Here is a 48,219-nt window from a genome sequence, read left to right as displayed (position 1 = left end):
TAATGCTTTAAAATATCTCATTGTTTAAAATGATAATTAATTATAAGTATTATTAATTAAAATCTACAATGAATGTCCATAAGGTAAATAAAGTAATAATTATTGGCTCAGGTCCTGCTGGATATACAGCTGCAATTTATGCAGCAAGAGCAATGCTTGAACCAATCTTAATTGCTGGTTCGCAACCTGGTGGTCAATTAACAATCACTACTGATGTTGAAAATTTTCCAGGATTTGCAGACGTAATTCAGGGTCCTTGGCTGATGGAACAAATGAAAGAACAGGCTTTAAAGGTTGGAACAAAATTCATTGAAGATCATATCTCTGCAGTTAATTTTAATAAAAAACCTTTTGAAATAATTGGAGACTCTGGAACTCATTATTTTGCTGAAAGTGTGATTATTTCAACTGGTGCACAGGCGAGATGGTTAAATTTAGACTCAGAGGAAAAATACAAAGGATTTGGTGTTTCTGCTTGTGCAACTTGTGACGGTTTTTTTTATAAAAATAAAGATGTTGTTGTTGTGGGAGGTGGAAATTCTGCAGTTGAGGAATCTTTATTCCTGACAAATTTTGCAAAAAAAATAACACTCGTTCATAGAAAAAGTGAACTAAAAGCAGAAAAATTATTGCAAAAAAAATTATTTTCCCATCCAAAAATCAATGTGATTTGGGATAGCGTCGTTTCGGAAATTATTGGAACAGAAAATCCTAAGGGTGTTACTGCTGTTAAATTAAAAGATATAAAAACAAATAAATTCACTGAATTACAAACTCATGGTCTTTTTGTTGCAATCGGACATGACCCAGCAACAACTTTGTTTAAAGGGCAGATTAATATGGATAGTAATGGTTATATAATAACTCAACCTGACTCTACAAAAACTAATATACCAGGTGTATTTGCTGCAGGAGATGTAAAAGATAAACTATATAGACAAGCCGTTACAGCAGCTGGAATGGGATGTATGGCTGCTCTTGAGGCCGAAAGACATTTATCTAATCCTTAAGACTATTTTAGACTTTCGCAAAAACTTTTAATCTTTATTACTGCTTTTTCTAAAATTTGCATTGAAGTTGCGTAAGAGATTCTAAAATAGCCTTCCAGCCCAAAAGCTGATCCTTGAACAATCGCAACTCCAGTTTCTTCTAATAGATAAGTTGCAAAATCTGTGTCATTCTTAATAATTTTTCCACTTGATGTCTTTTTATTCATTAATTTTTTACAATTTGGAAAAACATAGAATGCCCCCTGTGGATTAACACAAGTGAGTCCAGAAATATTATTTAAAGAACTAACGACAAAATCTCTTCTTTTTTTAAATTCTAAAGCTCTTGAACTTATAAAGCTTTGATCTCCATTAAGAGCCTCAACTGCAGCTGCTTGACTAATAGAAGATGGATTAGTTGTCGATTGTGATTGAATTTTTTGTATTGCTTTTATTAGAGATTTTGAACCCGCAGCATAACCAATTCTCCATCCTGTCATTGCATAAGCTTTGCTCACTCCGTTTACAACTAAAGTTCTGTCTTTTAAAGAATCATCTATCTCTAAAATATTTACAAATTTTGAATCATTCGCTCCTTTATCTTGATAAAGAATATGTTCGTAAATATCATCTGTTAAAATATTTACATTTTTATGATTTTTTAAAACTTTAACTAAGTCGACTAGTTCAGATCTTGAATAGCACATACCAGTAGGATTGCCTGGGGAATTTAAAATAAACCATTTTGTTTTATTTGTTATTAATCTATCAAGTTGATTAGCAGAAATTTTAAAATCACTTTGCTCGTCGCATTCTACAAATTTTGGTGTCCCCCCCGCTAATAGAACCATGTCAGGATATGAAACCCAATAAGGCGCTGGAATAATAACTTCATCACCCGGGTTAATCGTTGCAAGAATACAATTATAAATTACCTGCTTACCTCCTGTGCCAACAGTAATATTGTCAACATCAAAACTTAGATTATTTTCTCTTTTAAATTTACTAACAATTGCTTTTTTTAACTCCGGTGTTCCATCAACAGCAGTATATTTTGTTTGACCACCTTTAATTGCATTAATTGCTGCTGCTTTTACATTATCTGGAGTATCAAAATCAGGTTCTCCAGATGCAAGTGCTATTACTTCTCTTCCGCTTTCTTTTAGTAATCTCGCTTTCTGCGTAATTGCAATTGTTGGAGATTCTTTTATTCTCGATAAAGAAGTTGATAGTATAGACATTTAAATTAATTGTATTTTGAAATATGCAAAATCTTTCGGAAACTAATATATTAGAAAAATCAAACACGAAAGAACTTTCTTTAAAAAAATTAGAGGGTGGAAAAAAACTTCAATTAATAACTGAATACTCCCCTGCTGGCGATCAACCAAAGGCTATTTCTTTTTTAAAAACAGAAATATTAAATAATAAAAAAAATCAAGTTTTGCTAGGCGTAACTGGTTCTGGAAAAACTTTCACAATGGCTAAAATTATCGAAGAATTAAATCGTCCTGCTTTAATTCTTGCTCCAAATAAAACTTTAGCAGCTCAGTTATATGGTGAGATGAAAAATTTTTTTCCTAATAATGCTGTTGAATATTTTGTTTCTTATTATGACTATTACACTCCAGAAGCTTACGTTCCAAGATCTGACACCTACATAGAAAAAGAGGCCTCTATAAACGAACAAATTGATAGAATGAGACATTCAGCAACTAGATCTCTTTTGGAAAGAGATGATGTAATAATTGTTTCAAGTGTATCTTGTATATACGGATTAGGATCAGTCGACTCATACAGTAAAATGACTTTAATTTTTAAAAAAAATGAAAGTTATGAAAGAGATAAAATTATTAAAGGACTTGTTGAACTTCAATATAAAAGAAATGATCAAAATTTTCATAGAGGAACTTTCAGAGTTAGAGGAGAAAATATAGAAGTCTTTCCTTCACATTATGAAGATGAAGCATGGAGAATTACAATTGAAGACAATAAGATAATACAGATTAAATCTTTTGATCCGCTAACCGGAACTGACAATAAAGAAATTAATTTAATAAAATTATATGGAAATAGTCATTATATCACTCCTAGGCCAACAGTAGAGAAAGCAATAAAAGAAATAAAAAAAGAATTAATTGTTGTTTTAGAAAAATTTAGAAATGAAAAAAAACTTTTAGAAGCACAAAGACTGGAAGAGAGAACTAGATATGATCTAGAAATGATCGAAGCCACAGGGAGTTGTGCCGGAATAGAAAACTATTCAAGATTTTTGTCGGGAAGAAACCCTGGAGAACCACCACCAACATTGTTTGAGTATCTTCCAGATAAGTGTTTAGTATTTGTTGATGAAAGCCATGTTACTATTCCACAGTTAAACGGAATGTATAAAGGAGATTTTACTAGAAAAAAAACTTTATCTGATTATGGATTCAGACTTCCTTCTTGTATGGATAATAGACCATTAAAATTTGAAGAATGGGATATGATGAGACCGCAAACAATTTTTGTTTCTGCAACACCAAGTGAATGGGAGTTAAAACAAAGTAAAGGAGTTTTTGCGGAACAAATTATAAGACCAACTGGATTGATTGATCCTCAAATTTTTATCAGACCTGCTAAAAATCAAGTAGATGATTTATTAAATGAATGTATTGCTGTTTCTAAAAATAATCAAAGAGTACTAGTAACAACGCTTACAAAAAAAATGGCCGAAGATTTGACTGAATATTTAGATGAAAACGGAATCAAAGTTCGTTATATGCATTCAGACATTGATACGCTTGAAAGAATAGAAATTATAAGAGACTTAAGGTTAGGCATATTCGATGTTTTAATTGGCATTAATCTATTAAGAGAAGGATTAGACATTCCGGAATGTGCTCTTGTTGCAATCTTAGATGCTGATAAAGAAGGTTTTTTAAGATCCGAAATATCTTTGATACAAACTATTGGGAGAGCAGCTAGAAATATTGATGGCAAAGTTATCTTATATGCAGATAAGGAAACGATAAGTATACAAAAAGCCATTAACGAAACTAACAGAAGAAGAACTAAACAAATTGAATACAATAAAAAAAATAAAATAACTGCCCAATCCATCAAATCAAAAATTAATGACATTTTAGAAGGTGTTTTTGAAAAAGATTATGTTACTTTTAATAATGACATTCCAATTGGTGATAATCTTAAAAAGCATTTGAAAATGCTTGAAAAAGAAATGAAAAAAGCCGCTGATAACTTAGAATTTGAGCAAGCAGCAAAAATAAGAGATGAGATTAGAAAACTTCAAGAAAGAGAATTAGAAATTAATATGAGTAGCAAAATTAAAATCTATAATGATGGTATAAAAAAAGAATTAATAGGTAGATCAACCCAAGGTAGGGCTGGAATGACTGCAAAAAAAATCAAATAAAATGAATAAAAATATTTTAATTACAGGATCCTCACAAAGAATTGGAAAAGAACTATCTTTATATTTTGCAAGAATGGGATGGAATATTGCAATTCACTTTAATAAATCAAAAAAGCAAGCTTACACCCTTAAAAAAAAAATAAAAAATTATGGAGTAAAATGTATTTGTATTAAAAAAAATCTTATAAATATAAAATCAATAAAAAGTATAATTACTTCTGCCAAAAAAAAATTAGGAGATATTGATTGCATAATTAATAATGCTTCTATCTTTAATAATGATAATATTTTAGACTTTAATGATAAAAGCTGGGATGAACATATAAAAATTAATCTTTTAGCTCCCGTTATTCTAATTAAAGAATTTTCTAAAATTAAAAATAAATCTCAAAATAAATCTATTATAAATATTCTTGATCAAAGAATATTTAAACTAACTCCATATTTTTTTTCTTATACAATTAGCAAAACAGGTCTACATACAGTAACAAAAATTGCAGCAATGAAATTAGCTCCATCAATCAGAATTAATGCGATTGCTCCAGGCCCAGTCTTAAAAAACAAAAGACAAACTCAAAAACATTTTAATAAACAATCAAAAAATACTTTGCTTGGTAAGGCTGTTAGCGTTGAAGACATATGTAAAACTGCTTATCTTTTAGCAAATAGTAAAACAATAACTGGTCAGGTTATTGCCGTAGATAGCGGACAAAGTTTAAATTGGAAAACTCCAGACATCATTGGAACTAATGAATAAGACCAATATTATAAAGCTTTTCAAATATAAAAAAAAATTAAAATCTAAAGAAGTAATCTTTATTAAAAATTATACTTGTAATGCAATTATTGGTTACCATGCTTTTGAAAAGCGCAAGCCTCAAAAATTAAGATTTAATATTGAAGTTTTAAATAAACAAAGAAAAGTAATTGATGGAAATATTAATTCTGTTCTTAACTATGAAGAAATTATTAATAAAATTAATTTTTTTTTAAAAAAAAAATATAATTTTTTAGAATCATTTGCGAATGATTTTATTTACGAAATTTTTAAAAATCCAAATATTTTAAACATTAAAATAAAAATTGAAAAATTAGATATAATTAAAAATACAGAATCTGTTGGAATAGAATTTTTTAAATCAAGAAATGATTATGAAAAACTTTGAACAAGGAAAAAAAATCATAAAAAATATAATCCAATTTTTACCCGACGGTCCTGGGGTTTATAAGATGTTAGATAGTCAAAACACTATTATTTATGTAGGAAAAGCAAAAAACTTACCAAATAGAATAAACAGTTACATTTCATCCTCTTATTTACCAATAAGAACTGAAAGAATGATTTCAAATACAAAAAATCTAGAATTTATTTCAACACAAAATGAAGCTGAAGCACTGCTTCTTGAAGCTAATTTAATTAAAAAAAATCAGCCTCAATACAATATATTACTAAAGGATGATAAATCTTTTCCTTATATTCAGCTAACCAAGTCACATAAATTTCCTCAATTAACCAAGTTTAGAGGCAAACAAAATAAAAATGATATTTTCTTTGGTCCCTTTGCCTCTCCTAGCTCTGCAAGTTGGACAATCAAAACATTACAAAAAGTATTTTTATTAAGAGTGTGTGACGACTCAACTTTTAACAATAGAAAAAGACCATGTATTTTGTATCAAATTAAAAGATGCTCAGCTCCATGCACAAATGAAATCAACGAAAACGATTATAATAAACTTGTTATGGATAGTATTAATTTTTTAAATGGAAAATCTGCTCTTATTCAAAAAAAACTTTCTAAAGAGATGGAAATTCAAAGTAAAAAATTTAACTACGAAAAAGCAGCAACTATTAGAGATAGAATAAAAGCGTTAACTCAAATTCAATCTTCTCAGCAAGTTAATATAAATAATTTTAATAATGCTGATTTAATTGTTGCATTTCAAAAAAATAACATCACATGCATTGAAGTATTTTTTTTTAGATCTAAACAAAACTGGGGCAATCAAGCTTTTTTTCCAAAACATGACAAAGATGATAGTATAGACGAAATTATTTATTCATTTCTAATTCAATTTTATGAAAATAAAATCCCACCAGAAGAAATTATTTTAAACAAACAAATTAAAGATTTAAATCTTGTTAAAACTGCCTTGGAAAAAAAATATAATAAAAAGATCAATATAAAAACTGCAAAAAATAATAATGAGGAACTTTCTATTAAATTAGCTGTTAAGAACGCACAATTAGCTCTAGAAAAAAAATTATTAGAAAATGAAAAAAATGATCATTTTTTATTATTAATTAACAAAGAATTTAATTTGGGTTTTAGCCCAAGTTTAATTGAAGTTTACGATAACAGTCACGTTCAAGGATCTAATGCGGTTGGAGCTTTTATTGCATTTGGAAAGAATGGATTTATTAAAAAAAAATATAGAAAATTTAACATATCAAAGACAAATATTAATCCTGGAGATGATTATGGAATGCTAAAGGAAGTTCTTTCGCGAAGATTTGCAAAAATTAAACCGGATAACAAAGATGAATTACCTGATTTAATTATAATTGATGGTGGAAAAGGGCACTACAATATAGCTAGAAAAATTTTAAATGAACTCGGACATTTTAGTTTGAATATAATTGCAATTGCAAAAGGAGAGAGAAGAAACCAAGGTAATGAAACCTTTTTTTATAATGATCAAAAAATTAAAATAAATAATAATGTTTTATTATTTTTCTTACAAAGATTACGCGATGAAGCTCATAGATTTGCTATCTTTTCACATAGAATTAATCGAAAAAATGCCTTTACTCAATCTGCGCTTGATAAAATTGAGGGTATAGGAAAAAAAAGAAAAAAATTACTATTAAACCACTTTGGTTCTGTAAAATTAATTGAGAGTGCAAGCATCGTAGATATCAAAAAAATTGATGGAATAAGTGATTTAGTTGCAAATAAGATTTATAATTTTTTTAATAAAAATAGTTTAATATCAAAAAAATGAAAATTCCCAATATTTTAACAATCGGAAGAATTCTTATTGCGCCTATATTAGTAGGCGTTTTTTATATCCCAGGAGAATTAAGTGATTGGTTAAGTTGCTCAATATTTGTATTGGCTGCTTTTACAGATTACCTCGATGGTTTTTTTGCAAGGTTATATAAACAGCAATCAAAATTTGGAGAATTATTAGATCCTATTGCGGATAAAGTTTTAGTAGCAACTGCGCTCTCCCTTTTAATAATGAATCAAATTATCAAAGATATCCATGTAGTTGCAGCAATAATAATAGTTACAAGAGAAATCTTAATTTCAGGACTCAGAGAATTTTTGGCAAAAGCACAAATTTATATTCCTGTAACAAATTTATCTAAAGGAAAAACTATTATACAAATGATAGCTATTTCTATTTTATTAGCTGGTACAAGCGGAGATAAATTTTTATTTAATTATGGAATTCAATTAGGGATATATTTACTTTGGATGTCTGCAATATTAACACTTTGGACAGGATACGCTTATTTAAGAAAAGGAATAGATCTTATTGATTAATTATTTTTATTAACTAGTTTTGAGTAATTATCATCTAATTTTTTAATCAAATCAACTACTGTAAACTTAACATCTCCAATTTGAGATACAGGAGTTACTTCTGCTGCAGTACCTGTTAAAAAACAACCATCAAATTTATTAAGTTCATCAATTTTTATTTTTCTTTCCAAAACTTTAATCTGGAGTTGTTTTGCTATTGTTATAATTGATCTTCGAGTAATTCCGTCTAAGAAAGAATCGGCTATTGGAGTATGAATTTCATTATTTTTAGTATTAATAAAAAAAATATTTGCTCCTGTTGCTTCTGCTATATTACCTTGATAGTCCATCATTAAAGCATCATGATAACCATTTTTTTCAGCTTCATGTTTAGATAAAGTTGAAATCATGTATAAACCTGATGCTTTGGTATCCCAAGGAATAGAGTCTGGTGCTGGTTTTTTCCATTTTGAAATGTCCAGTCTAATTCCTTTAATTTTTATTTGTGGATCAAAATAAGATCCCCATTCCCATGTCGCTATAGCTAAATGAATCCTATTTTTTTGCGCAGATATAGCCATCATTTCACTCCCTCTCCATACAACTGGTCGCACATAACCACTCTTAACATTCTGCACTAAAATTATTTCTTTACATGCATTGTCTATTTCATCTGCAGAATAGGGAATCTTCATACCCATCCTATTTGCTGAATGAATTAGCCTATCTGTATGTTCTCTTAATTTAAAAATCTCTCCATTGTAAACTCGCTCCCCTTCAAACACGCAACTAGCATAATGAAGCCCATGGCTCAGAATATGTAAATTAGCATCTTTCCAATCCACGAGTTTTCCGTTGTACCAAATTTTTCCTGATCTTTTATCAAAAGGGATTGGTTCCATTAAAATCTAAAGTAATAAATAATTAAAATTGTATTGGTAAATAAGTAAAGTAGATATGTCAATAAAACTGACATACAATATAATTTTAAAAATGAAAGATCTTTTATATTTAAGAGAGAAGAGTCTAAAAGAAATTATTGAACTTATTTTTCAAGCTTACATAGATTCATATTCCGATCCACATGAAGTACTAAAAAAAAATTCTTTTGGTAGAGCGCATCATCGATTGCTTTGTATTATAGAGGGAAATCCTAATATTAGTATTGCTGACATATTAAGAAAATTAAAGATTACTAAACAAAGCTTAAGTAGAGTCCTGCAAGATTTATTAAAAAAAAATATTATAACTCAAAAAAAAGGAACAAAAGATGGAAGACAAAGAGAACTGATTTTAACTGAAAAAGGTAAAAAACTTTGCGAAGAAATATTTAATAAACAAAAAAAAAGAATAATTAACGCGCTAAAAAATTCAAGTTCAGATGAAGTTTTAAATTTTAAATCAATAATGAAAAAAATAATTTATGGATAGTTCAAAGATACATATTTTGATTGTTGATGATGATGATAAGATCAGAGATCTATTAAAACAATATTTAAAAAATAATAATTTTTTTGTATCAACAGCAATCAATGCTACTGATGCTGAAGAAAAATTAAAAATTGTCAAATTTGATCTGGCAATTATTGATATAATGATGCCAGGCAAAGACGGTTTGCAGCTTACAAAAGAAATTAGAGAGAATATTGATTTACCTATAATTCTTCTTACAGCAAAAGGAGAGGCCGAAGACAGAGTAAAGGGATTAGAGTTAGGAGCAGAGGATTATTTACCAAAACCATTTGAACCAAAAGAACTTTTGTTAAGAATTAAAAATGTAATTAAAAGAATTAAAAAAGAAAAACCTATTTTAACGCCAATTAAAATAGGAAAAGCCAATATTAACATTAAAAAAATGGAAATTCAAAAAGACAAAAAAATAATAAAGATTAATGCTAGTGAAAAGTCTTTACTAGAAAACATGATTAGCTCCGCAGGAAAGATATTTTCCAGGGAAGAAATATCTAAGATCACAAACTTAACACAAGAAAGAAGCATAGATGTTTTAGTTACAAGATTAAGACAAAAAATTGAACCAGATCCAAAAAATCCAAAGTATTTACAAACAGTCCGTGGTACTGGGTATGTTTTGTGGTTAGATTGAAATGTTAAGAAAAATATTTCCTAGAACTTTACTTTTTAGATCGCTATTAATTGTAATAGCTCCCATAATACTTATTCAAATTGTTGTTGGTGGAGTTTTTTTTGATAGCATTTGGTATAAAACAAATAGAGGTTTAGTTAGATCAGCTGCTAATGAAATAAATACTTTTTTAGCTCTTTATCCGGAATTTAAGCAAAAAAATAAGAGTAATGAATTAATTAATATTTATAAAGATAAAAATGGAACAATAATCTCAGTCAAAAAAGAAAACCAGCAACTTCCATCTACAGAAACGATTAAATGGTACAGTTTATACGACAAAATTGTTCTTGAAGAATTCACAGATAAAATAAAAAATCCATACTGGCATAACGTAAGATTTAGTAGTTCATATGTTCAGGTATTAGTTCTGTTTAATAAGAATGAAGTAATAGAATTTTTAGTACCTAAATCAAAAATAAGATCTACATCAGGTAGAATATTTGCTCTTTGGATCACAGTGCCTTCATTAATATTTCTATTCATTTCAATAATTTTTCTGCGAAATCAAATAAAGCCTATCATTTATCTTTCGGAGGCCGCAGAAAAGTTTGGCAAAGGACAATTTGATAGTGATTTTAAAGTGTCAGGAGCTCTTGAAATTAGAAAAGCCTCTTATGAATTTGAAAAAATGAAAAGAAGAATTTTAAAACATATAAGCCAAAGAACGGCCATGCTATCAGGTATTAGCCACGATCTTAAGACACCTCTAACTAGATTAAAATTACAAATCGAACTTTTAAACAAAAATCAAAAATTAAATTCATTAAAAGAAGAAATTATTGAAATGGAAAAAATGATTAATGAATATCTCGACTTTGCAAGTAATCAATACTCTCAACCTATAGAAAAATTTAATATAGTACAATTAATTCAAAATTTAATTAATAAAAGTTTTAAAAAGAATATAAAAATAAAAAGCCCTAAAAATTTAATACTCTCTGGAAGAAAAAATCTTATTAGAAGATGTATTGCTAACATTATAAATAATTCTCAAAAATATGCAGAAAATATTTTAATTACTTGTAAAAAAATAAAAAAAAATATTTTAATTAACATTGATGATGATGGCCCAGGAATCGCAGATGAATATAAAGAAAAGGTATTTAGACCATTTTATAGAGTAGATAAGTCAAGATCTCTTAAAGAAAGCAATGTTGGATTAGGTCTTTCAATTGTAGAAGATATTGTTAATTCTCACGGTGGCACCGTAAAACTATTCGACAATCCTAAGGGCAAAGGACTTAGAGTTACCTTATCTTTTCCTAACTAGTTTCCTTAATCTTTTTATTTCTAAATTTAACTTATTTATTTTAATTTTTAATTCCTTTAAATCTTTTTCTGAAGAGTTATTAAATTGGTGCATAATTTTTTCTTTTTTAAACTGAATAATAGTACTTATTTCTTGCTTTATATCTTTCGCAGTTAAAATTCCTAATTGAAATAAATTTATAAAATCATTGAGAATTTTTTTATAATTATTCATATATTCTTCTTGATGATATAGTTATAAATAATTCTGGAATTATTTAAATGTTTATTCACAATCTAAATCCTATTATTATCAATTTTGGTTTTCTAGAAATTCGCTGGTACTCTTTGGCATATATTGCTGGTATTTTTCTTGGTTTTTACTATGCAAAATTTTTAATTAAAAAGTATTGGAATAAAGAAAAAATTAATATTCAAAACTTTGATAATTTTTTAATTTATATAATTCTTGGAATTATTTTCGGAGGCAGAATTGGATATATTTTTTTTTACAATTTTAATTACTATTTCCATAACCTGATCGAAATCTTATTTTTATGGCAAGGGGGAATGTCTTTTCATGGAGGTGCTATCGGAGTTTTTATTGCTTCAATAATTTTTGCAAAAAGAAATAAAATTAAAATATTTGTCTTAACTGATATAATTGTTTGTGTTGCTTCGATTGGTATTTTTTTTGGAAGAATAGCTAATTTTATAAATGGAGAATTATATGGAAAAAAAACTTTTTCAAATTATGGAGTGATATTTCCTAAAGTAGATATGGAGCCAAGGCATCCATCGCAAATTTATGAGGCTATTCTTGAAGGTTTAATATTATTTTTATTGTTGAATACTATCTTAAAATATAAAAAAAAATTATTTAATGGTGAATTATCTTGTTATTTTTTAATTCTTTATTCTGTATTTAGAATAATATCAGAAATGTTTAGAGAACCAGATAAACACATAGGCTATGTAGTTTTTAATCTATCTTTAGGAACTTGTATAAGTCTAGGTTTTTTAATGTTTGGAATTATTGCATTTAAAATAATTAAAAATGAATCTTATAGAAAAATTAATAAATAAAAAAAAATTTATTCCATTAAATCAATTTATTAATATTGCGTTATACGACAAAAAATTAGGCTACTATCAGAATAAAAAGATATTTGGTCGAAATGGGGATTTTATAACATCTCCTATCATCTCTAGTATTTTTGCAGAAATGATTTCAGTATGGATTGTGTCTTATTGGATTTATATAAAAAAACCAAAAAAAATTAACATTTTAGAATTAGGTCCTGGAAATGGCTTAATGATTAAACAATTAATAAATTCAATTAAAAGAATTAAAACGTTTGATGCGATATTTACTGTTTATCTACATGAAAAAAGTGAAAAATTAATAAAAATTCAAGAAAAAAATTTAAATGATTATAAAAATATTATTTGGATAAAAAATATTAATAAAATTAATCAATATCCAACAATAATCATAGCTAACGAATTTTTCGACGCTTTTCCTATAAAACAATTTTATAAGGAAAATAATAGTTGGTATGAGAAATGCATTTCTTTTAAAGATAATAATAAAAAGAATATTACTTATTATAAAAATAAAATTAATAAAAATTACCTTAAAAAATATTCAAAATTTTACAATATTAATAAAAGCAAAATTCTAGAGTACCCAATCAATATAGAAACTTATATTAATTCAATATCTAACATTATAAAAAAAAATAATGGAATTTTTTTAATGTTTGATTACGGTTATTCAAGCGTTATTGGCAAGAATACTATCAGAGCAATAAAAAAACACAGAGTTGTTGATTTGTTAGAGGAATACACTGATTGCGATATTACTTTCGATGTTAATTTCAATATATTAAAAAATATTTTTAAAATAAATAATATTCAAAATATAGGAGCTGTATCTCAGAATTATTTTTTACAGAAATTAGGAATTATGGAAAGAGCAGAACAAATAATTAAAAAACAAGATGCAATAACTAGTAAAAACTTAATTCTAAGTATTAACAAATTAATAAATCCAAAAGAAATGGGGAATTCCTTTCATGTATTGGCCTTTTCCAAAAAAAATTGCAAATTTAATCTAGGATTTATTTAATGATTTTTCATTCAAAAAAAATTAACAAAATACCTGGTTTGAAAAGTTTTTTTTTTACAAAAAAAAATGGCCAATCTAAAGGAATTTATAAAAGTCTTAACTGCGGATTAGGATCTAATGATAAAAAAAAAATTGTAAAAAAAAATATTACAATTGTTTCAAAAAAAGTTGGCTGCAAACTAAATAAACTAATTATATTAAGGCAATATCATAGTAATAAAATAATTAATTTTGACAATTTTTTAGTAAAAAAAAGATTCAAAGCTGATGGAATTATTACTACATATCCAAAATTTTCTTTTGGCATTTTAACTGCAGATTGCGTACCAATATTAGTTGCTGATAAAAAAAATAAGACAATTGCAGCTATTCATTCTGGATGGAAAGGTGCAAATTCTGGGATTATTGAAAATCTTATAAAAAAATTTAAACAAATAAAATCAAAAACATCAAACTTAATTGTTGCAATTGGACCTTGCATAGCGCAAAAAAATTACGAGGTAAAAAAAGACTTTGTGAAAAAAATTAAGATTAACAATTATAATTATAAAAAATATTTTATAAATAATGGTAAGAAAATTTATTTTAATCTAAGATTATTCGTAAATGACAAATTTTTAAAACTAGGAATACCAAAAAAAAATATTGATCATATTAATAGAGATACTTATAGCGATTATAAAAACTTTTTTAGTTACAGAAGATCTGTACACAATAATGAATCAGATTATGGAAGATGTATATCTGTAATCTGTAGATATTAATTGATTAACTAATAGTAAAATTATATATAAAGATCTCATGAAGATTGTATCTGGAACTGGTAGCATTTCACTAAGCGATCAAATTTGTAAATATTTAAAAACAAAACCAACTCAAAGAGAAATTGTAAGATTTGCTGACTCTGAAGTTTACGTTGAAATAAAAGAAAATATGAGAGGTAACGATGTATATTTAATACAATCAACTTCTTATCCTGCCAACGATAACATTATGGAATTACTTATATGCATAGATTCTTTGAGAAGATCTTCGGCAAAAAATATAACAGCCGTAATTCCTTATTTCGGATACGCAAGACAAGATAGAAAAGTTGTGCCAAGATCCCCTATAAGTGCAAAATTAGTTGCAAACTTAATTACAAATGCTGGAGCAAATAGAGTTCTTACGATGGATCTCCACGCAAATCAAATTCAGGGATTTTTTGATATTCCTGTTGATAATTTATATGCAGCTCCAGTTTTGCTAAAACATATATTAAAAAATATTGGCACTAAAAATATTGTTTGTGTTGCACCTGATGTTGGTGGAGTTGAAAGAGCAAGAGCTATTGGCAAAAGATTAAATGCAGGTTTAGCCATCATTGATAAAAGAAGAGAGCGTCCAGGACAATCTGAAGTTATGAATGTTATTGGCGAGGTTAAAAATAAATCCTGCATTATAATTGACGATCTAATTGATAGCGGTGGAACAATCTGTAATGCCGCAGATGCCTTAATAGAAAAAGGAGCAAAAGACGTTTATTGCTACGTTGTTCATGGAGTGCTTACAGGATCATCTATTGATAAAATTAAAAAATCTAAAATGAAAAAAATTGTTATCACTGATACAATTGATAATACAAATAAGATTAAAGGCGTTTCTAAAATAGAGGTAGTAAGTATTGCCTCATTAATTGCTGAGGCTATCAAGCGAATATCTCAATCAACTTCAGTTTCTAGCTTATTCAAATAAATAACATTAACTTGTTTTTTTTTAGAAGTTAATATAAAACAGGCGATCTTGAATATATGGAAAATTTAAAGCTCGAAGCATCAGAAAGAAAACTTAATACAAAAAGTGATCTTAAAAAATTAAGATTAGAAGGTTTTCTTCCAGGTATTTTATATGGTGATAAAGAAAAAAACTTACCTTTATCAGTTAAAAAAATATCAATTAAAAAAATGCTAGAAACTTCTAACTTTATGAGTTCTGTTATTGAAATGAGCATAGGTGGATCAAAACATAAAGTTCTAGCTAAAGATATTAATTTTCACCCTCTTAATAATGAACCTATACATATAGATTTTCAAAAAATTAATCCCGGAACTAAAGTAACCGTTAATATTCCTGTAAAATTTATCAACAGTGAGAACTGTCCAGGATTAAAAATGGGTGGCGTGTTAAACATCGTAAGAAGAAAAATAGAATTAAGATGTATTGCTGAAAATATTCCTACTGAAATTGTAGTTGATCTAACTAATAAAGAAATGAATGAAAGTATTCACATATCTTATGTAAAACTACCTGAAGGAGCAAAACCTGTAATTAGCGATAGAGACTTTACTATTGCAACAATTGCTGCTCCTACGGTTGTTAAAGAACCTGAACCAGCTGCTACGGCTACAGGTGACGTTGCAACAGGTGATGCTACAGCTCCAGCTGAAGGCACAACTGCCGCTGCGGGTGATGCCAAAGCTGCTGATGGAAAAGCGAAACCAGGAGAGGCTGCAAAATCTCCTGAAGCTGGAAAAAAACCTGCTGCCGCTGCAGCACCTGCAGATAAAAAGAAATAACAAATAAATGTTATTATTTGCGGGGTTAGGAAATCCGGATCCAAAACATTCAAATAATAGACACAATGTTGGTTTCAAACTTATAGATGCTTTAAATAAAAATTTTGGGCTCTCAAAACAAAAACCTAAGTTCAAAGGCCTACTTACTAACGGTCAAGTTCAAGACAATAAAGTAATTGTCGTAAAGCCATTAACTTTTATGAATAATTCTGGAATGTGTATTAGAGAAATAACTGATTATCATAGAATTAAGACTAATAATATTTTTGTATTTCATGATGACATGGACATTGAAATTGGAAAGATAAAAACTAAAATTGGAGGATCTAGCGGGGGTCACAATGGAATTAAGTCAATAGACGATTCTATCGGAACTGATTATAACAGAATTAGAATTGGAATAGGTCATCCTGGTGATAAAGAATTAGTAGACAAACATGTTTTAAATGATTTTACTGAAGAAGAAAAAATTATAATAGATCAAGTTATTAAAAAAATATTCAAGAATATAAATCTTCTTATAGAAAAAAAACTAGACGATTTTACTTCTAAAAGTAATCAATAAGTCTGTATGAGTTTCAAATGTGGAATTGTAGGTTTACCTAACGTGGGTAAATCAACCTTATTCAATGCTCTTACAAAATCTAAAAATGCTCAGGCAGCTAATTTTCCTTTTTGTACAATAGAACCAAATATTGGTGTTGTTACAGTTCCTGACGAAAGATTAGAAAAACTCTCAAATATTGCAAAATCAGAAAAAATTATTCCAACTTATATAACTTTTGTTGATATTGCCGGACTTGTGGCTGGTGCATCTAAAGGCGAAGGTCTGGGTAATAAATTTCTTGCAAACATTAGAGAGGTTGATGCTGTAATACATATGCTTAGATGTTTTGAATCAACTGAAATACAAAATGTAAATAAAACAGTTGATCCTATAAGAGATTTGGAAATAGTAGAGACTGAAATGATGATTTCGGATTTAGAGTCCGTAGAAAAAAGATTATCACAAAAAAAAAATAAAAATAATGAATTAAATAAAGATACTTTTCAAATATTAGAGCATATTTATGAATTATTAAAAAAAGGAGTTCGCCCAGAAAAATTAGAAGAAAAATTTGATAAAAAGTTAATCAAAAACCTAGGAGTTCTAACAACTAAGCCAAGAATTTTAGTTTGCAATGTAGATGAAAATAGCGTTAGCAATGGAAATAATTACTCAGAAAAAATAAAAAATAAATTTCAAAATGATACCGTAGTAATTGTTTCTGCTGAAATTGAGCAACAAATCACTGAACTTCAAGAATTAGAGGCTAAAGAATTTATGAAAGAAATTGGGATAAAAGAATCTGGATTAGATCAAATAATAAAAGCTGGATATAAAATCTTAAACTTAAATACTTATTTTACAGTAGGTCCTAAAGAAACTCACGCATGGACTATTGAAAAGAACTGTAAAGCTCCAGATGCAGCTGAAGTGATCCACTCTGATTTTAAAAAAGGTTTTATTAAAGCTGAAGTCATTTCTTACCTAGATTATATTCAGTATGCAGGGGAAGTCGGGGCTAGAGACAATGGGAAATTAAAGGTCGAAGGAAAAGATTATGAAGTAGTTGATGGAGATGTTTTACACTTTAGGTTCAACACGTAACCAAATCTTTTTCTTAACAAGATAAACTAATACTGTAAGAATTAATAAATAAACTACAGTTTTGAATCCTATTCTTTTTCTAGCTTCTAAATGAGGTTCTGATGCCCAAGTTAAAAAAGTAACAACATCTTTTGCAAGCTGTTCTTGAGTTGCAACAGTTCCATCTGAATAATTTACAGAGTCTTTATTTAATGGCTTTGCCATTTTAATTTTATTGCCTGACATATATTTATTGTAATAGACTCCATCTTCAAGCTTCATTCCTTTTGGTGGTTTGTCATCATAACCCATCAAAATTGAATAAATATAATCTGGTCCACCAGCTCTAGCTTTTACTAAAACTGACATATCAGGAGGATAAGCTCCCCCATTTGCAGCTCTTGCTGCTTTTTCATTGGCAAATGGACTTGCAAATTTATCAGATGGCTTCCCAGGTCTTTTAAACATTTCTCCATTATCATTAGGACCATCTAAGACTTCAACTTTTGACGCTATTGCTTTAACTTCTTCTTCTGAAAAACTCGGTCCACCTACTTCTGATAAGTTTCTATAACTTAAAAGATTCATTGAATGACAAGATGAACAAACTTCCGTATAAATTTGGTAACCTCTTTGAAGAGATGCTCTATCAAACTTTCCAAAAAAACCATCAAAAGACCAAGATTGCTTAAGTAATTTTTCTTGTTTTTCTGCAGAAAAAGAATTTGAAATATTAAATATAAAAAAGAAAAAAAATAATAAATATTTTAATGAGGAAATCATAATTTTATCTAAAAAATTTTAAATGTTTTAATTCTTCCCTTCTTTTTCCAATCTTCATATTCATGGATACTGCTAGGCATAGGTAAAGTTTTCTCTGTTAATGATACTAAAGGAGCTATTACTAAAAAGAATAAAAACCAATAAACAGTACCCACTCTAGCAATTAAAACATAAATGCCTTCTGCTGGCATTCCTCCTACGTACATCAATATAAAAAAATCAAGAACGAATAAAAAAACAAACTGCTTCCATATAGGTCTAAAAACTGATGATCTAACTTTAGATAAATCCAACCAAGGTAACAGGCCCAAAACTGCAATACTGCTTACCATTGCAATGACTCCTAAAAGTTTATCAGGAATACTTCTTAAAATTGCATAGAATGGTAAAAAATACCATTCTGGAACAATATGGGCTGGAGTTATCAAGGGATCCGCAGGAATATAATTGTCAGGGTGTCCGAGATAATTTGGGGCGTACATGGTAATTAAAACAAAAGCTAATAAAAAAATCAGCATCGCAAATAAGTCTTTGCTTGTCGTAAAAGGCGCAAAACTAACTGTATCTCTAGTGTCAGCTGGCTCTATACCAGATGGATTATTGGAACCAACAATATGTAAAGCTATTACATGGAAAATTACTACGCCTAAAATACCGAAAGCTAAAAGCCAATGCAAAACATAAAAACGATTCAAAGTAGAATCTCCAACTGAATAATCTCCCCACAACCATGTAACTATTGCTTTACCCACTAATGGAACTGCTGAAAATAAATTTGTAATAACAGTTGCGCCCCAATAACTCATCTGACCCCAAGGCAAAGTATAACCAAGGAAAGCAGTTGCCATCATCATAAAAAAAATAATAATTCCGATAAGCCACATTAGTTGTCGCGGTTCTTTATAAGAACCATAATAAAGTCCTCTAAAAATATGAATGTATACTGCTATGAAAAAGAACGAGGCAAAATTCATATGAGCGTATCTAAGAAGCCACCCATAATTTACATCTCGCATAATTTTTTCAACAGATACGAAAGCTTCAGTTGAGGATGGTTTATAATGCATTCCAAGAACTAAGCCTGTAACAATTAAGAATATTAGGCATACCATCAATATTCCACCTAAGCTCCAAAGATAACTTAAATTTTTTGGAACCTGAAAATCTAAATACTCGTATTTAAACATTCTTATAATTGGAAGTCTGTTATCTATCCAACCAACAACTCCTTTAAATGGAGATCCGCCTACTTTATTTGTATGAACAGGTTTAATTTCATTTTGATTAAAATTAGAATCTTTTCCGCTCATAATTTTTTATCCTAACTTAATTTTATTATCTCCAACAAATTCATATGTTGGAACTTCCAAATTAGTCGGTGCAGGACCTTTTCTAATTCTTCCAGAACTATCATAATGAGAACCATGACAAGGACAAAACCATCCGCCATAATCACCTTTTCCACTAATCGGAACGCAGCCTAAATGAGTACAAACTCCGACTAAAACTAACCATTCAGATTTTTTAACTCTTTTATTATCAGGTTGAGGATCTTTTAACTCTTTAAGATCAACTTTTTCAGCGCTAGCAATTTCTTCTTTGGTTCTTTTTTTAATAAAAACAGGTTTTCCTCTCCATAAGACTGTTATTTCTTGTCCCTCTTTAATTTTTGACAAATCAACTTCAATAGATGCAAGAGCTTTTACTGAAGAGTCTGGATTCATTTGGTTTATAACTGGCCAAACTGCAGCTCCAACCCCTACTACGCCTGCGGCTGTTGTTGCAACGGTTAAAAAATCCCTTCTATTTTTTTTATCTGAGCTATTATTATTTTCTGACATAAATATTTAATTTAATTATTTCTAAACTATTTTCTTTTCCATAGCCAGAATGACGCATAAATAATAAATTTCTTAATATGATTAATATTGCATTATTTCAGCCTGATATTCCTCAAAATACGGCTGCAACCATAAGATTGTGCGCATGTTTAAATGCAACTTTAGAAATTATTGAACCTTGTGGATTTCTATTTGATGAAAAAAGACTCAAAAGTATCTACATGGATTACTTTAAAAATTGCAAAATTATAAGATATCAATCATTTGATGACTTTATGAAAATTAAAAAAGATAAAAGAATAATTTTATTAACGACTAAAGCAAAAAAAAATTATTTTAACTTTGATTTTAAAAAAGATGATACGATATTATTTGGAAGAGAAAGTGCTGGTGTGCCAGAATCTATTCACAAGATAGCTTATGCAAGATTAAAAATACCTATGTCTAAAAATACTAGATCTTTAAATGTTGTAACATCTATTTCTATTGTGTTATCTGAAGCGCTTAGGCAAAACAATTACTACAATATTTGATCGTGAATCTAAATTTAGAACAAAAAAAAATTATTACTAAAAACTGGTTTGAGAATTTAAGAAATTCTATTTGCAACGAATTTGAAAAAATTGAACATTTTAAATCTAAAAAAAAAATATTTTTTAAAAAAAAAAAATGGAAAACAAAAGGAAATTCTAAAGGCGGAGGTACTTTTGCATTAATTGAGAATGGTTCCGTTTTTGAGAAAGTTGGAGTTAATATTTCCACTGTCTCAGGAAGATTTAATAAAGAATTTAGAAAAAATATTCCTGGCGCATTGTACAATCCTAATTTTTGGGCTTCCGGAATCTCTATTGTAGCACATATGAAAAATCCAAAAGTTCCTGCATTTCATTTTAATACAAGATTTATAGTCACATCAAAATCTTGGTTTGGTGGAGGAATGGATATGACTCCATGTATAAAAGATTTAAATCAAAAAGAATATTTTCATAACGAAATAAAAAAAATGTGTAATCTTCATAATAAGAATTATTATTCTCAACACAAAAAAAATTGTGATCAATATTTTTTTTTACCTCATAGGCAAGAACCTAGAGGAGATGGTGGAATATTTTATGATTATCTTAATTCTAATAACTGGGAAAAAGATTTTAATTATACAAGAGATGTTGGAATAACTTTTTTAAAAGTTTCTTCTAAAATTATAAAAGAAAAAATGTTTTTAAATTGGAATAATAAAGATAAACAAAAACAATTGATCAAAAGAGGTAGATATGTAGAATTTAATTTATTATATGATCGAGGTACTAAATTTGGTTTAAATACCAATGGAAATATTGAAGCTATTTTTATGTCGCTTCCTCCGCTTGCAAAATGGTAAAAATCTAAATGGAAAAAGAACCAATTACCCCTCAAGGTTTAGAAAAAATTAAAATAGAATTACAAGAAAGAATTTCGGTAACTAGACCTAAAATTGTAAATGCTATTTCGGAAGCAAGAGCCCACGGAGACCTTAAGGAAAATGCCGAATATCATGCTGCAAAAGAAGAACAAGGTCATAATGAAAGAAGGATCCAAGAAATTGAAACCACAATAGCTACCGCTAACATTGTGGATGTTACAAAAATTAAGAATGATAAAAAAGTTATTTTTGGATCAACAATTATTTTATTAGACGTAGAAAATAACGAAAAAAAAAAATACAAAATTGTTGGGAAAGATGAAGCTAATGCAAAAGAAGGTTTGCTATTTTATAAATCGCCGATTGCATTAGAATTGGTTTCAAAACATAGTGGCGATTTTGTCTCTGTAAAAACCCCAGCAGGAGAAAAAAATTATGAGATTATTGAAGTTCAATATATTTAATTAAAAATTAAATATTACTTAAATTTAATTTAAAGTTATTTTTAATCCAAGAATCTTTCAAAAATTCTAATTTCCTTCCAAGATCTTTTCCTTGTTTAAAACCTTTTTTAATTAAAAAATCTCCAGAAATAGGAAATTTTGGGACTCTAAATCTTTTAATAAATAATTTATATTTTTTAAAATCTTTTAAACTAATCTTTTTTTTTACACAAAAAATAAAATTTAAAAAATCTAAAGCCAAATCTTTTTTATAAAAGCATAACTGACGTTTAATTATCTGATAATTATAAGACTTATTCTTTAATAAAAGAAACTGTTTATAAATATAATCCAGATGATCTCTATCTTTATTAGATAATCTAAATTCTCTTGAAAAATACATATTATGTTTATTATTTCCTACTAATAATATTGAAAGTAATTGTAAATAATTAAATTTTAAACTTAATTTATCACACAAGATTTGAGCTCTATTTAATCTTTCAAAGAATTTTATTTTATAAACTTGATTAACAATCTTTTTAAAAAAGTTTTTTTTATTTATATTAAATAAATTTTTTAGCTCTAAAATCTTTTTAAACTCAAGAAACAATCTTTCACGAGAGATAAATTTTAAGAATTTTATATTTTTATTAATAGTTTTTATAATATATGGATCTTTAACATTATAGTTATATTCTAATGAAAATCTTATAAATCTTAGAATTCTTAAATAGTCTTCTTTAATTCTTAAATCAGGATTCCCAATAAAATTAATTTTTTTATTTTTTAAATCATCAATTCCATTAACAGGATCAAAAATTTTTCCGAATTTATCGCAATAAATTGCATTAATTGTAAAGTCTCTTCTTAAAGAATCATCAAACCAATTATTTGTGAACTGTATTTTTGTATGTCTTCCGTCAGGTAGTATATCTTTTCTTAAAGATGTAATTTCATATTTATAATTTTTAGAGAAAGTTGAAATTGACCCATATTTAATTGCTGTATCTATAACTTTATAGCCATTTTTTAATAATATTTTTTTAACTTCCTCTGGTTTGTAAATAGTAGCTAAATCAATATCAGTTGTTAATTTGCCCTCAACAGCTTTTCTAACGCAACCCCCAACAAACTTAGTATAATTTTTTAAATTAGTTGGATTTAAAATAGAAATTATTTTTTTATTTTCTTTTGAAAATAAAAATGTTTTTTTCATTAAAAATGCTAATACAATTCTATTTTTCCAGAAAACATACTTTTTTCTGATAATTTTTTGAGCAAAATTTTTTCTTTTCTAACATTTAATGAAAAAAATATATTATTATTTATCTCAAAACCAAATTGTCCATAATAGTCAAATTCTCCAATTAGAATAATAAAATCAATATTTTTTTCTTTTACCGCAGATATACTTTTATTCACTAACTCTTTGCCTATTCCTCTTCCTTTAAATTTTTGATCAACTATTAAAGGTCCCAACATTAACCCATCACAATTTTGAATCTTAGAATTAAAATATCTAATACTTCCAATTATTTTCTTTCCATGAGTATAAACTTTTGAATATTTTAAATTATGTATAAGATTCTCCCTTAATCTAAAGCTTGGTCTTGCATATCTACCTGGACCCAAAACATCTTCTTCAAGAAAAAATATTTTTTTATTATCTGATTTTTTTTCTTCTCTAATCACGGCAATTTATTTAACTTGGCTGGGGCTCCAGGATTCGAACCTGGGATGGCGGGATCAAAACCCGCTGCCTTACCGCTTGGCTAAGCCCCAATATTTATTTTAGAAGTAAGGTTATATTATTTTTGCTTTCCTTATCCAATAACTTTTATAACGTTTTTTTAGAGCTAGATTAGCTTGGGTTAAATGCAACTTATTCTCAAAAATAGCAAAACAAGCTGAGCCACTACCAGTCATCCTAGCTAGTTTACAGCCTTTCAATTTCTTAATAAAAGTTAATACTTTTAATATGGCCTTGTTATTTTTAAAAGCACTCAACTCTAAATCATTTCCTTTATAATTCAAAAATTTAAATAAAAAATTTTTATTTAAAATATTTTTTTTTAAAAGATTAATTTTTAAATTATCTTTCTTTGAAAATATTTTATTTGAAAGATAGATATTTTTTGTAGAATTAAAACAATTTGGATATACTAACAATAAATTAAATTTTGGCTTCTTATTAAATTCTATAATTTTTTTATTTGATCCATAAAGAATCTTAAAATTAGTATTTAACGAAGGTTCAACATCAGAGCCTATTTTATTGCATATTAATGAAATTGTTCTTCGTTTTAAATTTAGTTTAAGATATTTGTTAAAAAAATTTAACAAGGCGCTGACATCAGCCGAACCGCCTCCAAATCCAGAGCCTTGAGGTATATTTTTAATAATTCTAATTTTAAATTTATATTTATTAAATTTTGGGTATTTTTTTAAAATATTAAATAATTTTAATACTGTATTGTTATTTTTGCTTATTCCTTTAGAAAATTTTCCGGTAAAAATGATCTGATTATATTTTCTATTAGAAGATACAAAAATCTGATCATAAATATCAAAAAAACAAAACAGGGTTTCTATTTCATGATATTTATTTTTTAATTTTTTTATTACTTTTAAATATAGATTTATCTTTCCATAAGCTTTAAGACTTTTTTTTATCAACATTATCTAATCCGAAAATTATTTTTTCATTTATAGTTTCTTTTAAATCTTGCTCAATATTTTTAAGCTTAATAGCATTTTGCCAGACGTATCTAGCTTGAATTGGTTTTCCATTCATCCAAAGAACATCTCCGTAGTGATCATAAATAACAGCCTCGGAAGGTTCTTTTTCATAAGCTGTCTGCAAAATTTCTTCTGCCTTATCGAAATCTTTTAATAAGAAATATGCCCAGCCAAGTGAATCTAAAATATATCCACGACCTTTACTTAGGTTAACAGCTTCAATTAGCATTTCTTTTGCTTTATCTAAATTAATTTTTTTTTCTAACCAGCTATATGCTAAATAATTTAAAACCTCAGGCTGCTTAGGTGAGATTTTAAGAGCTTGTAAAAAACTTTCTTCTGCATTTTCCCATTCACCTGCTCGCTCCTGGCTAATAGCTAAATTATAATAATAAATCCAATCACTATCTTTAGTATCCTTTTTTAATGCTATTGATTTATTATACAGTTCAATAGATTTAGAATAGTTTTTATTAGTTCTTAAAAAATTTGCTAAATCAAAATATTTTTCGTATACAAAAAAATTGTTATTTTTCAAAAAATCTTCAAGCAAATTAATTTGTTTTTCAGTATTAATATTTGATAAAAATCTTAACCTTGTAAAATTAGAATACCAATAAAACTCTTTTCCTAGTTTTTCAAGGATCTGAATTTCTTTTTCTGACTGTTCTAAGTTATTTAATATAATAAGATTTTCAACTTTTAGAATTTTATTAGATAAAAAATTAGGATTTAAATATTCACTTAAATTTAAATAAAAATTTGAAACCTGAGTCTGTTCGTAATTCTGATAAAAGTTAGCAAATAAATAAAATAATTCTGCTAAACCATGATTTATATTTTTTCTCTTATAAAATTTTTCAATTTTATAAAATTTATTTTCACGAATATCTAAAAAAAGCTGTTTAAATAATAAATTTTCTGAAGATATTTCAAGATTTTGATTAATAATATCGTTGATTTTATCTTTATTATTTTTTTCCAGATAGTAAGACAAATAAAAATAATTATACCTACCTAATTCTTTTTTATTAGAGATTTCGTTAAAATGTAGGTCAATATTTTTCTGATTATCTAAATATAAATTAATTAGAATTTTTTGTGCTAAAGAAACATTTTTAAAACTAGAATTTGATTTGTCGATCTTATCGTTTAGATCTTGGGTATTTTTATTTGACAAATCTGCCCAAAAGCCAAGATTTTGGTACAATTCTAACTGTAAAGGATCATTAAAACTTTGTTTAGATAAAGAAATATAGTTTTTTAATTTTGAATATCTTTCTTTTTTAAAATCATGAACAAATAATATAAGATTAAAAGGATATAACGACTGATACGATTTATCTAATTTTTTAATAAAAATATAAGCTTCTTCAATCTTTCCATTGCTAACTAACGTCTCGACGTATTTAAAATTAAATTCTGAATGATAGATTCCTAAATTTTCAATATTTTCGAAATAATTATAAGCTCTATGTAAATCATTTTTTTGTAAATAAATACTACCAGATAGATAATTAGAAAAATAATTAGAATTTTTAACCAATCTTTTTTTATTATCTAAAATATTGGCATTCAAATGCGAATAATTTGTTATAAAGAGGAATAAACTTACTAAGTAATAAAATCTTTTATTCATAAGAATGCTTAAAAAATATTTAAGTAATAAAACTATAAACCTACTGGAATACTATTCAACTTTAAATATTAATAATTATTTTTCCAATGATATTATTAAGTCTAAGCAACAATCTTATATAAATAAAGAAAATTTAGTTTCTGAACTATTTAAAGAAATTAACAATCAGCTAAATATAAAAAAAAATAATAATTTTTTTTTTAGAGGAAATCCTGATTCTAAAATTATGATACTTGGCGGTTGTCCGTATGATGATGATATCAAAAATCAAGAAATCTTATCTGGATCTAGAGGCGAACTTTTAAGTAAGATGTTATCATCAATATCTCTCGAAAAAGATAAATATTATTTATCTAATATTTATTTTGATCAAGATATTAATATAAATAATAAACATAATTTTTATAAAGATATTTTAATTAAACATTTAAAAATCATTAAGCCACAATATATTTTATTACTTGGAGAAATTGCTTCTAACTTTTTTAGTAATTCTAATAAAAAAATACTTGATATTCATGGAAAATGGGATTCAATTGTTATTAATAAAGAAAAATTTATAACATTTACTACTTTTGATCCAGAAAGCTTATTAAAAGAACCTAAAAATAAAAGGTTATCATGGGAAGATCTTAAAAAATTTAGAAATAGAATAATTAAGGGCTAATGAATATTTTAAATGATCTTAAATTTGGCAAGAATATAATTGGTGTTGATGAAGTTGGGAGAGGATGTTTAGCGGGACCTGTATTTGCAGCCGCTATTAAATTAGATCAAAATAATTTTCCTGAAGGAATAAATGACTCAAAAAAACTTAATAAATCTAAAAGACTAAAAATATTTCAAGAACTTATAAAAAAATGTGAGTATAGTATTGGCATATCTTCTGTTGAAGAAATTGATAAATTAAATATTTTACAATCTTCATTACTTGCGATGAATAGAGCTTTAAAAAAAATTAATATTAAGGATCATGTTATTCTCGTTGATGGAAATTTTTCTCCTGATACAAATAAAAATATTAGAACGATTATTAAAGGCGATCAAAAATGCATTTCTATAGCAGCAGCTTCAATAATAGCAAAAGTTTCTAGAGATTTATTTATGGAAAAACTGTCTTTAAGGTTTCCAAATTATAGTTGGGAAAAGAATTGCGGTTATGGAACCAAAAAACATCTAGAAGCCATTAAAAAATTTGGAATTACTCAGCATCATAGAAAGACTTTTTCTCCTATACACAACCTATTGATAAATTAAAAAACAAGGCACAATCAATACGCAGACATAAGTTGACTGAGTGAGTCTTCTAATATTATTTTCTCTCCTGAGTTGTATGACAATAAAAAGAGACACTATCGTTTTAGGAGATTCATTAAAAGAATTAAAAAAAATTCCAAGTGAAACTTTTGACTGCGTTTTTGCTGATCCTCCTTACAACCTTCAATTACAAAATAATCTAGAAAGACCAGATCATTCTAAAGTTAAGGCGGTTAATGATGATTGGGATAAATTTGATAATTTAAAACAATATGATGAGTTTTCTATTTCTTGGATTAGTGAATGCAAAAGAGTTTTAAAACCTAATGGAACGATATGGGTAATCGGAACTTACCATAATATATTTAGACTAGGCAAAGTAATTCAAGATGAGGATTTTTGGATTCTTAATGACATAATATGGAATAAAAAAAATCCAATGCCTAACTTTAAAGGGACAAGATTTACCAATGCTCACGAAACATTAATCTGGGCAGCTAAAAACAAAAATTCAAAATACACATTTAACTATAAATCTTTGAAATGTTTTAATGATGACAAACAAATGAGATCTGATTGGGAATTAGCTCTTTGTACTGGAAACGAAAGATTAAAAAATGGAAAAGGAAATAAAGTCCATTCAACTCAAAAACCAGAAAGTTTATTGTACAGAATTATTCTATCATCAACTAAAAAAAGTGATTTTATACTAGATCCTTTTTTTGGCACAGGAACAACTGGCGCTGTTGCTAAAAAACTAGGACGAAACTATTATGGAATTGAGAGTAACAAAGAGTATTTCCAAACTGCAGAGACAAGAATAAAAAAAATAAAAAAAATTGATGAAAATTTTTTAAAAACTATAGAAAATAAAAGAAACGAAAAAAGAATACCGTTTGGTTATTTAATTGAAAGCGGGATAATAGAGCCTGGGCTAAGATTATTTGATGCTAAAAATAAAATCCAAGCGCATGTAATGGCTGATGGCAGTATTCTATATAAAGATATTACAGGATCTATTCACAGTGTTGGTGCCAAAGCTCAAGGAACAGAGAGTTGCAATGGCTGGTCTTTTTGGCATATTAAAATGGAGAATAAATTATATCCACTTGACTACCTAAGAGAAAAAATCAGAAAAAATAACTAGAACTTCTTGGATTATAATTAAAGATCCAACCAAACATAACCTTTTTTGCCAGAAAAGATTTTTCTATTATCTTGAAAATTGCACTTCTTAAAATAAGAAAAAATGGATTCTTTAAATGAAATAAGAAAACATTAAGCTGCGATCTAAAAATTATTTTTTGAACTCTGCTATTACGTTTATTAAAATAAAATATCCCTAAATTATTAGTAACATTCTTAATAATTTGCTCAAACAAAACATAAGAATCCTCTATTGCCAAGGCTGCTCCTTGTGCCTGAAAAGGAACAGTGCCATGCGAAGAATCTCCAATAAAAATCTGATTGTCTCTATAAAAAACTCTCTTTTTTAGAGAAAATATTGGCCATCGATATACTTCATGAAAAGTATCTAGAGTTTCCCTTAAAACTTTATTTTCTGAAAAAAATAAACTTCTAAATTGATCAGCTGAAAATGGTATTGAATAATTTATATCATCACTTGTGTAGGCTATTTTTTTTGAGGACTTGCTAATTCCTGTAAAACTTAAATCGTTCTTATTATTAATATAATAAGTAACCAAATGTTTATTACCACTTAACCATAGGCGAACAACGTCATTTTCTAATGAATATTTTGAATAAAAATTTTTAATTATTCCTCGGTAAGCATAAAAATTTGTATTATTAATAATATTATTATCTAGTCTAGATTTTGAAAAAATCCCATCTGCAGAAATTAACAAATCGCAATAATCTTCTGACCCATCATTAAATTTAATCCTAATAATATTATGATCTTTAACAGTCCGAATTACTTGTTTGTTATAAAAAATTTCTTTTGCAGATAAATTTTTTTCTAAAAATCTTATTAAAATATTTCTTTCGCAAGTTAGATAAGGCATCTTATCATTAACAATATTCTGAAGATTTATTTTAACTTCTGAATTATTTATAAAATTTTTAGAATGCATCGAATTAATACTTAAATAATTAATTCTATGAAAACTATTATTTAAAAAAAATTTTGAATCTAAAAAATCTAAAATTCTTACTGCATTTGGTGTTAATTGAATTCCTGTAGGTCTTGATGACTTTTTTTCAAATCTTTCATATATTCTGAAATTATTAAAATTATTTTTTTTAAGGAAATTAGCTAAAGTTAATCCTGCAATTCCGCCTCCTACAATAATAATTTTTTTAAACATTATTAATTTTTTTTATTTCTAATAATTTTATAAATTTTTTTGAAAAACTTGATAATAATGAATTTCCTATTCTATTATAATCCATCCAGTAAAACTGGCTATCATTAATTTTTTTAACTCTTTTAAAAAGAACAACTTTTATTAGCATTTTAATATTAGAAATATTATGAATAAAATTTTTTTTGATTATTTTTGGCTTTCCTTCAAATGAAAAATTATTTTTTTTAAAATTTATATCAAATAAGTTTTTTTTATAACTAATTAATGGAAGATTCACAAAGTCTTTTAATAATTTATTTTTATTTCTTGAAAATAAAATTTTATTTTTTTCTAAAGCATATAATAAATAATATTTTTTTGTATCAACTTTTCTTTTATTTAAAATTTTATAATCAAAATCTTTCTTTTTAAATGAAATACAATTTTGTTTTGCGGGACAAATATAGCATCTTGGATTTTGCGGAGTGCATATTAATGCTCCCATCTCCATTAATGCTTGAGCAAATTTAGAAAAATTATCTTTTGATTTAATTTCTTTTAATTTTAAAAAAATATTTTTTTTAAAGTTCTTATTATTATTTTTATAACCAAATAATCTAGCTACAAATCGTTCAACGTTTCCATCTATACCAATAAAATCTTTATTAAATGCTATAGCCATAATAGCTGATGCAGTATAATCACCTATTCCTGGAAAGCTCTTTAATGTCTCAAAGTCAGCAGGAAGCAATCCTTTATATTTAGACTGAACTATTTTTGCGGTGCTTAATAAATTTTTTGCTCTAGTATAATATCCAAGTCCTTGCCATAACTTATAGACTTTTTCTAACCTCGCTTTAGATAATTTTTTTAAATTAGGAAATGCTTTTAAAAACTTATTAAAAAAAGGAATCACTGTTTTAACTTGAGTTTGCTGAAGCATAAACTCACTTACTAAAACTTTATAAATTCTATCGTGAAAACCACGATATCTTCGCCATGGCAAATCTCTTTGATGATTATCGTACCAAGCAAGAATTTTATTTGATAAAATATTTCTCATGGTAATGGATAAATCTTCAAATAAATTATTTACTCAAGGTTTAAGACCTTTACAAAGTTTATTACCAGAAAATGCAAAAAAAATACTAAAAAAAGATGGCTTTGTATATTTTGAAATAATTAAGAATTGGAAGAACATAGTTGGTGAAAAAATTTTCAAAAATGTTGTTCCATTAAAAATAAAAAAAATTAATAATGAAAATATTCTCTTAATAAATGTTAACAAAAATATAATGATAGAGATTGAATATTCGAGAGATCAAATTATTGAGAAAATTAATAGCTTTCTAGGATATAATGCTATTAACAAAATACAAATCTTTTCTAAAGAATTTTCTTCCGAAATAAAAAAGAAAAAAATCATATTAAGCGAAAATATATTAAAAAAAATAAATGAAATTAAAAGTAAAGATTTAAAAGAAATTTTTTTAAAACTTAATAAATAAAATTATAATGAACATAGTCAAAAATTATTTAAAAAAAATCTTAATCGTTTCTACTTTTATATTATTTAGCACTTTTTCTTTTGGCCAAAACAATGAGGAAATCTTTATTGGCAATAAAAACGCTAGAGTAGAAATTAAAATTTATAGTTCATTCACATGCCCACATTGTGCAAACTTTCATAAAAATATATATCCAAAATTAGTAAAGGAATATGCAAGTAAGGATTTAATTAAAATTAGTTTTGTTGATTTTCCATTAGATATTGCAGCATTAAATGCATCAAAAATTGTTAGATGTTCAACAAAAGAATCAAGTATCTTGCTAATTGATGAGATTTATAAAAATCAAAATGTTTGGTCTGCAGGAGACAAAATACAAGAAATTAATAAAAAATTATTTCTAATAGCTAATAAATTCAATTTATCTAATGAAAAGCTATCTAACTGTTTAAAGGATCAAAAATTGGAAGAAAAAATATTAAACGATAGAATTAATGGTCAAAAAAAATATTCTATTAACTCAACTCCTACTATCATTATTAATGAAAAAAAATATGAAGGAAATCCTACTTTTGAAAATTTATCAAAAGAAATATCAAAGATTTTGAGATGAAATTTAAAAAACTAGAAATAGTTGGCTTCAAATCTTTTGCTGATAAGACCCATTTGTTAATAGAAGATGGCCTTACGGGAATCGTTGGACCAAATGGTTGTGGAAAATCCAATATTGTCGAAGCTTTAAGGTGGTGCATGGGAGAAACTTCTGCAAAAAGCCTTAGAGGCAGTGGAATGGAAGACGTGATATTCTCCGGAACCTCAAATCGTCCTTCTAAAAATATTGCTGAAGTAAATATTCTTTTAGATAATAACGAAAATATTCATCAATTTAGAGATACTCCTGAAATTGAAATTAAAAGAAGAATAGAAAAAGACAAAGGTTCAAATTACTACATTAATGGAAAAGAGGTTCGAGCAAGAGATGTGCAAATATTATTTGCAGATCTTTCTACGGGAGCTCATTCGCCGTCAATGGTAAGTCAGGGAAAAGTTGGTTCTTTAATTACTGCAAAGCCGACAGATAGAAGAGCGATATTAGAAGAGGCTGCTGGCATTGGAGGACTTCATGCCAGAAGACATGAGGCTGAATTAAGATTAAGTGCAGCTGAAAATAATTTAAAAAAAGCTGATGACATAATGAAGCAAATCGAACTTCAATTAAGAAATTTATTAAAACAAGCAGAGGAAGCTTCGAGATACAAAACAATCTCAAATGAAATCAAAAAAAATGAAGCTCTACTTTCATATTTAAAAATCCAGGAAATTAATAAAGAACTCAAAGAAAGTCAGGAGGGTTTAAACGAAATTGATGATGATATTAGCGCAGTAACAATTGAAAAAAATTACAGTAGTGAACTATTAGATAGTGAAAATAAAAGAATTAAGCCGTTAAGAAACGATTTTGCAGAAATTACAAGCAAACTACAAAGACTAAACTTAGAATATGAAGACCTATTTAAGCAAGAGCAAAGAACTAAGGAAGAAGCAGAAAAACTTAGAATTGATCTAAAAAATTCTAACGATGATCTTCAAAGTGAGAATATTAATATTAACAATGCAAATTCTAATATCAAACGATTAACAGAAGAAAAAACTAAAATATTAGAGTTTGAAAAAACATATTATGAAATTGAAAATAAAACTAATAGTGATTTTAAAAAAATTTCTGAGGAATTAAACATCGAACAAAAAGCGCTTGAAGTTTTATCAGAAAAAATATTTGCAAATATTGGCAATGCAGAAATTAAAAATGCTATTAATAATTATTTAAATTATTTTAAAAATTTTAGTGATAAACAATCTATAATACTAAACGATACTATAAATAATCTTGAAAATATTGGATCTCAAAAAATTAAAGATAATTTAAAAAATATTTTAACTAACTTCGAAGAAACATATAAAAATATTGAAGATTTATACAATCTAATTAAAAAAGATAATGAACAATTGTCATCTTTTAACAAAGATGATGCAAAAAACGAATTCACTCAAAAAACTTTTTTAATTAAAGAATTACAAGAAAAATATGCGATATTTCTAAGTAAATATGAAACAATAAAAAACGATTCTATTAAAAGAAAAGAAAGAATTAAAAGTATTGATACCGAAACAGATAACTGGCGTAATTTAGAACAAAACTCAAAGACAAAATCAGAAAGTCTCATATCTCGACTAAAAAATTTAGAGAAGGAGATCATTAAAATTCAAATAAAGCCCGGTGAAATTGGTGAACAAAAAGGTTTTTATCAAGAGAATATAAAAAATACTGAAGAAGCTCGAGCAAAGATTAGTTCTGAAATTGAAATTTCAGAAAATAAGGTAGCAGAAATTAATAAGGTGTTAGCAGATATTAACGAAAAAGTTTTAATTGGACGTGAAAAAAAGGTTCGTTTTGAAACACTTATAGATAATCATAAAGTAAAGATTACAGACTTAGAAAATAAAGTTAAGGAAGATTTTAAATGCTCAATAGATGATCTATTAAATGATCAAGACAAATTAGCTATTGAAAAAACAAATATTGAAAAAATAGAAACTTCACTAAAGACTCTAAAAGATGAAAGAGACAATATGGGTGCGGTCAATTTAAGAGCGGATGATGAAACTAAAAATCTTGAAAATCAAATAAATAAAATGATGGAAGACAGAAAAGATCTTTTAGCTGGAATATTAAAATTAAAATCTAGTATTAACGAATTAAATCAAAAAGGAAGAGAAAAACTAATTGATGCTTATGATAAAGTTGGAAGAAAATTTAATGATGTGTATACAAAATTATTTGGAGGAGGGAATGCTAGACTTGAATTGATAGAGTCCGACGATCCTCTGGAAGCAGGTTTAGAACTTTTAGTAAGTCCTCCTGGAAAAAAATTACAATCAATTACTTTGCTGTCTGGTGGTGAGCAAGCTTTAACTGCGATGGCCTTAATATTTGCGGTATTTTTAATTAATCCTGCTCCTATCTGTATTTTGGATGAAGTAGACGCTCCCTTAGATGATGCAAACGTTACAAGATTTTGTTCTTTAATAGAAGAACTAACAAAAATTACAGAAACAAAATTTATAGTTATCACTCACCATGCGTTGACTATGTCTAGAATGAATAGATTATATGGAGTAACAATGGCTGAGAGAGGCGTAAGTCAACTGGTTGCTGTTGATCTTGAAAAAGCTGAGGAAATGGTAGCATAAATTACTCAATGTCAGAATTTGACGACCTAAAGTCCAAGATAGAATTAATAAAAAAAAAATATAAAAAAGATAAAATAATTAAAAATAATAATTCTATTGGGTCAGCATTTAAAATGAGCACAGAGTTAGTTGCTGCAGTTTTTGTCGCAATTTTTATTGGCTGGTATATCGATAAATGGTTAGGAACTAAGCCAATTTTTTTAATAATTCTATTATTAGTTGGTATTGTGGCAGGTATATTTAATGTTGTACGATCTGCAAAAATGATTAATAAAGACTAAATTTATGGCAACAAATCCAATGCATCAGTTCGAGGTTCATAAAATCGGACCTTCGTTATCTATAAATGGAGTAGATATTTCTTTTACTAATTCAAGTCTATTCATGTTAATTAGTTCAATTTTAATTATCACATTCTTTATCCTTGGGACAAAAAAAATAAGTATTGTGCCAGGAAAAATTCAAATTCTTAATGAACTTGTATTTAATTTTATTTCAAAAATGATTAATGAGACTGTCGGCAATGATGCAAAACCTTATTTCCCATTCATACTAACTCTTTTTATATTTATATTAACAATGAACATGATTGGTTTGTTACCTTATTCATTTACAGTTACTAGCCAAGTGATCATTACATTTTTTTTTGCTATTGTAATATTTATTGGAGTTACGATTGTTGGCTTTGTAAAAAATGGATTAGGATTTTTAAAGATATTTGTTCCGTCTGGAATTCCTGTTTTTTTATTACCTTTATTAGTAGTAATTGAAATAATATCTTTTTTAAGTAGGCCTATAAGTTTATCTGTACGTTTATTCGCAAATATGCTTGCGGGACACACTATGTTAAAAGTTTTTGGAGGGTTTGTTGTAAGTTTAGGTATCTTGGGCGGATGGTTACCTCTAAGTTTTTCCGTAGCTTTAACAGCTCTAGAGATACTTGTAGCTTTTTTACAAGCTTATGTATTTGCAGTTTTATCGTGTATTTACTTAAACGATGCATTACATATGCATCACTAAAACTAACAAAAAAAGGAGAAAAAAATGGAAGTAGCAGCAGCAAAGTTAATAGGAGCAGGTCTTGCGGCAATCGCGTTGGGAGGAGCTGGAGTGGGCATAGGAACTATATTTGGTAATTATTTGTCGGCAGCAATAAGAAATCCTTCAGCAGCTCAAAAACAATTTCCTACATTATTATTAGGATTTGCATTGGCAGAGGCTACGGGTTTATTTGCACTAGTTATTGCATTATTGATACTTTTTGCATTTTAACTATTTAAAATAAATCTAAGTTTTAAGTTAACTGATGAAAAAAAATATAATTTTTTTTATTTTTCTTTTGTTTCTTGAACAGGAAGCAACAGCAAATGAAGGAATGCCTCAACTTAACCCAGAGTTCTGGTTATCTCAAATATTCTGGTTGGTTATATGTTTTGGTTTCTTATATTTTTTAATTCACAAATTTTTTAGTCCAAAGATTTTTAAATTATTGGACCAAAGAGCAAGTTTTTTAAAATCACTAATTGATGAAACGGAAAATAATAAAAATCAAATTCAAAAATTAGATAATGAATATAATAAAATAATTGCCGAGGCTAAAAAAAATTCAAAAGAAAATTCAGCAAAATTGAATAATGAATTTAACGAAAAAATATCAGTTAAAAAAAAAGAATTTGAAAATTATTTAAATACCGAAACTACTAAAGTAGAAAATGAAATTAATAATTTTAAAAAGCAAGCTTTGGATAATATTTCAGATATTGCGTCGGAATTTTCAAAAGAACTTATAGAAAAAATAACTGGAACAAAACCTAACGACAGTAATCTAAAAGCAATAATTTCTGAGATATCTAAAAACCAGAAAGAGAGCAAGTATGTTTGATGCAACATTTTGGGTAGCAATCTCTTTTGTAACATTTTGTTTAATACTTATTTATAAAAAGATTCCTCAAGTTATTAATAAATTACTAGATGATAAAATAAATGAGATTAAATCTGAAATTGAAAATACAAGAAATTTAAAAACAGAAAGTGAAGAGTTGCTTCAAAAATATAAAGATAAGGTACAAGACGCTCACCAAGAGAGTAAAGATATTCTTGCTTCAGAAAAAAAAGAAGCAGAAAACTTTATAAAAGAATCTGAAAATAAATTTGAACAATTAATGATTCATAAAAAAAAATCTTTAGAACAAAAATTAGGACAAATGAAAATCAAAGCAATAAAAGATATTCAGGATATCTCAAATAAAATTGCATTAGAGGCTGTTAGAAGAATAATACTAGATCCAGCTAATATCGATAAAATTAAAATTATAAATCAAAAAAATCTAGAAAAAACATTTAATCAACTAAAACAAACTAAAATATCTTAACTCTTAGAATGAGAACCGTCACAAAAAGGTTTGTTTTTAGTTTTTTTGCAACTGCATAAAAAATAATTTTTATCTTCTGTAACTGAGAATTTAATCGGCTCAAAATTTGTTGTTTTATGGGAACCATCACAAAAAATCTCATTTTTGGAAAGACCACATGCGCACCAATAATAATCTTTTCCAATTTCTAGGTTAATTTTTTTTGAGTTTTTAATAATTTTTTCTTTCATGATAATATAAGATAATTTGTATATTAATTTATTTCAATGAACAAAAACTAATTTTATGCAAATCTAGATTATTAAATAGTATTTGTATTTATTAATCTGGTCTCTACAAAATTTACTCATATAATACAGAATTCAAAATTTAAAATTCTTTATGGAAAAAAAGATCATAAACATATTTTTAGCAAGCCCAAGAGGTTTTTGTGCTGGTGTAGATCGAGCTGTTGAAATCGTAAAAAAAACTATTACTAAATTTGGAGCACCCGTTTATGTAAGACACGAAATTGTGCATAATCATTTTGTAGTTGAAAGTCTAAAATCACAAGGGGCAATATTTATTAATGAACTTTTTGAGATCAAAGATAAATCAAGACCTGTTATATTTTCAGCTCACGGTGTTCCGAAAGAAATTATCAATCAAGCAAAATTAAATAATCTTATCTACATAGATGCAACGTGTCCTTTAGTAACAAAAGTACATAGAGAAGCTGAGTCTTTAGCAAAAGATGAATTTAATATTATTTTTATTGGCCACAAAAATCATCCTGAAGTGATTGGAACTATGGGGCAAATAGATAAGAATTACATCACATTAATAGAAAATAAAGATGATGTAAAAAAATATTTTCCTAAGATTCAAAATAATAAATTTGCATATATCACACAAACTACTCTCTCAGTTGATGATACATTAGAAATTATATCTCTTTTAAAAAAAAAATACCCCACAATAAAAGAACCAATTAAAAGTGATATTTGCTATGCAACAACAAACCGACAAGAAGCCGTAAAAAAAATTGCAAAGAAATGTGATTTATTTTTAGTTGTTGGAAGTAAAAGCTCTTCTAACTCACAAAGATTAGTAGAAGTTGCAAAAAAATTTGGTTGCAAAGATAGTATTTTGATTGATTCTAATCAGGAATTACCATTTGATAAAATTAAAGATTCAAAGAACATAGGTATAACTTCTGGTGCATCAGCACCTGAAATATTAGTTGAGAATTTAATTAAAGAAATTAAAAATATAAGTGACATTAAACTTGAAGAAGTAATTGCCTCAGTTGAGAACGTTTCTTTTAAACTTCCTACAATGCTTATTAAATAATGGCTGTATATACTAAATTAGAATATCAAGAAGTTGAAAAATTCTTAGAACAATACAATATTAATGGATTCAAAGATTATACAGGAATTACTGAAGGTGTAGAAAATACAAATTATCTTATTAAAACATTAAAACAAGATTACATTCTTACTATTTATGAAAAACGAGTTAATGAAAATGATATACCATTTTTTATAAAATTATTATCTAATCTATCCGAGAATAAATTTCCTTGTCCAAGACCGATTGAGAATAAAAATAATGAAAAAATTAATAAAATTAAAAATAAAAATGCAGCCTTAGTAACTTTTTTAGATGGACAATCAAAAAACAAAATAACTAGTGAAGAATGTTTTGAAATAGGAAAAATAACAGCTCAGTTACATGAAATAACAAAAAAATTTAACATTCATAGGAAAAATAATTTATCTATTGAAAGCTGGAAAGATATTTTGGAAAAAACTATTAAACAAAAAATAGATTTAGATAATACAATAATTACAAAAACTAGAAATTATTTAAATCTTTTAAAAGATAAATGGCCAAAAAATCTACCTCAAGGCATAATTCATGCAGATCTGTTTCCTGATAATATATTTTTTAAAAATAATAAAGTTTCTGGAATTATAGATTTTTATTTCGCCTGTAACGATTTCTTTGCTTATGAAATTGCAATTTGTATAAACTCTATATGTTTTGATAACAATTCAACATTTAATATGACAAAAGCTAAAAATCTAATAGACGGATATTCTTCGATAAGAACATTGTCCGAAAATGAAAAAAAATATTTACCAATTCTGTCAATGGGAGCTGCAATGAGATTTTTTTTGACAAGGCTTTATGATTTTTATCATACCGATAATAAGGCTAACGTTAAAATTAAAGACCCCATGGAATACTTTAAAAAAATTGAATTTCATTCAACTATTAAGAATTTTAATGAATATTTTATTTAATGAATGAAATTATAATTTATACTGATGGTTCTTGTCTGGGTAACCCTGGAAAGGGTGGTTGGGCTGCATTAATTATACAAAATAATACAGAAGAGACTTTGATTGGTTCTGAAAAAGAAACTACTAATAATAGAATGGAGTTAACAGCAGCTATAAATGCTTTGTTAAAAATCAAACAAAATAAAAAAATTAAGATCTATACTGACTCTAAATATGTAAAAGATGGTATTCAAAAATGGATCAGTAACTGGAAATTAAATAACTGGAAAAATGCAAATAAGAAGGATGTAAAAAATAAAGATCTTTGGATAAAATTAGATAATCTAATTGATAAAAAAGAAATCACATGGAACTGGGTAAAGGCTCACTCCATTAACGAGTATAATAATAAAGTAGATCTTCTTGCTAGAAATGCCGCTAATGCAAACAGTTAGCTTTAATATAATTTTTAATTCTGTCTAAATTTTTAGGTAAAACTTTATAAAATTCTTTTTTTTTAAGATTTTTATTAATTTCACTAGGCACGTTAACTTTTTTTCGTAATATTTTATAAATAGTTTCTCCAAATTTTGCAGGGTGGGCTGTTTCTAAAGAAAATAAATTTTCATCCTTTTTTTTATGAATTTGACAATAGTGTTGCAAAGCATTTAATCCGACTGCTGAATGTGGATCTAATACTTTGTTATTAGATTGATTTACTAACTTTATAGTTTTCTTAGTATCTTTCGCATCCACTGACTTAGAGTAAAAAATATTTTTCATACGCTTCAATATATTTTGATCAATTTTATAAAATCCCTTGTTATTAAGTTGCTTCATTAATTCTGATATTTTTTTAGAATTATTATTATAATAAGAAGAAATTAATCTTTCAAAATTACTAGCTACCTGTATATCCATACTCGGAGAGATACTAAATTTTACTTTGGAAGGTTTATAAACTCCATTTCTTAAAAATTTATATAAAAGATCATTTTCATTAGTTGCAATAATTAATTTAGATATGGGTAAACCCATTTTATAAGCAATATAACCAGCATAAATATCGCCAAAATTTCCTGTTGGCACTGAAAATACACTTTTTTTATTTTTTTCAGATAAGCGAAAATGAGAATAAAAATAATAAACTATCTGAACAACAATTCTTGCCCAGTTTATTGAGTTAACTCCAGACATATTAATTGATCTTCTAAAATGGAAATCATTGAACATTGATTTTACTAATCTTTGACAATCATCAAATGAACCTTCCACAGCAATATTAAATACATTTTTAGAATTTACTGTAGTCATTAACTTTCTCTGTGTTACAGAGACTTTTCCTTTTGGATGTAAGATAAAAATTCGTAAATTTTTTTTATTTTTTACAGCATCAATAGCTGCGGCGCCAGTATCTCCAGACGTTGCTGTAATTAAATTAATTTTATTTTTATTTTTTGGAAGAATACTTTCATACATATTTCCTATCACTTGCATTGCGATGTCTTTAAAAGCTAAAGTTGGACCATGATACAATTCAATTAAATTAAATTTTTTTACTCTCGAAAATTTAACCACATTTTTGCTATTAAATTTTTTATAGGATTTTATTATAATTTTTTTTAACTGTTTATTTGAAAAAGTGTTGCCCGTATAAATCTTTATAATCTCATATGCTAAATCATTATAATTTAACTTTGATAATCTCTTTAAGAAAATTTTAGATAAACGAGGTATTTTTTTTGGGATATACAGACCGCCATCATGGGCAAGACCATTTAAAAAAGTATCAGTAAAATTGTAAATTTTTTTATTATTTCTGGTACTTATGTATTCCATTAAGCTTTCTTTCTATAATATAAAAAAAAAATTATAGTAACTAATCCTAAGCCATACCATGTTATAGCATATTGCAAATGATTATTTGATAAACGAACCTCAGAATCATTAAAAATAATATCTTTGTTTGAACTTGAAGTTTGAATGATCATTAAGGGATAAATATTCTTATTAAGTAATTTCTTAAGATTATCAACTTCTATTGAGTACAAAAAATCTTCTTTAATATTATTGTCAGGTGTAAATAAATTCTTTTCTTTTATTTTTTTTGTATAGCCTTCAATAATATCATCGTTAAATAAGGTATTTTTTATTGAATTAATCTTATCTTTTCTAATCCAACCTTTATCTACTAAAACTACTAATGAATTATTAATTTCATAAGGGACTATAACTTTAAAACCTATCTCTCCTTTATTAAGCTGATATAAAAATATTTTTGATTTTAAATGCTTTTTCTTAATTAGAACTTTTATGTATTCTCTATCTATATCTAAATTAAAATCTATAGATTGTTTTTTTAAGTTTTGTTCTAAATTAATAATTAAATTATTTTTTGAATATAATCTATAAACTTGCCATGTTCCTAAAGATAAAATGATAAGTATAAAAAAAAAGAAAAATATATCTAATGATTTAATTTTATACAAAATTATTTGTTAACTTCCCCAAATATATATTGAAGCAAATAAAAATAGCCAAACTACATCAACAAAATGCCAGTACCATGCTGCAGCCTCAAATCCAAAATGATGATCAGGTTTATAATGGCCAGCTTTTGCTCTAAAGTAACAAACTGCTAAAAAAATTGTTCCAACAATTACATGAAAGCCATGAAAACCTGTGGCCATATAAAAAGTAGCGCCATAAATTCCAGAGTTTAATTTAAAATCCGCATGCAAATATTCGTAAGCCTGGAATGAGGTAAAAATAACTCCAAGAATTACTGTTAATAAAAGCCCATTTAATAATCCTTTTCGATCATTTTCCAAAAGCGAGTGATGTGCCCAAGTTACGGTTGTTCCTGATAAAAGCAAAATTAAAGTGTTTATCAGAGGTATATGCCAAGGATCTAGAGTCTGTATACCTTTTGGAGGCCAAACACCTCCAATAACTGCATCTGGAAAAAGACTAGAATCAAAATAAGCCCAAAACCATGCGACAAAAAACATTACTTCTGACATTATAAAAAGCGTCATTCCGTATCTAAGACCAATTTGAACAACTGGTGTATGATCGCCTTTATGTTCACCTTCAATAACAACATCTCTGAACCACATGAACATAGAATAAAGAGTTAAAGCCAGACCAATTAATAACAACCAAAAAGATTTGGCATGCATATAATACACTGCGCCAAAAGCTAAAATTAAAGCTGAAAAAGACGAAACGATTGGCCAAATACTTGGATCAACTAAATGATAATCATGTCCTTTTTTATGACTGTCTGACATTAATTTTTCTCCTTTTTAAAATTAGCTACATCAAAAAAAGTATAAGATAAAGTAATATCCTTAATCTCCTTTGTAGATAAGTCATCTACTATTTTTGGATCAATAAAATATGCCATTTCAAACTCTTTAGTTTCTTTAGCTTTTAAGGTTTGTTGTTCAACGCAAAAACAACTTATTTTATTAAAATACTTTCCAACAGTATCTGGGGTAACATTAAAAGTTGAAACAGCTGTTGATGTTTCATTTCCTAAATTTTTTACTTTAAATTTGACTGTTGAAACTTGACCAGGCTTAATATTTTCTTTTATTTTTTCAGCTTTAAATTCCCAAAATAAACCTTTTGAAACATTAGTATCAAATCTAGTTGTAACATTATGGTTAATAATAATACTTGGAACTTGCTTAGAAAATTTTGTAGTTCCCCCAAATCCAGTTATTTTACAAAATAATTCATAAAGTGGAACAGAGGCATAAGATAGTCCTAACATTATAAAAAATATAAGTACTAAATAGATAGGATTAATTTTATTTTTAGTTTGTAAACTCATAAGGGTCTTACAAGTATTCCATTCCCAATATTTAAAATTGTGAATATAAAAAAGAATATTACAAGTAACGATAAAATAATTGCAGTAATATAATTTTTATTCATTAAAAAAATCCAACAAAACTTTCAATTAACAATAGAGTAAAAATTAAAAATAAATATAAAATTGAAAAAGCAAATATTTTTTTTGAAAATTTTCCTATATCTTTTTTGTTACTAGCTTTTAATAGTTTAAAAGTTAACCAAATATAGAAGGCTCCTAAAATAACAGTTGGAACTAAATAAACTAAACCAGCAAAATTAAAATAAAATGGTAATATAGTTATTGGAAATAATAAAAGTGCATAAGCAAAAATATTTTTTTTAGTAAAATCTATACCTGACACAACCGGAAGCATTGGAATTTTCGCTTTTTTATAATCTTCAGATTTATATAAAGATAGCGACCAAAAGTGAGATGGCGTCCAAAAAAATATAATTAAAAATAAAATTATTGGCTCAATCGATAAACTGTTATTTGCAATAGTCCAACCTATAACTGGGGGAAATGCTCCTGCGGCACCTCCAATTACTATATTTTGAACACTTCTTCTCTTTAGCCAAATTGTATAAATAAAAATATAAAAACCAATGGTGATCGCTAGTATTGAAGCTGATAAAATATTTGAAACTAAATACAATCCAGCAATAGAAATAAGACTTAGAATAATTCCAAAAGATAATGCTTGAGAATTTGAAATTTTACCAAGAGGAATTGGTCTTAAACAAGTGCGTGACATCACTGCATCAATTTCTGAATCGTACCACATATTAAGAGCTCCAGCTGCCCCCGCGCCTAATGCAACAAAAAACAATCCTAAAGCTGATGTTAAAAAATCTACTTGCTTATTTGATATAATCAAACCAACGAAGGCCGTAAAAACTACAAGAGACATTACTCTTGGTTTCATCAAATTATAAAAATTTTTAAGAACTAAAATATTTTTACTCTTTTGATAATTAGCAAAGGTAGTTTTATACACTTTATTTAATTATTTAATTTTAGGCAGTTCGTTAAACTGATGGAATGGAGGCGGTGAACTTAAAGTCCATTCTAATGTAGTTGCCCCTTCTCCCCATTGATTATCAGGAACTCTTTTTCCTCTAATAAATGCATGAGCGACTAAGATTAAAAATACTAAAACTCCAAAACCAGAGATATAAGAACCAATTGATGAAATATAATTCCATCCAGCATAAGCATCTGGATAATCAACGTATCTCCTTGGCATTCCAGCTAAACCTAAAAAATGCTGAGGAAAGAAAACTAAATTAACTCCAATAAATGTTAGCCAAAAATGTATTTTTCCTAAAACTTCCGAATATTCGTATCCGGACATCTTACCGAACCAATAATAAAATCCTGCAAATATCGAAAATACTGCCCCTAAAGAAAGAACATAATGGAAGTGGGCCACCACATAATATGTATCATGAAATGAAGTATCAACTCCAGCATTAGCAAGAACAACTCCTGTAACTCCACCAACAGTAAATAAAAATATAAAACCAACAGCCCAAAGCATTGGTGTTTTAAGAGTAATTGAACCTCCCCACATTGTAGCGATCCATGAAAAAACTTTAATACCTGTAGGCACAGCAATAATCATAGTTGCAAATACAAAGTAGGCTTTTGTATCTACACCTAAACCAACCGTGTACATATGATGAGCCCAAACAACAAAACCTACAACTCCAATTGAGACCATCGCATAAGCCATACCAAGATATCCAAAGATAGGTTTTTTTGAAAAGGTTGAAATAATATGGCTTATCATTCCAAAGCCTGGAAGGATCATAATATAAACTTCAGGATGTCCAAAAAACCAAAATAAATGTTGAAATAAAACTGGATCCCCACCTCCTTTAGGTTCAAAAAATGCGGTTCCAAAATTTCTGTCAGTTAATAACATTGTAATCGCTCCAGCAAGAACTGGTAAAGATAACAATAATAAAAATGCAGTTACTAAAATTGACCATGCAAACAGAGGCATTTTATGCATCGTCATTCCAGGAGCTCTCATATTAAAAATAGTAGTTATAAAATTAATAGCCCCAAGAATTGATGAAGCTCCAGCAAGGTGCAAACTTAATATTGCAAGATCCATAGCAGGTCCTGGTTGTCCAGCTTTTGAAGATAACGGAGGATAAATTGTCCAACCACCTCCAACCCCAGCTCCACCAGGGGGACCTTCTACAAAAATAGAAACAATTAATAAAATAAATGCAGCAGGCAATAGCCAAAAAGAGACATTATTCATTCTAGGAAATGCCATATCAGGAGCTCCTATCATTAAAGGAACAAACCAGTTTCCAAAACCACCTATCATGGCTGGCATCACCATAAAAAAAACCATTATTAAACCATGACCCGTTACAAGAACATTGTAGAGATGATAATTACCTTTTAAAATTCCGTCTCCTGGATACATAAGTTCCATTCTCATCAAAATAGATAAGGTTGTCCCAACAATTCCTGCAACAATTGCAAAAATTAAATACAAAGTTCCAATATCTTTATGATTTGTGGAAAATAACCATCTTGTCCAAAAACTTGGATAATGTGAATGATCAGAACTTGCGGTAGCCATCTATTTTTTCTCCTTTGTTAAATTTTCTGCAACAATGTTATTTTCTGGATACTTGGCAAACTTTTTCTTAGCCTCACTAAGCCAATCATTATATTGTTTTTCTGAAACCACTCTTACCGTGATTGGCATAAATGCGTGTCTAGACCCACATAACTCTGAACACTGTCCATAATATACTCCTTCTTTTACAGCTTTAAACCAGGTCTCATTGACTCTTCCTGGAACAGCATCTCTTTTTACTCCAAAAGATGGAACTGCCCAAGCATGCAACACATCATTCGCTGTAATTAAAACTTTAACAACTTTGTTCACTGGAACAACCACATGATTGTCTGTTTCTAAAAGTCTTGGTTGATTTGGCTTTAAATTTTTTGTCTCAACCATGTTAGCTTCAAATGCAATATTTTGATCTGGGTATTCATATCCCCAATACCACTGATAACCTATTGCTTTAATAGTAACATCAGCCTTTGGAATTACATCTTGTTTATAAAGCAATCTAAATGATGGAACAGCTATCACTATTAAAATTAAACAAGGAATAACTGTCCATAAAATTTCTATAAAAGTATTATGCGATGTTTTAGAAGGTGTTGGATTTTTTGAAGCTCTAAATCGTATAACTGAATACAAAAGTAAAAAAAGTACAAAAACAGAAATTGCAACTATTATGGGAAGTAAAATACGATCATGAAGATGAACAATATCATCCATTACAGAAGTAACTGACTCGTTATATCCCATTTGCCAATTGTCTCTCGCAAATAATGTCCCTGGAGTTACAAAAAGTACTAAAGATAAATAAAATTTTTTAAGTAATTTTTTAGTCATTAATTTAAAGATATACTATGTAAATTTAGTTATTTAACTATATTATTAACACAAATATATACAAAAAATTTGCGACAATTTATCTAAAAATGAACCCAAATTTAAATGAGTTTTTTTCAGAAGAAAATTCAATTTCAAAAAAGTCAGCAGAAACAATAGTTAATAATACTCTTTTTAAGTGTGATGATGGTGAACTTTTCCTAGAATCTACAGTTTCTGAATCATTAGTATTGGATGATGGTAAAATCAAAAATACAAGTTACGACTCTAGTAAAGGCTACGGTTTAAGATCTGTAAATAATGATGTAACAACTTACTCTCACTCCAATGAATTAACAGAAGAATCTCTAAAAAAGTCAGCAAAAATAATATTAGATGCTAATAAAAATTATTCTGGAAAAATAAATTCTGGACCAAAAAAAACTAATAAATATCTTTATACCGACGTTAATCCAATAGAAGCAAAAAACTTTTCTGAAAAAATAGATCTATTAAATAAAATTGATAAATATTTAAGATCTAAAAATCCTTATGTTAAGCAAGTTTCAAGTTCAATATTTTCTGAATACCAACAAGTAGAAATTATAAGACCTGGCAATCAAAGTTACTCGGACAAAAGACCTCTTGTTAGATTTAATGTTTCAGTAATGGTTGAAAAAAATGGAAGAAAAGAAACTGGAAGCTATGGAACCGGTGGTCGAAAAATATTGGATGAATATATTACTGAATTAAATTGGAAAAAAGTTTGCGATATTGCGCTAAAACAGGCATTAATTAATCTTGAAAGCGTTGACGCTCCTGCTGGTGAAATGAAAGTAGTTCTTGGACCTGGTTGGCCTGGCATACTTCTTCATGAAGCAATTGGACATGGACTAGAAGGTGATTTTAATAGAAAAAAAACTTCAGCATTCTCAAATTTAATGGGACAAAAAATAGCTGATGAGCAAGTAACTGTTGTCGATGATGGAACAATTGAGAATAGAAGAGGATCAATCACTATTGATGATGAGGGAACACCAACTAATAAAACTGTTCTAATCGAAAAAGGAATACTAAAAAATTATATACATGACAGATTGAATGCAAGACTAATGAACGTCCAACCAACAGGAAATGGTCGTAGAGAAAGTTTTGAACATATCCCAATGCCTCGCATGACAAACACTTATATGCTTTCTGGAAAATATCATCCTGATGAAATAATTAAATCAGTTGATAAAGGAATTTATGCTGTTGCTTTTGGTGGCGGACAAGTGGATATCACAAATGGTAAATTTGTTTTTTCCTGCACAGAAGCTTATGAAATTAAAAATGGAAAAATTGGCAAACCATTAAAGGGTGCAACATTAATTGGCAATGGTCCTGATGTTCTGACAAAAGTTAAGATGGTTGGTAATGATATGGAACTAGATGCTGGAGTTGGAACTTGCGGAAAGAATGGACAATGGGTGCCCGTTGG

Annotated in this window: 54 protein-coding genes and 1 tRNA gene; 34 read left to right on the top strand and 21 right to left on the bottom strand. The window is 27.3% G+C overall.

Annotated elements, in window-relative coordinates:
* Positions 1 to 68 precede the first annotated feature (68 nt).
* Positions 69 to 1,010: a thioredoxin-disulfide reductase gene (trxB, locus tag AC8IGH_RS01970; protein ID WP_507419038.1), complete on the top strand. Its 942-nt coding sequence runs from the start codon at positions 69 to 71 to the stop codon at positions 1,008 to 1,010.
* Between the two features lie 2 nt (positions 1,011 to 1,012).
* Here the strand turns inward: trxB and AC8IGH_RS01965 are convergent, their stop codons facing one another.
* A complete protein-coding gene (locus AC8IGH_RS01965) occupies positions 1,013 to 2,230 on the bottom strand; it encodes a pyridoxal phosphate-dependent aminotransferase (RefSeq protein ID WP_507419037.1) in 1,218 nt (405 codons plus the stop codon).
* Positions 2,231 to 2,253: 23 nt separating this feature from the next.
* On the opposite strand from AC8IGH_RS01965, the gene uvrB reads away from it, so the two are divergent.
* Genes uvrB through pgsA form a run of 5 tightly spaced genes read left to right on the top strand, consistent with a single transcriptional unit; the run spans position 2,254 to position 7,955 of the window.
* Positions 2,254 to 4,404 carry an excinuclease ABC subunit UvrB gene (gene uvrB / locus AC8IGH_RS01960; RefSeq protein WP_507419036.1) on the top strand — a complete coding sequence of 717 codons (2,151 nt, stop codon included), beginning with the start codon at positions 2,254 to 2,256 and terminating at the stop codon, positions 4,402 to 4,404.
* Positions 4,385 to 5,161 carry an SDR family oxidoreductase gene (locus AC8IGH_RS01955; protein WP_507419040.1) on the top strand — a complete coding sequence of 259 codons (777 nt, stop codon included), beginning with the start codon at positions 4,385 to 4,387 and terminating at the stop codon, positions 5,159 to 5,161. Before uvrB ends, AC8IGH_RS01955 begins: the two co-directional genes overlap by 20 nt.
* A complete protein-coding gene (locus AC8IGH_RS01950) occupies positions 5,154 to 5,570 on the top strand; it encodes a dihydroneopterin aldolase (RefSeq protein WP_507419035.1) in 417 nt (138 codons plus the stop codon). The genes AC8IGH_RS01955 and AC8IGH_RS01950 overlap by 8 nt, the downstream gene beginning before the upstream one ends.
* Positions 5,557 to 7,407 (top strand): excinuclease ABC subunit UvrC, encoded by a 1,851-nt coding sequence (gene uvrC, locus AC8IGH_RS01945; protein ID WP_507419034.1) that lies wholly within the window; start codon positions 5,557 to 5,559, stop codon positions 7,405 to 7,407. Before AC8IGH_RS01950 ends, uvrC begins: the two co-directional genes overlap by 14 nt.
* Positions 7,404 to 7,955, top strand: a complete 552-nt coding sequence (gene pgsA / locus AC8IGH_RS01940; RefSeq protein WP_507419033.1) for a CDP-diacylglycerol--glycerol-3-phosphate 3-phosphatidyltransferase — start codon at positions 7,404 to 7,406, stop codon at positions 7,953 to 7,955. Before uvrC ends, pgsA begins: the two co-directional genes overlap by 4 nt.
* Here the strand turns inward: pgsA and AC8IGH_RS01935 are convergent.
* Positions 7,952 to 8,836, bottom strand: coding sequence for a branched-chain amino acid aminotransferase (locus tag AC8IGH_RS01935; RefSeq protein ID WP_507419032.1), 885 nt, complete (start codon positions 8,834 to 8,836; stop codon positions 7,952 to 7,954). The genes pgsA and AC8IGH_RS01935 overlap by 4 nt on opposite strands.
* Before the next feature lie 91 nt (positions 8,837 to 8,927).
* On the opposite strand from AC8IGH_RS01935, the gene AC8IGH_RS01930 reads away from it, so the two are divergent.
* Genes AC8IGH_RS01930 through AC8IGH_RS01920 form a run of 3 tightly spaced genes read left to right on the top strand, consistent with a single transcriptional unit; the run spans position 8,928 to position 11,350 of the window.
* Entirely contained in the window at positions 8,928 to 9,365 is a 438-nt protein-coding gene (locus tag AC8IGH_RS01930) for a MarR family winged helix-turn-helix transcriptional regulator (protein ID WP_507419039.1), read from the top strand.
* Positions 9,358 to 10,038, top strand: a complete 681-nt coding sequence (locus tag AC8IGH_RS01925) for a response regulator (protein ID WP_507419031.1) — start codon at positions 9,358 to 9,360, stop codon at positions 10,036 to 10,038. Before AC8IGH_RS01930 ends, AC8IGH_RS01925 begins: the two co-directional genes overlap by 8 nt.
* Before the next feature lies 1 nt (position 10,039).
* Positions 10,040 to 11,350 carry a sensor histidine kinase gene (locus tag AC8IGH_RS01920; protein ID WP_507419030.1) on the top strand — a complete coding sequence of 437 codons (1,311 nt, stop codon included), beginning with the start codon at positions 10,040 to 10,042 and terminating at the stop codon, positions 11,348 to 11,350.
* Here AC8IGH_RS01920 and AC8IGH_RS01915 read toward each other — a convergent pair.
* Positions 11,333 to 11,563, bottom strand: a complete 231-nt coding sequence (locus AC8IGH_RS01915; protein ID WP_507419029.1) for a hypothetical protein — start codon at positions 11,561 to 11,563, stop codon at positions 11,333 to 11,335. The genes AC8IGH_RS01920 and AC8IGH_RS01915 overlap by 18 nt on opposite strands.
* A 47-nt stretch (positions 11,564 to 11,610) precedes the next feature.
* Between AC8IGH_RS01915 and lgt the strand changes: the two genes are divergently transcribed.
* From lgt to ychF, 7 genes are read left to right on the top strand one after another with little or no spacing between them, the layout of a single operon-like run.
* A complete protein-coding gene (lgt, locus tag AC8IGH_RS01910; protein WP_507419028.1) occupies positions 11,611 to 12,414 on the top strand; it encodes a prolipoprotein diacylglyceryl transferase in 804 nt (267 codons plus the stop codon).
* Positions 12,386 to 13,459, top strand: a complete 1,074-nt coding sequence (locus AC8IGH_RS01905; protein WP_507419027.1) for an SAM-dependent methyltransferase — start codon at positions 12,386 to 12,388, stop codon at positions 13,457 to 13,459. Before lgt ends, AC8IGH_RS01905 begins: the two co-directional genes overlap by 29 nt.
* Complete coding sequence (gene pgeF, locus AC8IGH_RS01900) at positions 13,459 to 14,223, top strand: peptidoglycan editing factor PgeF (protein WP_507419026.1); 765 nt, start codon at positions 13,459 to 13,461, stop codon at positions 14,221 to 14,223. Before AC8IGH_RS01905 ends, pgeF begins: the two co-directional genes overlap by 1 nt.
* Before the next feature lie 37 nt (positions 14,224 to 14,260).
* Positions 14,261 to 15,193, top strand: a complete 933-nt coding sequence (locus AC8IGH_RS01895; protein ID WP_507419025.1) for a ribose-phosphate pyrophosphokinase — start codon at positions 14,261 to 14,263, stop codon at positions 15,191 to 15,193.
* A gap of 56 nt (positions 15,194 to 15,249) precedes the next feature.
* On the top strand, positions 15,250 to 16,014 hold the full coding sequence (locus AC8IGH_RS01890) for a 50S ribosomal protein L25/general stress protein Ctc (protein WP_507419024.1): 765 nt from the start codon (positions 15,250 to 15,252) through the stop codon (positions 16,012 to 16,014).
* 7 nt (positions 16,015 to 16,021) lie between these two features.
* A complete protein-coding gene (gene pth / locus AC8IGH_RS01885) occupies positions 16,022 to 16,579 on the top strand; it encodes an aminoacyl-tRNA hydrolase (RefSeq protein WP_507419023.1) in 558 nt (185 codons plus the stop codon).
* Between the two features lie 6 nt (positions 16,580 to 16,585).
* Positions 16,586 to 17,665: a redox-regulated ATPase YchF gene (gene ychF / locus AC8IGH_RS01880; RefSeq protein ID WP_507419022.1), complete on the top strand. Its 1,080-nt coding sequence runs from the start codon at positions 16,586 to 16,588 to the stop codon at positions 17,663 to 17,665.
* Here ychF and AC8IGH_RS01875 read toward each other — a convergent pair.
* The 3 genes from AC8IGH_RS01875 to petA are packed head-to-tail and all read right to left on the bottom strand — an operon-like array spanning position 17,642 to position 20,268.
* On the bottom strand, positions 17,642 to 18,427 hold the full coding sequence (locus AC8IGH_RS01875; protein WP_507419021.1) for a cytochrome c1: 786 nt from the start codon (positions 18,425 to 18,427) through the stop codon (positions 17,642 to 17,644). The two genes, ychF and AC8IGH_RS01875, sit on opposite strands and share 24 nt — an antisense overlap.
* Before the next feature lie 8 nt (positions 18,428 to 18,435).
* Entirely contained in the window at positions 18,436 to 19,737 is a 1,302-nt protein-coding gene (locus AC8IGH_RS01870; RefSeq protein ID WP_507419020.1) for a cytochrome b, read from the bottom strand.
* Positions 19,738 to 19,743: 6 nt separating this feature from the next.
* Positions 19,744 to 20,268, bottom strand: coding sequence for a ubiquinol-cytochrome c reductase iron-sulfur subunit (gene petA / locus AC8IGH_RS01865; RefSeq protein WP_507419019.1), 525 nt, complete (start codon positions 20,266 to 20,268; stop codon positions 19,744 to 19,746).
* A gap of 77 nt (positions 20,269 to 20,345) precedes the next feature.
* Between petA and AC8IGH_RS01860 the strand changes: the two genes are divergently transcribed.
* From AC8IGH_RS01860 to greA, 3 genes are read left to right on the top strand one after another with little or no spacing between them, the layout of a single operon-like run.
* Positions 20,346 to 20,801 carry a tRNA (cytidine(34)-2'-O)-methyltransferase gene (locus AC8IGH_RS01860; RefSeq protein WP_507419018.1) on the top strand — a complete coding sequence of 152 codons (456 nt, stop codon included), beginning with the start codon at positions 20,346 to 20,348 and terminating at the stop codon, positions 20,799 to 20,801.
* 2 nt (positions 20,802 to 20,803) lie between these two features.
* The gene (hemF, locus tag AC8IGH_RS01855) at positions 20,804 to 21,646 is read left to right on the top strand and encodes an oxygen-dependent coproporphyrinogen oxidase (protein ID WP_507419017.1); all 843 of its coding nucleotides are present in this window, start codon (positions 20,804 to 20,806) and stop codon (positions 21,644 to 21,646) included.
* Positions 21,647 to 21,654: 8 nt separating this feature from the next.
* A complete protein-coding gene (gene greA / locus AC8IGH_RS01850) occupies positions 21,655 to 22,131 on the top strand; it encodes a transcription elongation factor GreA (RefSeq protein WP_507419016.1) in 477 nt (158 codons plus the stop codon).
* 7 nt (positions 22,132 to 22,138) lie between these two features.
* Here greA and AC8IGH_RS01845 read toward each other — a convergent pair whose 3' ends face one another.
* The 5 genes from AC8IGH_RS01845 to AC8IGH_RS01825 form a co-directional block, all read right to left on the bottom strand.
* Positions 22,139 to 23,329 carry a CCA tRNA nucleotidyltransferase gene (locus tag AC8IGH_RS01845; RefSeq protein WP_507419015.1) on the bottom strand — a complete coding sequence of 397 codons (1,191 nt, stop codon included), beginning with the start codon at positions 23,327 to 23,329 and terminating at the stop codon, positions 22,139 to 22,141.
* An 8-nt stretch (positions 23,330 to 23,337) separates the two neighbouring features.
* A complete protein-coding gene (locus AC8IGH_RS01840; protein ID WP_507419014.1) occupies positions 23,338 to 23,805 on the bottom strand; it encodes a GNAT family N-acetyltransferase in 468 nt (155 codons plus the stop codon).
* A 16-nt stretch (positions 23,806 to 23,821) separates the two neighbouring features.
* Positions 23,822 to 23,895: transfer RNA gene (locus AC8IGH_RS01835), tRNA-Gln, on the bottom strand.
* Between the two features lie 21 nt (positions 23,896 to 23,916).
* Positions 23,917 to 24,792, bottom strand: a complete 876-nt coding sequence (locus tag AC8IGH_RS01830) for a 4-(cytidine 5'-diphospho)-2-C-methyl-D-erythritol kinase (RefSeq protein WP_507419013.1) — start codon at positions 24,790 to 24,792, stop codon at positions 23,917 to 23,919.
* The gene (locus AC8IGH_RS01825; RefSeq protein WP_507419012.1) at positions 24,770 to 26,491 is read right to left on the bottom strand and encodes a tetratricopeptide repeat protein; all 1,722 of its coding nucleotides are present in this window, start codon (positions 26,489 to 26,491) and stop codon (positions 24,770 to 24,772) included. Before AC8IGH_RS01825 ends, AC8IGH_RS01830 begins: the two co-directional genes overlap by 23 nt.
* A 4-nt stretch (positions 26,492 to 26,495) precedes the next feature.
* On the opposite strand from AC8IGH_RS01825, the gene AC8IGH_RS01820 reads away from it, so the two are divergent.
* The 3 genes from AC8IGH_RS01820 (at position 26,496) to AC8IGH_RS01810 (ending at position 28,895) form a co-directional block, all read left to right on the top strand.
* A complete protein-coding gene (locus AC8IGH_RS01820) occupies positions 26,496 to 27,158 on the top strand; it encodes a uracil-DNA glycosylase family protein (RefSeq protein WP_507419011.1) in 663 nt (220 codons plus the stop codon).
* Positions 27,158 to 27,748, top strand: a complete 591-nt coding sequence (gene rnhB / locus AC8IGH_RS01815) for a ribonuclease HII (RefSeq protein ID WP_507419010.1) — start codon at positions 27,158 to 27,160, stop codon at positions 27,746 to 27,748. Before AC8IGH_RS01820 ends, rnhB begins: the two co-directional genes overlap by 1 nt.
* A 76-nt stretch (positions 27,749 to 27,824) precedes the next feature.
* Positions 27,825 to 28,895, top strand: a complete 1,071-nt coding sequence (locus AC8IGH_RS01810; RefSeq protein ID WP_507419009.1) for a site-specific DNA-methyltransferase — start codon at positions 27,825 to 27,827, stop codon at positions 28,893 to 28,895.
* On the opposite strand, the gene AC8IGH_RS01805 is transcribed toward AC8IGH_RS01810, so the two are convergent.
* Together AC8IGH_RS01805 and AC8IGH_RS01800 are read right to left on the bottom strand one after the other, a co-directional pair.
* The gene (locus tag AC8IGH_RS01805) at positions 28,879 to 30,078 is read right to left on the bottom strand and encodes an FAD-dependent monooxygenase (RefSeq protein ID WP_507419008.1); all 1,200 of its coding nucleotides are present in this window, start codon (positions 30,076 to 30,078) and stop codon (positions 28,879 to 28,881) included. The two genes, AC8IGH_RS01810 and AC8IGH_RS01805, sit on opposite strands and share 17 nt — an antisense overlap.
* Positions 30,071 to 31,120 (bottom strand): A/G-specific adenine glycosylase, encoded by a 1,050-nt coding sequence (locus tag AC8IGH_RS01800; RefSeq protein WP_507419007.1) that lies wholly within the window; start codon positions 31,118 to 31,120, stop codon positions 30,071 to 30,073. Before AC8IGH_RS01800 ends, AC8IGH_RS01805 begins: the two co-directional genes overlap by 8 nt.
* 4 nt (positions 31,121 to 31,124) lie before the next feature.
* Between AC8IGH_RS01800 and AC8IGH_RS01795 the strand changes: the two genes are divergently transcribed.
* From AC8IGH_RS01795 to AC8IGH_RS01760, 8 genes are read left to right on the top strand one after another with little or no spacing between them, the layout of a single operon-like run.
* Positions 31,125 to 31,565: a DciA family protein gene (locus AC8IGH_RS01795; RefSeq protein ID WP_507419006.1), complete on the top strand. Its 441-nt coding sequence runs from the start codon at positions 31,125 to 31,127 to the stop codon at positions 31,563 to 31,565.
* Between the two features lie 7 nt (positions 31,566 to 31,572).
* Positions 31,573 to 32,178: a thioredoxin domain-containing protein gene (locus AC8IGH_RS01790; protein WP_507419005.1), complete on the top strand. Its 606-nt coding sequence runs from the start codon at positions 31,573 to 31,575 to the stop codon at positions 32,176 to 32,178.
* Positions 32,175 to 34,817 (top strand): chromosome segregation SMC family protein, encoded by a 2,643-nt coding sequence (locus AC8IGH_RS01785; RefSeq protein WP_507419004.1) that lies wholly within the window; start codon positions 32,175 to 32,177, stop codon positions 34,815 to 34,817. Before AC8IGH_RS01790 ends, AC8IGH_RS01785 begins: the two co-directional genes overlap by 4 nt.
* 8 nt (positions 34,818 to 34,825) lie before the next feature.
* Positions 34,826 to 35,098 carry an AtpZ/AtpI family protein gene (locus AC8IGH_RS01780; RefSeq protein ID WP_507419003.1) on the top strand — a complete coding sequence of 91 codons (273 nt, stop codon included), beginning with the start codon at positions 34,826 to 34,828 and terminating at the stop codon, positions 35,096 to 35,098.
* A 4-nt stretch (positions 35,099 to 35,102) separates the two neighbouring features.
* A complete protein-coding gene (locus tag AC8IGH_RS01775) occupies positions 35,103 to 35,837 on the top strand; it encodes a F0F1 ATP synthase subunit A (RefSeq protein WP_507419002.1) in 735 nt (244 codons plus the stop codon).
* Positions 35,838 to 35,861: 24 nt separating this feature from the next.
* Complete coding sequence (locus tag AC8IGH_RS01770; protein WP_029205835.1) at positions 35,862 to 36,089, top strand: F0F1 ATP synthase subunit C; 228 nt, start codon at positions 35,862 to 35,864, stop codon at positions 36,087 to 36,089.
* A gap of 34 nt (positions 36,090 to 36,123) precedes the next feature.
* Complete coding sequence (locus AC8IGH_RS01765) at positions 36,124 to 36,699, top strand: F0F1 ATP synthase subunit B (protein ID WP_507419001.1); 576 nt, start codon at positions 36,124 to 36,126, stop codon at positions 36,697 to 36,699.
* Complete coding sequence (locus AC8IGH_RS01760; protein WP_507419000.1) at positions 36,692 to 37,189, top strand: F0F1 ATP synthase subunit B family protein; 498 nt, start codon at positions 36,692 to 36,694, stop codon at positions 37,187 to 37,189. Before AC8IGH_RS01765 ends, AC8IGH_RS01760 begins: the two co-directional genes overlap by 8 nt.
* On the opposite strand, the gene AC8IGH_RS01755 is transcribed toward AC8IGH_RS01760, so the two are convergent.
* Complete coding sequence (locus AC8IGH_RS01755) at positions 37,186 to 37,419, bottom strand: CDGSH iron-sulfur domain-containing protein (protein ID WP_507418999.1); 234 nt, start codon at positions 37,417 to 37,419, stop codon at positions 37,186 to 37,188. The genes AC8IGH_RS01760 and AC8IGH_RS01755 overlap by 4 nt on opposite strands.
* 151 nt (positions 37,420 to 37,570) lie before the next feature.
* Here AC8IGH_RS01755 and ispH point away from each other — a divergent pair, with 151 nt between their 5' ends.
* From ispH to rnhA, 3 genes are read left to right on the top strand one after another with little or no spacing between them, the layout of a single operon-like run.
* The gene (ispH, locus tag AC8IGH_RS01750; RefSeq protein WP_507418998.1) at positions 37,571 to 38,521 is read left to right on the top strand and encodes a 4-hydroxy-3-methylbut-2-enyl diphosphate reductase; all 951 of its coding nucleotides are present in this window, start codon (positions 37,571 to 37,573) and stop codon (positions 38,519 to 38,521) included.
* Positions 38,521 to 39,480, top strand: a complete 960-nt coding sequence (locus AC8IGH_RS01745; protein WP_507418997.1) for a homoserine kinase — start codon at positions 38,521 to 38,523, stop codon at positions 39,478 to 39,480. The genes ispH and AC8IGH_RS01745 overlap by 1 nt, the downstream gene beginning before the upstream one ends.
* The gene (gene rnhA, locus AC8IGH_RS01740; RefSeq protein WP_507418996.1) at positions 39,480 to 39,914 is read left to right on the top strand and encodes a ribonuclease HI; all 435 of its coding nucleotides are present in this window, start codon (positions 39,480 to 39,482) and stop codon (positions 39,912 to 39,914) included. The genes AC8IGH_RS01745 and rnhA overlap by 1 nt, the downstream gene beginning before the upstream one ends.
* On the opposite strand, the gene thrC is transcribed toward rnhA, so the two are convergent.
* The 7 genes from thrC to coxB all read right to left on the bottom strand — a co-directional run bounded on the left by thrC (position 39,898) and on the right by coxB (position 46,760).
* Positions 39,898 to 41,298 carry a threonine synthase gene (gene thrC, locus AC8IGH_RS01735; RefSeq protein ID WP_507418995.1) on the bottom strand — a complete coding sequence of 467 codons (1,401 nt, stop codon included), beginning with the start codon at positions 41,296 to 41,298 and terminating at the stop codon, positions 39,898 to 39,900. The two genes, rnhA and thrC, sit on opposite strands and share 17 nt — an antisense overlap.
* Positions 41,298 to 41,948 (bottom strand): SURF1 family protein, encoded by a 651-nt coding sequence (locus AC8IGH_RS01730; protein WP_507418994.1) that lies wholly within the window; start codon positions 41,946 to 41,948, stop codon positions 41,298 to 41,300. The genes thrC and AC8IGH_RS01730 overlap by 1 nt, the downstream gene beginning before the upstream one ends.
* Positions 41,949 to 41,957: 9 nt before the next feature.
* The gene (locus tag AC8IGH_RS01725) at positions 41,958 to 42,752 is read right to left on the bottom strand and encodes a cytochrome c oxidase subunit 3 (RefSeq protein ID WP_507418993.1); all 795 of its coding nucleotides are present in this window, start codon (positions 42,750 to 42,752) and stop codon (positions 41,958 to 41,960) included.
* Positions 42,752 to 43,300 (bottom strand): cytochrome c oxidase assembly protein, encoded by a 549-nt coding sequence (locus tag AC8IGH_RS01720; protein WP_507418992.1) that lies wholly within the window; start codon positions 43,298 to 43,300, stop codon positions 42,752 to 42,754. Before AC8IGH_RS01720 ends, AC8IGH_RS01725 begins: the two co-directional genes overlap by 1 nt.
* 103 nt (positions 43,301 to 43,403) lie before the next feature.
* Positions 43,404 to 44,321, bottom strand: coding sequence for a heme o synthase (locus tag AC8IGH_RS01715; protein ID WP_507418991.1), 918 nt, complete (start codon positions 44,319 to 44,321; stop codon positions 43,404 to 43,406).
* Positions 44,322 to 44,330: 9 nt separating this feature from the next.
* The gene (gene ctaD / locus AC8IGH_RS01710; protein ID WP_507418990.1) at positions 44,331 to 45,929 is read right to left on the bottom strand and encodes a cytochrome c oxidase subunit I; all 1,599 of its coding nucleotides are present in this window, start codon (positions 45,927 to 45,929) and stop codon (positions 44,331 to 44,333) included.
* Positions 45,930 to 46,760: a cytochrome c oxidase subunit II gene (gene coxB, locus AC8IGH_RS01705; RefSeq protein ID WP_507418989.1), complete on the bottom strand. Its 831-nt coding sequence runs from the start codon at positions 46,758 to 46,760 to the stop codon at positions 45,930 to 45,932.
* An 89-nt stretch (positions 46,761 to 46,849) separates the two neighbouring features.
* Between coxB and AC8IGH_RS01700 the strand changes: the two genes are divergently transcribed.
* A partial coding sequence (locus AC8IGH_RS01700; RefSeq protein ID WP_507418988.1) for a metallopeptidase TldD-related protein occupies positions 46,850 to 48,219 on the top strand: 1,370 nt, incomplete at its 3' end.

The organism is Candidatus Allofontibacter sp. (genome assembly GCF_038145245.1).
Classification (GTDB): Bacteria; Pseudomonadota; Alphaproteobacteria; order Pelagibacterales; family Pelagibacteraceae; genus Fontibacterium.
Note: the sequence above shows the minus strand (reverse complement) of the source record. Positions and strands in the feature narration are given on the sequence as shown.

Excerpts from the sequence above, each read along its gene's own strand:
- AC8IGH_RS01810 (WP_507419009.1), top strand. The coding sequence starts at position 27,825 with ATGACAATAAAAAGAGACACTATCGTTTTAGGAGATTCATTAAAAGAA.
- petA (WP_507419019.1), bottom strand. The coding sequence starts at position 20,268 with ATGTCAGAAAATAATAATAGCTCAGATAAAAAAAATAGAAGGGATTTT.
- AC8IGH_RS01775 (WP_507419002.1), top strand. The coding sequence starts at position 35,103 with ATGGCAACAAATCCAATGCATCAGTTCGAGGTTCATAAAATCGGACCT.
- ctaD (WP_507418990.1), bottom strand. The coding sequence starts at position 45,929 with ATGGCTACCGCAAGTTCTGATCATTCACATTATCCAAGTTTTTGGACA.
- AC8IGH_RS01920 (WP_507419030.1), top strand. The coding sequence starts at position 10,040 with ATGTTAAGAAAAATATTTCCTAGAACTTTACTTTTTAGATCGCTATTA.
- AC8IGH_RS01845 (WP_507419015.1), bottom strand. The coding sequence starts at position 23,329 with ATGAAAAAAACATTTTTATTTTCAAAAGAAAATAAAAAAATAATTTCT.
- ychF (WP_507419022.1), top strand. The coding sequence starts at position 16,586 with ATGAGTTTCAAATGTGGAATTGTAGGTTTACCTAACGTGGGTAAATCA.
- AC8IGH_RS01770 (WP_029205835.1), top strand. The coding sequence starts at position 35,862 with ATGGAAGTAGCAGCAGCAAAGTTAATAGGAGCAGGTCTTGCGGCAATC.
- AC8IGH_RS01875 (WP_507419021.1), bottom strand. The coding sequence starts at position 18,427 with ATGATTTCCTCATTAAAATATTTATTATTTTTTTTCTTTTTTATATTT.
- AC8IGH_RS01760 (WP_507419000.1), top strand. The coding sequence starts at position 36,692 with ATGTTTGATGCAACATTTTGGGTAGCAATCTCTTTTGTAACATTTTGT.
- AC8IGH_RS01925 (WP_507419031.1), top strand. The coding sequence starts at position 9,358 with ATGGATAGTTCAAAGATACATATTTTGATTGTTGATGATGATGATAAG.
- rnhA (WP_507418996.1), top strand. The coding sequence starts at position 39,480 with ATGAATGAAATTATAATTTATACTGATGGTTCTTGTCTGGGTAACCCT.
- uvrB (WP_507419036.1), top strand. The coding sequence starts at position 2,254 with ATGCAAAATCTTTCGGAAACTAATATATTAGAAAAATCAAACACGAAA.
- rnhB (WP_507419010.1), top strand. The coding sequence starts at position 27,158 with ATGAATATTTTAAATGATCTTAAATTTGGCAAGAATATAATTGGTGTT.
- AC8IGH_RS01890 (WP_507419024.1), top strand. The coding sequence starts at position 15,250 with ATGGAAAATTTAAAGCTCGAAGCATCAGAAAGAAAACTTAATACAAAA.
- AC8IGH_RS01800 (WP_507419007.1), bottom strand. The coding sequence starts at position 31,120 with ATGAGAAATATTTTATCAAATAAAATTCTTGCTTGGTACGATAATCAT.
- AC8IGH_RS01725 (WP_507418993.1), bottom strand. The coding sequence starts at position 42,752 with ATGTCAGACAGTCATAAAAAAGGACATGATTATCATTTAGTTGATCCA.
- AC8IGH_RS01785 (WP_507419004.1), top strand. The coding sequence starts at position 32,175 with ATGAAATTTAAAAAACTAGAAATAGTTGGCTTCAAATCTTTTGCTGAT.
- pgsA (WP_507419033.1), top strand. The coding sequence starts at position 7,404 with ATGAAAATTCCCAATATTTTAACAATCGGAAGAATTCTTATTGCGCCT.
- AC8IGH_RS01870 (WP_507419020.1), bottom strand. The coding sequence starts at position 19,737 with ATGAGCGGAAAAGATTCTAATTTTAATCAAAATGAAATTAAACCTGTT.
- AC8IGH_RS01755 (WP_507418999.1), bottom strand. The coding sequence starts at position 37,419 with ATGAAAGAAAAAATTATTAAAAACTCAAAAAAAATTAACCTAGAAATT.
- coxB (WP_507418989.1), bottom strand. The coding sequence starts at position 46,760 with ATGACTAAAAAATTACTTAAAAAATTTTATTTATCTTTAGTACTTTTT.
- AC8IGH_RS01895 (WP_507419025.1), top strand. The coding sequence starts at position 14,261 with ATGAAGATTGTATCTGGAACTGGTAGCATTTCACTAAGCGATCAAATT.
- lgt (WP_507419028.1), top strand. The coding sequence starts at position 11,611 with ATGTTTATTCACAATCTAAATCCTATTATTATCAATTTTGGTTTTCTA.
- AC8IGH_RS01965 (WP_507419037.1), bottom strand. The coding sequence starts at position 2,230 with ATGTCTATACTATCAACTTCTTTATCGAGAATAAAAGAATCTCCAACA.
- AC8IGH_RS01930 (WP_507419039.1), top strand. The coding sequence starts at position 8,928 with ATGAAAGATCTTTTATATTTAAGAGAGAAGAGTCTAAAAGAAATTATT.
- thrC (WP_507418995.1), bottom strand. The coding sequence starts at position 41,298 with ATGGAATACATAAGTACCAGAAATAATAAAAAAATTTACAATTTTACT.
- AC8IGH_RS01780 (WP_507419003.1), top strand. The coding sequence starts at position 34,826 with ATGTCAGAATTTGACGACCTAAAGTCCAAGATAGAATTAATAAAAAAA.
- pth (WP_507419023.1), top strand. The coding sequence starts at position 16,022 with ATGTTATTATTTGCGGGGTTAGGAAATCCGGATCCAAAACATTCAAAT.
- AC8IGH_RS01825 (WP_507419012.1), bottom strand. The coding sequence starts at position 26,491 with ATGAATAAAAGATTTTATTACTTAGTAAGTTTATTCCTCTTTATAACA.
- AC8IGH_RS01745 (WP_507418997.1), top strand. The coding sequence starts at position 38,521 with ATGGCTGTATATACTAAATTAGAATATCAAGAAGTTGAAAAATTCTTA.
- AC8IGH_RS01805 (WP_507419008.1), bottom strand. The coding sequence starts at position 30,078 with ATGTTTAAAAAAATTATTATTGTAGGAGGCGGAATTGCAGGATTAACT.
- greA (WP_507419016.1), top strand. The coding sequence starts at position 21,655 with ATGGAAAAAGAACCAATTACCCCTCAAGGTTTAGAAAAAATTAAAATA.
- ispH (WP_507418998.1), top strand. The coding sequence starts at position 37,571 with ATGGAAAAAAAGATCATAAACATATTTTTAGCAAGCCCAAGAGGTTTT.
- AC8IGH_RS01790 (WP_507419005.1), top strand. The coding sequence starts at position 31,573 with ATGAACATAGTCAAAAATTATTTAAAAAAAATCTTAATCGTTTCTACT.
- AC8IGH_RS01915 (WP_507419029.1), bottom strand. The coding sequence starts at position 11,563 with ATGAATAATTATAAAAAAATTCTCAATGATTTTATAAATTTATTTCAA.
- pgeF (WP_507419026.1), top strand. The coding sequence starts at position 13,459 with ATGATTTTTCATTCAAAAAAAATTAACAAAATACCTGGTTTGAAAAGT.
- AC8IGH_RS01765 (WP_507419001.1), top strand. The coding sequence starts at position 36,124 with ATGAAAAAAAATATAATTTTTTTTATTTTTCTTTTGTTTCTTGAACAG.
- AC8IGH_RS01860 (WP_507419018.1), top strand. The coding sequence starts at position 20,346 with ATGATTAATATTGCATTATTTCAGCCTGATATTCCTCAAAATACGGCT.
- AC8IGH_RS01935 (WP_507419032.1), bottom strand. The coding sequence starts at position 8,836 with ATGGAACCAATCCCTTTTGATAAAAGATCAGGAAAAATTTGGTACAAC.
- trxB (WP_507419038.1), top strand. The coding sequence starts at position 69 with ATGAATGTCCATAAGGTAAATAAAGTAATAATTATTGGCTCAGGTCCT.
- AC8IGH_RS01830 (WP_507419013.1), bottom strand. The coding sequence starts at position 24,792 with ATGTTGATAAAAAAAAGTCTTAAAGCTTATGGAAAGATAAATCTATAT.
- uvrC (WP_507419034.1), top strand. The coding sequence starts at position 5,557 with ATGAAAAACTTTGAACAAGGAAAAAAAATCATAAAAAATATAATCCAA.
- AC8IGH_RS01795 (WP_507419006.1), top strand. The coding sequence starts at position 31,125 with ATGGATAAATCTTCAAATAAATTATTTACTCAAGGTTTAAGACCTTTA.
- AC8IGH_RS01720 (WP_507418992.1), bottom strand. The coding sequence starts at position 43,300 with ATGAGTTTACAAACTAAAAATAAAATTAATCCTATCTATTTAGTACTT.
- AC8IGH_RS01820 (WP_507419011.1), top strand. The coding sequence starts at position 26,496 with ATGCTTAAAAAATATTTAAGTAATAAAACTATAAACCTACTGGAATAC.
- AC8IGH_RS01950 (WP_507419035.1), top strand. The coding sequence starts at position 5,154 with ATGAATAAGACCAATATTATAAAGCTTTTCAAATATAAAAAAAAATTA.
- AC8IGH_RS01905 (WP_507419027.1), top strand. The coding sequence starts at position 12,386 with ATGAATCTTATAGAAAAATTAATAAATAAAAAAAAATTTATTCCATTA.